The organism is Methylobacterium sp. AC832 (assembly GCF_979256025.1).
In genome coordinates, this window is sequence record NZ_CEEDMV010000004.1 from 57,672 (window position 1) to 114,923 (window position 57,252).

The 57,252-nt window shown below is 67.3% G+C and carries 50 protein-coding genes (1 of these 50 cut by a window edge); 18 read left to right on the top strand and 32 right to left on the bottom strand.

Annotation, left to right across the window (positions count from 1 at the left end):
- Positions 1–111 precede the first annotated feature (111 nt).
- Positions 112–1,305, top strand: a complete 1,194-nt coding sequence (locus tag AC0IXR_RS15015) for a L,D-transpeptidase family protein (protein ID WP_471761331.1) — start codon at positions 112–114, stop codon at positions 1,303–1,305.
- A 301-nt stretch (positions 1,306–1,606) separates the two neighbouring features.
- Here the strand turns inward: AC0IXR_RS15015 and AC0IXR_RS15020 are convergent, their stop codons facing one another.
- The 16 genes from AC0IXR_RS15020 to AC0IXR_RS15095 form a co-directional block, all read right to left on the bottom strand.
- A complete protein-coding gene (locus tag AC0IXR_RS15020) occupies positions 1,607–2,833 on the bottom strand; it encodes a divergent polysaccharide deacetylase family protein (protein WP_471761578.1) in 1,227 nt (408 codons plus the stop codon).
- A gap of 157 nt (positions 2,834–2,990) precedes the next feature.
- The gene (locus tag AC0IXR_RS15025) at positions 2,991–4,313 is read right to left on the bottom strand and encodes a S41 family peptidase (protein WP_056422300.1); all 1,323 of its coding nucleotides are present in this window, start codon (positions 4,311–4,313) and stop codon (positions 2,991–2,993) included.
- The gene (locus AC0IXR_RS15030; protein ID WP_461225250.1) at positions 4,313–5,626 is read right to left on the bottom strand and encodes a murein hydrolase activator EnvC family protein; all 1,314 of its coding nucleotides are present in this window, start codon (positions 5,624–5,626) and stop codon (positions 4,313–4,315) included. The genes AC0IXR_RS15025 and AC0IXR_RS15030 overlap by 1 nt, the downstream gene beginning before the upstream one ends.
- A 62-nt stretch (positions 5,627–5,688) precedes the next feature.
- A complete protein-coding gene (gene rlmH / locus AC0IXR_RS15035; protein ID WP_056422305.1) occupies positions 5,689–6,189 on the bottom strand; it encodes a 23S rRNA (pseudouridine(1915)-N(3))-methyltransferase RlmH in 501 nt (166 codons plus the stop codon).
- 32 nt (positions 6,190–6,221) lie between these two features.
- A complete protein-coding gene (gene rsfS, locus AC0IXR_RS15040; protein ID WP_311275799.1) occupies positions 6,222–6,653 on the bottom strand; it encodes a ribosome silencing factor in 432 nt (143 codons plus the stop codon).
- Between the two features lie 73 nt (positions 6,654–6,726).
- Positions 6,727–7,338, bottom strand: coding sequence for a nicotinate-nucleotide adenylyltransferase (locus AC0IXR_RS15045; protein WP_471761332.1), 612 nt, complete (start codon positions 7,336–7,338; stop codon positions 6,727–6,729).
- Positions 7,339–7,359: 21 nt separating this feature from the next.
- Positions 7,360–8,658, bottom strand: a complete 1,299-nt coding sequence (locus AC0IXR_RS15050; RefSeq protein WP_471761333.1) for a glutamate-5-semialdehyde dehydrogenase — start codon at positions 8,656–8,658, stop codon at positions 7,360–7,362.
- 107 nt (positions 8,659–8,765) lie between these two features.
- The gene (gene proB, locus AC0IXR_RS15055; protein ID WP_419953068.1) at positions 8,766–9,917 is read right to left on the bottom strand and encodes a glutamate 5-kinase; all 1,152 of its coding nucleotides are present in this window, start codon (positions 9,915–9,917) and stop codon (positions 8,766–8,768) included.
- On the bottom strand, positions 9,914–10,309 hold the full coding sequence (locus AC0IXR_RS15060; RefSeq protein WP_471761334.1) for a type II toxin-antitoxin system VapC family toxin: 396 nt from the start codon (positions 10,307–10,309) through the stop codon (positions 9,914–9,916). The genes proB and AC0IXR_RS15060 overlap by 4 nt, the downstream gene beginning before the upstream one ends.
- Positions 10,310–10,311: 2 nt before the next feature.
- Complete coding sequence (locus AC0IXR_RS15065) at positions 10,312–10,626, bottom strand: type II toxin-antitoxin system VapB family antitoxin (protein WP_419953069.1); 315 nt, start codon at positions 10,624–10,626, stop codon at positions 10,312–10,314.
- Positions 10,627–10,684: 58 nt separating this feature from the next.
- On the bottom strand, positions 10,685–11,719 hold the full coding sequence (gene obgE / locus AC0IXR_RS15070) for a GTPase ObgE (RefSeq protein WP_056422324.1): 1,035 nt from the start codon (positions 11,717–11,719) through the stop codon (positions 10,685–10,687).
- An 87-nt stretch (positions 11,720–11,806) separates the two neighbouring features.
- Entirely contained in the window at positions 11,807–12,292 is a 486-nt protein-coding gene (locus AC0IXR_RS15075) for a hypothetical protein (RefSeq protein ID WP_471761335.1), read from the bottom strand.
- A 152-nt stretch (positions 12,293–12,444) separates the two neighbouring features.
- Complete coding sequence (gene rpmA / locus AC0IXR_RS15080; RefSeq protein ID WP_056422330.1) at positions 12,445–12,711, bottom strand: 50S ribosomal protein L27; 267 nt, start codon at positions 12,709–12,711, stop codon at positions 12,445–12,447.
- A 35-nt stretch (positions 12,712–12,746) separates the two neighbouring features.
- Positions 12,747–13,061: a 50S ribosomal protein L21 gene (gene rplU / locus AC0IXR_RS15085; RefSeq protein WP_056422333.1), complete on the bottom strand. Its 315-nt coding sequence runs from the start codon at positions 13,059–13,061 to the stop codon at positions 12,747–12,749.
- A 194-nt stretch (positions 13,062–13,255) separates the two neighbouring features.
- Positions 13,256–13,675 carry a helix-turn-helix domain-containing protein gene (locus tag AC0IXR_RS15090; RefSeq protein ID WP_471761336.1) on the bottom strand — a complete coding sequence of 140 codons (420 nt, stop codon included), beginning with the start codon at positions 13,673–13,675 and terminating at the stop codon, positions 13,256–13,258.
- 124 nt (positions 13,676–13,799) lie between these two features.
- On the bottom strand, positions 13,800–15,320 hold the full coding sequence (locus tag AC0IXR_RS15095) for a helicase HerA-like domain-containing protein (protein WP_471761337.1): 1,521 nt from the start codon (positions 15,318–15,320) through the stop codon (positions 13,800–13,802).
- A 159-nt stretch (positions 15,321–15,479) separates the two neighbouring features.
- Between AC0IXR_RS15095 and AC0IXR_RS15100 the strand changes: the two genes are divergently transcribed.
- A complete protein-coding gene (locus AC0IXR_RS15100; protein WP_471761338.1) occupies positions 15,480–15,866 on the top strand; it encodes a DUF2267 domain-containing protein in 387 nt (128 codons plus the stop codon).
- 247 nt (positions 15,867–16,113) lie between these two features.
- Positions 16,114–17,169, top strand: a complete 1,056-nt coding sequence (gene olsB, locus AC0IXR_RS15105) for a l-ornithine N(alpha)-acyltransferase (RefSeq protein WP_471761339.1) — start codon at positions 16,114–16,116, stop codon at positions 17,167–17,169.
- Positions 17,170–17,222: 53 nt separating this feature from the next.
- Here olsB and AC0IXR_RS15110 read toward each other — a convergent pair whose 3' ends face one another.
- The 4 genes from AC0IXR_RS15110 to AC0IXR_RS15125 all read right to left on the bottom strand — a co-directional run bounded on the left by AC0IXR_RS15110 (position 17,223) and on the right by AC0IXR_RS15125 (position 22,682).
- Positions 17,223–19,028: a putative bifunctional diguanylate cyclase/phosphodiesterase gene (locus tag AC0IXR_RS15110; RefSeq protein WP_471761340.1), complete on the bottom strand. Its 1,806-nt coding sequence runs from the start codon at positions 19,026–19,028 to the stop codon at positions 17,223–17,225.
- An 887-nt stretch (positions 19,029–19,915) separates the two neighbouring features.
- Positions 19,916–20,779: an SDR family oxidoreductase gene (locus AC0IXR_RS15115; protein WP_461228632.1), complete on the bottom strand. Its 864-nt coding sequence runs from the start codon at positions 20,777–20,779 to the stop codon at positions 19,916–19,918.
- Positions 20,776–21,852 (bottom strand): tRNA epoxyqueuosine(34) reductase QueG, encoded by a 1,077-nt coding sequence (gene queG, locus AC0IXR_RS15120; RefSeq protein ID WP_471761579.1) that lies wholly within the window; start codon positions 21,850–21,852, stop codon positions 20,776–20,778. Before queG ends, AC0IXR_RS15115 begins: the two co-directional genes overlap by 4 nt.
- 137 nt (positions 21,853–21,989) lie before the next feature.
- On the bottom strand, positions 21,990–22,682 hold the full coding sequence (locus tag AC0IXR_RS15125; protein WP_018041671.1) for a glutathione S-transferase family protein: 693 nt from the start codon (positions 22,680–22,682) through the stop codon (positions 21,990–21,992).
- Positions 22,683–22,887: 205 nt separating this feature from the next.
- Between AC0IXR_RS15125 and AC0IXR_RS15130 the strand changes: the two genes are divergently transcribed.
- From AC0IXR_RS15130 to AC0IXR_RS15145, 4 genes are all read left to right on the top strand, one after another.
- Positions 22,888–23,691: an undecaprenyl-diphosphate phosphatase gene (locus AC0IXR_RS15130; protein ID WP_056423249.1), complete on the top strand. Its 804-nt coding sequence runs from the start codon at positions 22,888–22,890 to the stop codon at positions 23,689–23,691.
- 240 nt (positions 23,692–23,931) lie between these two features.
- Positions 23,932–25,803, top strand: coding sequence for a methylmalonyl-CoA mutase family protein (locus AC0IXR_RS15135; protein ID WP_471761341.1), 1,872 nt, complete (start codon positions 23,932–23,934; stop codon positions 25,801–25,803).
- Between the two features lie 65 nt (positions 25,804–25,868).
- The gene (locus tag AC0IXR_RS15140; protein ID WP_056422356.1) at positions 25,869–26,255 is read left to right on the top strand and encodes a hypothetical protein; all 387 of its coding nucleotides are present in this window, start codon (positions 25,869–25,871) and stop codon (positions 26,253–26,255) included.
- A 145-nt stretch (positions 26,256–26,400) separates the two neighbouring features.
- Positions 26,401–26,829, top strand: a complete 429-nt coding sequence (locus AC0IXR_RS15145; protein WP_471761342.1) for a hypothetical protein — start codon at positions 26,401–26,403, stop codon at positions 26,827–26,829.
- A 79-nt stretch (positions 26,830–26,908) separates the two neighbouring features.
- Here the strand turns inward: AC0IXR_RS15145 and AC0IXR_RS15150 are convergent, their stop codons facing one another.
- Positions 26,909–29,983: an N-6 DNA methylase gene (locus tag AC0IXR_RS15150; RefSeq protein WP_471761343.1), complete on the bottom strand. Its 3,075-nt coding sequence runs from the start codon at positions 29,981–29,983 to the stop codon at positions 26,909–26,911.
- 398 nt (positions 29,984–30,381) lie between these two features.
- Here AC0IXR_RS15150 and AC0IXR_RS15155 point away from each other — a divergent pair, with 398 nt between their 5' ends.
- Complete coding sequence (locus AC0IXR_RS15155) at positions 30,382–31,848, top strand: methyl-accepting chemotaxis protein (RefSeq protein WP_471761344.1); 1,467 nt, start codon at positions 30,382–30,384, stop codon at positions 31,846–31,848.
- Between the two features lie 63 nt (positions 31,849–31,911).
- Here the strand turns inward: AC0IXR_RS15155 and AC0IXR_RS15160 are convergent, their stop codons facing one another.
- The 4 genes from AC0IXR_RS15160 to AC0IXR_RS15175 form a co-directional block, all read right to left on the bottom strand.
- The gene (locus tag AC0IXR_RS15160) at positions 31,912–33,456 is read right to left on the bottom strand and encodes a GGDEF domain-containing protein (RefSeq protein WP_207412197.1); all 1,545 of its coding nucleotides are present in this window, start codon (positions 33,454–33,456) and stop codon (positions 31,912–31,914) included.
- A 188-nt stretch (positions 33,457–33,644) separates the two neighbouring features.
- On the bottom strand, positions 33,645–35,450 hold the full coding sequence (gene lepA, locus AC0IXR_RS15165) for a translation elongation factor 4 (protein ID WP_056422367.1): 1,806 nt from the start codon (positions 35,448–35,450) through the stop codon (positions 33,645–33,647).
- A 169-nt stretch (positions 35,451–35,619) separates the two neighbouring features.
- Positions 35,620–38,568, bottom strand: a complete 2,949-nt coding sequence (locus tag AC0IXR_RS15170; protein WP_471761580.1) for a response regulator — start codon at positions 38,566–38,568, stop codon at positions 35,620–35,622.
- Positions 38,569–38,707: 139 nt separating this feature from the next.
- Positions 38,708–39,544 (bottom strand): HugZ family pyridoxamine 5'-phosphate oxidase, encoded by an 837-nt coding sequence (locus tag AC0IXR_RS15175; RefSeq protein ID WP_471761345.1) that lies wholly within the window; start codon positions 39,542–39,544, stop codon positions 38,708–38,710.
- 338 nt (positions 39,545–39,882) lie between these two features.
- Here AC0IXR_RS15175 and AC0IXR_RS15180 point away from each other — a divergent pair, with 338 nt between their 5' ends.
- The 5 genes from AC0IXR_RS15180 (at position 39,883) to AC0IXR_RS15200 (ending at position 44,077) form a co-directional block, all read left to right on the top strand.
- The gene (locus AC0IXR_RS15180; protein ID WP_018046124.1) at positions 39,883–40,593 is read left to right on the top strand and encodes a response regulator transcription factor; all 711 of its coding nucleotides are present in this window, start codon (positions 39,883–39,885) and stop codon (positions 40,591–40,593) included.
- A gap of 168 nt (positions 40,594–40,761) precedes the next feature.
- Positions 40,762–42,519, top strand: coding sequence for a stimulus-sensing domain-containing protein (locus AC0IXR_RS15185; protein WP_471761346.1), 1,758 nt, complete (start codon positions 40,762–40,764; stop codon positions 42,517–42,519).
- Between the two features lie 12 nt (positions 42,520–42,531).
- Positions 42,532–43,056 (top strand): HPr kinase/phosphorylase, encoded by a 525-nt coding sequence (locus AC0IXR_RS15190; RefSeq protein ID WP_471761347.1) that lies wholly within the window; start codon positions 42,532–42,534, stop codon positions 43,054–43,056.
- 123 nt (positions 43,057–43,179) lie between these two features.
- Positions 43,180–43,581 (top strand): PTS sugar transporter subunit IIA, encoded by a 402-nt coding sequence (locus AC0IXR_RS15195; protein ID WP_026597351.1) that lies wholly within the window; start codon positions 43,180–43,182, stop codon positions 43,579–43,581.
- A gap of 172 nt (positions 43,582–43,753) precedes the next feature.
- The gene (locus AC0IXR_RS15200; RefSeq protein ID WP_207412194.1) at positions 43,754–44,077 is read left to right on the top strand and encodes an HPr family phosphocarrier protein; all 324 of its coding nucleotides are present in this window, start codon (positions 43,754–43,756) and stop codon (positions 44,075–44,077) included.
- Between the two features lie 96 nt (positions 44,078–44,173).
- Here AC0IXR_RS15200 and AC0IXR_RS15205 read toward each other — a convergent pair whose 3' ends face one another.
- The 3 genes from AC0IXR_RS15205 to AC0IXR_RS15215 all read right to left on the bottom strand — a co-directional run bounded on the left by AC0IXR_RS15205 (position 44,174) and on the right by AC0IXR_RS15215 (position 47,840).
- Positions 44,174–45,028 (bottom strand): GNAT family N-acetyltransferase, encoded by an 855-nt coding sequence (locus AC0IXR_RS15205; RefSeq protein WP_056422384.1) that lies wholly within the window; start codon positions 45,026–45,028, stop codon positions 44,174–44,176.
- Positions 45,029–45,166: 138 nt separating this feature from the next.
- Complete coding sequence (locus tag AC0IXR_RS15210; protein ID WP_471761348.1) at positions 45,167–46,285, bottom strand: CobW family GTP-binding protein; 1,119 nt, start codon at positions 46,283–46,285, stop codon at positions 45,167–45,169.
- Between the two features lie 31 nt (positions 46,286–46,316).
- A complete protein-coding gene (locus AC0IXR_RS15215; RefSeq protein ID WP_471761349.1) occupies positions 46,317–47,840 on the bottom strand; it encodes a D-alanyl-D-alanine carboxypeptidase family protein in 1,524 nt (507 codons plus the stop codon).
- Between the two features lie 382 nt (positions 47,841–48,222).
- Here AC0IXR_RS15215 and queE point away from each other — a divergent pair, with 382 nt between their 5' ends.
- From queE to queC, 3 genes are read left to right on the top strand one after another with little or no spacing between them, the layout of a single operon-like run.
- Positions 48,223–48,855 carry a 7-carboxy-7-deazaguanine synthase gene (queE, locus tag AC0IXR_RS15220; protein WP_056422393.1) on the top strand — a complete coding sequence of 211 codons (633 nt, stop codon included), beginning with the start codon at positions 48,223–48,225 and terminating at the stop codon, positions 48,853–48,855.
- A gap of 46 nt (positions 48,856–48,901) precedes the next feature.
- Complete coding sequence (gene queD / locus AC0IXR_RS15225; protein ID WP_056422399.1) at positions 48,902–49,255, top strand: 6-carboxytetrahydropterin synthase QueD; 354 nt, start codon at positions 48,902–48,904, stop codon at positions 49,253–49,255.
- Between the two features lie 2 nt (positions 49,256–49,257).
- The gene (queC, locus tag AC0IXR_RS15230; RefSeq protein ID WP_471761350.1) at positions 49,258–50,016 is read left to right on the top strand and encodes a 7-cyano-7-deazaguanine synthase QueC; all 759 of its coding nucleotides are present in this window, start codon (positions 49,258–49,260) and stop codon (positions 50,014–50,016) included.
- Positions 50,017–50,398: 382 nt separating this feature from the next.
- On the opposite strand, the gene AC0IXR_RS15235 is transcribed toward queC, so the two are convergent.
- The 3 genes from AC0IXR_RS15235 to AC0IXR_RS15245 form a co-directional block, all read right to left on the bottom strand.
- Positions 50,399–51,856 (bottom strand): exopolysaccharide biosynthesis polyprenyl glycosylphosphotransferase, encoded by a 1,458-nt coding sequence (locus tag AC0IXR_RS15235; protein WP_471761351.1) that lies wholly within the window; start codon positions 51,854–51,856, stop codon positions 50,399–50,401.
- A gap of 104 nt (positions 51,857–51,960) precedes the next feature.
- The gene (locus tag AC0IXR_RS15240) at positions 51,961–52,890 is read right to left on the bottom strand and encodes a WecB/TagA/CpsF family glycosyltransferase (protein WP_471761352.1); all 930 of its coding nucleotides are present in this window, start codon (positions 52,888–52,890) and stop codon (positions 51,961–51,963) included.
- Entirely contained in the window at positions 52,890–53,891 is a 1,002-nt protein-coding gene (locus tag AC0IXR_RS15245) for a UDP-glucuronic acid decarboxylase family protein (protein WP_056422405.1), read from the bottom strand. Before AC0IXR_RS15245 ends, AC0IXR_RS15240 begins: the two co-directional genes overlap by 1 nt.
- Before the next feature lie 396 nt (positions 53,892–54,287).
- On the opposite strand from AC0IXR_RS15245, the gene AC0IXR_RS15250 reads away from it, so the two are divergent.
- Positions 54,288–55,556: a polysaccharide biosynthesis/export family protein gene (locus AC0IXR_RS15250; protein ID WP_471761353.1), complete on the top strand. Its 1,269-nt coding sequence runs from the start codon at positions 54,288–54,290 to the stop codon at positions 55,554–55,556.
- Positions 55,557–55,911: 355 nt separating this feature from the next.
- Positions 55,912–56,640, top strand: coding sequence for a Crp/Fnr family transcriptional regulator (locus tag AC0IXR_RS15255; RefSeq protein ID WP_056422411.1), 729 nt, complete (start codon positions 55,912–55,914; stop codon positions 56,638–56,640).
- Between the two features lie 319 nt (positions 56,641–56,959).
- On the opposite strand, the gene AC0IXR_RS15260 is transcribed toward AC0IXR_RS15255, so the two are convergent.
- On the bottom strand, positions 56,960–57,252 hold the 3' portion of the coding sequence (locus AC0IXR_RS15260; protein ID WP_471761354.1) for a lipopolysaccharide biosynthesis protein. It continues 1,075 nt past the right edge of the window; the window shows 293 of its 1,368 coding nt (coding positions 1,076–1,368); its start codon lies beyond the right edge, outside the window; it ends in the stop codon at positions 56,960–56,962.

Sequence of the window (57,252 nt, forward strand, 5' to 3'; positions counted from 1 at the left end):
GCGGCGGCGCTTCCCCTATTGCCGCCCCATTGGGATGGGATAAGCAAGGCTTCGTGCACCCTGTTGCACGGTGTCGGCGGTCGGTCGGCGCATCCCTCTCCAGGGCCGGGCATGGTCGTTCTACCCTCGCCAGTCGTACAGCGCCGCGCCGTTGCCTGGCTTCTCCTGCTGGCTCTGGGGCTCGCCGCGCCGGACATCGCACGGGCGCAATCGGCCAAGGCCACGGCTCCGATCCCGGCGGCGACCCTCGCGCTGATGAGCCAGAAGGGCACCAGCGTCTCGGCGCCGGTCCTGTTCAGAGCCTACAAGAAGGAATCCGAGATCGAGGTCTGGAAGAAGGCCGCCAGTGGGCGCTTCGTCCATATCAAGACCTTTCCGATCTGCCGCTGGTCGGGCCAGCTCGGCCCCAAGCGCAAGACCGGCGACCGCCAGACGCCGGAAGGGTTCTACTCGGTGCCCCCGCGCCAGATGAACCCGAATTCGAGCTACTACCTCTCCTTCGATGTCGGCTACCCCAACGCCTATGACCGCGCGCACGGCTTCACCGGCTCGGCCGTGATGGTCCACGGCGTCTGCTCGTCGATGGGGTGTTTCGCCATGACCGACCAGGTCGTGGGCGAGATCTACGCCATCGCGCGCGATGCTTTCGCCGGCGGACAAGCGGCGTTCCAGTTCCAGTCCTACCCGTTCCGGATGAGCGCGGCGAACATGGCCCGCTACCGGACGGACCCGAACATCGCCTTCTGGCGCCAGCTCAAGGAAGGTTCGGACCGGTTCGAGGCGACGGGCGAGGAGCCGAACGTCACCGTCACCGCCGGCCGCTACGCCTTCCTTCCCTACAAGGACCCCGCCCTGGAATCGCTGGTGACGGTGCGCCGGGTGCAGGAGGAGGCCCGCATCGCAAGCCTGGTGGAGGATGGGAGCGCTGCCGTGCGCACCACCTATTCGGACGGGGCACAGCATCCCTTCTGGGCCGCCCTCTCCGCCAAGGGCGTCTCCCTCGGCGATGTCAGCCGGCCCGAGGCCCTCGCCTATGCCGGCCAGGACGTGATCGTGATCCCGGCCCAGCGCCGCCCGGTTCTCGTCGCCGAGGCGGTCTGGTCGCGCTGGATGGTGGCGGCTTCGGTTCCCGCGCTCATGCGGGTGCGCGGGTTCAAGCCGGCCTACGAGACGGAGCCGCCGCGCTTCGCCGCCCTCGTCATGCGCTACGATCAGACCCTGCCGACGATGCTCTCGGCCTCCCTCACCGGGCAGATGCCGGCCCCGACCTCGCCGGCCATCATCGAGACCCTGGCGCAGCGCTAACCCTACGGATAAGCGGGTTCCCCTCTCCCCGCGCGCGGGGAGAGGATCACAGGCACGTTGTCGTGCCTGTGATGAGCGGAGCGAGGGTGAGGGGGCGAAGTCGGAGAAGACTCCTTCGGAATCGCCCCCTCACCTTCGGCTGCCGCCTCGACGCGCTCCCCGACGAGGGGAAGACGCGTCCCTCTCCCCGCAAGCGGGGCGAGGGGATGCTCACGCCCGGACCGCACGACGAGCGACAAGCCTTTGCCCTCGTCCTTCAGCGACTGGCAGATTCAGCCGAACCGATCGACCGGCATCCCTCTCACGGTCCCGCGCTCGACAGCCGCGCGGGCGGCGCTCCCCGCAGGGCGGTGCTGACGGGGACGAGGCGAACGCCGCGGGCTTCGAGGTCACTCGCCCAGCGGGCGATCCGCTCGATCGTCATCGGCATCGCGCCCGCCGAGGCCAGCGCGAACCCGTTCGCCTTGGCCTGGGCCTCCAGCCGGGCGAGTTCGCGGTCGATCGCGTCCGCCTGCGGCAAGGCATCGAGGACGATCTCGGCGCGGGCGACGGGGATCTTGAGCTTGCCGCCGAGAGACGTCGCCAGCGAGCGCGACGACGCGCCGTCATCCACGAAGCCGAGCCCCCTCGCGCCGATCTCGCGCAATACCGGCTCGAAGGCGGCGGCATCGCCTTCGAGCTTGGCTCCCATGAAGTTCACGAGACCGACATAGCCCCCGAACCGGCTCATGACCCAGGACAGACGGTCGAGATTCTCCGGCGGTCGCGAACTCGTCAGCATGGTCTGCGGGCCGGGATCGCTGTCGGGATAATCGAACGGCTCCATCGGCGCCTGGACCAGGATCTCATGGCCGAAATCGCGGGCGCGGGCGACGCTGCGTTCGAGATCGCCGCCATAGGGTGAGAAGGCGAGGCTGATCGCCGGCGGCAGCTTGGTGATGGCGCCCGCCGTCGCGGCCTGCCCGACGCCGAGGCCCGTGACCAGAATGGCGATGCGCGCGCCCGGCACACCCGCATCGGGATCGGGGCGGGCATAGACGTCGAGGGGCCGGCGGCGGCCGTCGCCGATCTTCGGCACGCTGCCATGACGGCCCCGCTCCAGCAGGCGAGGATCGGGGGCGGCCAGGCGCACGGGCTCGCTGTCGGGCACGCGGATGATCACCGCATCGGTGGCGGCGGCACCGGCCGGCCGCACCACACGGACGCCCGAGGCCGTCTCGACCTCGCCGGCCGAACGCGGCGCCGGCGACGCGGGCGGAGGCTCGGGGGCCTTCGCCACGGGAGCAGGGGCCGCCGGTTCGCGCAGGGTGATCGCGGCGAAAGCGGCGGGCTCGCCGCCCTGGGGATCGCCGGTCACGGCGAGGATCGTGATTCCGATGGCGAGGCCGGCCGCCGCGAGGGCGACCAAGGTCGGCGGGCTCATCCGGGGCATCGAGAGACCGCGCAGCCGCTGGCCGAGCGTGCGGGACGCCGCAGCACTCTTGGTTCCCAGCGGACGGGTCAGGATGTCGTCGGTGGCCACGGTCAGCCGTTTCCCTGAGGGCTCGCGAACGACCGAGGCGGGCTTATCGTGTGAGAAACGAAGCGGCCCGCCGAGTCGGTCTGACCGACATTGCGGGCCGCGCTGGTTAACGTTTCTTTAAATCCCGCGACGCCGGCGGCGTTTCAGGATGGAGCCGTGATCTTCAGTTCGGAACGGCGGCCTTCGGCGTGTTGGCGGCGCCCTTCTGGATACCCCGGATGAAGTCCACGGCCGCGATCAGCTGCTTGTCCTTGGCCGGATCCGGCGGGACGTAAGCCGACGAACCGCCGCGCTCCTCCACATCCTTCTGCTTGAGGTGACCCTTCAGGCCGGCCTCGCCCTTGGTCTCGTCCTTGCCCTTCAGCTCGTCCGGGATCTCCTGCAGGACCTCCTGGTCCGGCTCGATGCCCTTGGCCTGGATCGAGCGGCCCGACGGCGTGTAGTAGCGCGCCGTGGTGAGGCGCAGCGCGCCGCTGCCGCCGAGCGGGATGATCGACTGGACCGAGCCCTTGCCGAAGGAGCGCGTGCCGAGCACGGTGGCGCGCTTGTGATCCTGCAACGCGCCGGCCACGATCTCGGAGGCCGAGGCGGAGCCGCCATTCACCAGGACGACGATGGGCTTGCCCTTGGTGAGGTCGCCGGACTTGGCCGAGAAGCGCTGGGTCTCGTCCGGGTTGCGGCCACGGGTGGAGACGATCTCGCCCCGGTCGAGGAACGCGTCGGAGACCGACACCGCCTGGTCGAGGAGGCCGCCCGGATTGTTGCGCAGGTCGAGGACGTAGCCCTTCAGCTTGTCCTGGCCCACTTCCCCGGAGAGCTTGTCGATGGCGTTGCGCAGGCCGTCATAGGTCTGCTCGGTGAACTGCGTCAGGCGGATGTAGCCGACATCGCCTCCCTCGGCGCGCGAGCGCACCGGCTTGATCTTGATGACGTCGCGGTTGAGCACGACGTCGATCGGATCCTTGGATTCCTTGCGGGAGATCTTGAGCTTCACCGGCGAGTTCACCGGGCCGCGCATCTTGTCGACGGCCTGGTTCAGGGTGAGACCCTGGACCTGGTCCTCGTCGATCTGCGTGATGATGTCGTTGGTGAGGATGCCGGCCTTGGAGGCGGGGGTGTCGTCGATGGGGCTGACCACCTTGATCAGGCCGTCCTCCATCGTGACCTCGATGCCGAGGCCGCCGAACTCGCCCTTGGTCTGCACCTGCATGTCACGGAAGCTCTTCGAGTCCATGTAGCTCGAATGCGGGTCCAGGGAGGTGAGCATGCCGTTGACGGCCGCCTCGATCAGCTTGGCCTCGTCGGGCTTCTCGACATAGTCGGTCCGCACCTTCTCGAACACGTCACCGAACAGGCTGAGCTGGCGGTAGGTCTCGGCGGAAGCCGCCACCGCGCTGGTCCCGGAGAGCAGATGCGTCTGGGTGGCGAGGAGTGAGGAACCGACGCCAAGGAACGCGCCGGCCAGGACTAGGGAAATCTTGCGCATTATCCGCGAACCTTCTCGCTGGGGCTCTTCGCCCACCAAGGCTCCGGATCGATGGAGCCGCCGTCTTTCCTGAACTCGACGTACAAGACCGGTCCGTCGCGGTCGCCCGGTGTGGCGCCCTGGCCGCCCTCACCCATAGCTGCCACCGGTTCCCCCGCAAGCACGAACTGCCCGACCTCGACGTTGATCTGATCCATACCGGCCAGCAGCAGATAGTAGCCATCGCCGGCATTGATGATCAAGAGTCGTCCATATGAGCGGAACTGCCCGGCGAACGACACCCACCCATCGGATGGAGAGGAAACCACCGCCTTCGGGCGGGTCGCGAGCGATATGCCGCGGGTCGTTCCGCCATTGCCGTCGGGCTGGTTGAAGCTGCGCAGCGTCGTGCCGCTCACCGGCCTCGGCACGTCGCCGCGTGTGTCCACGAAGCGGATCTTGGGGGCGAGCCGCGCGGGATCGCGCGTGCCGGCCGCCGCGAACCGCTCCTGGGTCGCCCGCGCTTCCTTCGTCTCGGCGGCGCGGGCCTCCTCCGCCGCCCGGCGGGCCGAGGCGACCTCGTTCTCCATCCGGTCGAGGAGTTCCTTCAGGCTTTTCGCCTGGACACCGAGCTCGGCCGTGCGCGCGCGCTCGGTGACGAGGCCGCTCTCGACTTCGGCGAGCCGGGTGCGGCGCGCCGTGATCAGGGCGTTGAGCCGCTGCTGCTCCCTGGCCCAGCCCGCGAGGTCGTTCTGCAGGCCCTCGCGATCGGCGGCGATGAGCCCCTTGAGCCGCACCATCTCGCTGAGGTCGGCGGCCAGGGTCTCGGCCTCGCCGCGCAGTTCGGGCACCACCGCGCCGAGCAGCATCGAGGTGCGGATGACGGCGAGCACGTCCTCCGGCTGGACCAGGACTGCCGGAGGCGGCCTCCGTCCCATGCGCTGCAAGGCGGCGAGGATCTCGGCGATGACGCCCCTTCGGGCTTCGAGGGAGCGGCGGATGCCGGCTTCGCTGGCTGTGAGCGTCTTCAGGCGCTCCTCCAGCCGGCTCATCCTGCCCTCCGTCGCCTGCGCTTGACGGGCGGCGTCGAGGAGGGCCGCATTCAGCTTGGCCCGGTCTCCGGCGACCGAGGCGACCTCCGCTTCGAGCTTCGCCCGCGCACCGGTGGAGGCGGCGAGCTGCTCCTCGATCCGCTTCAGGTTCTCGGCGCGGCGGGCCTTCTCGTCGATGGCGCGCTGGATCGCGTCGGCGCCGGCGGCATCCTGCGGTTTCGGCGCGTCCTGCTGCTTTGGAGCGTCCTGTGCGTAGGCCGGACCGAGCGTCAGCACCGCCATCGCCGCATAGGCAGCGATACGGATCGCTCCGCCGTCAGGCCCGCGCCGCGCGTGTCCGCCCCTCATGCGTCGATGTCGCCCCGATGATAGGGATGCCCTGCCAGGATCGTCAGCGTTCTGTACACCTGCTCCAGCGCCAGCACGCGCACAAGGCCGTGAGGCAGGGTGGCCGCCCCGAAGGCGAGGGAGAGGTCGGCGCGCGCGCGCACCGCCGGAGCGAGCCCGTCTGCGCCGCCGATGGCGACGACCAGCGTCGCCGTGGCCGCGTCGCGCCAGGACGCGATCCGCTCGGCGATGCGTTCGCTGGTCCAGTCCGAGCGACCGCGCTCGTCATAGACCAGCAGCACGCTCGATGAGGCCGGGGCATGGGACAGGATCGCCGCCCCCTCCTCCACGCTGCGGTCCACGGCACGCCGGGCGCGGCTCTCGGGGATCTCGACGACGTCGCAAGCTGTGAGACCCAAGCCACGACCGAGCTGGACCGCACGTTCGCGATAGCGGGATGCGAGGTCCCGTTCGGGTCCGGGTTTGAGGCGGCCGACCGCCGTGACGAGCAGACGCACGCGTCAGGCGCCCCGCGCCATCGATCCGATGCTCAGCCGGCCAGCAGGTCGGTGGTCGGACGGTCCGCGCCCCACATCTTCTCGAGATTGTAGAAGCCGCGGACTTCCGGCCGGAAGATATGGACGATGATGTCGCCAGTATCGATCAGAACCCAGTCGCAGGCGGGCATGCCTTCGACCCGGGCCGTACCGAAACCCTTGCTCTTCATTTCCTGCAGGATGCGGTCGGCGATGGCGCTGACATGGCGCTGCGAGCGGCCGGAGGTGATGATCATCGTGTCGGCCAGCGAGGTCCGACCGGCGAGATCGATCTCGATGGTCTCCTCGGCCTTCATGTCTTCGAGACAATCGAGCGCGAGCGTCTTCAGATCACCGATCCTCTGATCGGCGGCGTGGTCGGAACCTGTGGTTCCAGAATGGTGCGAATCGGTCAGTGTCTCGATTCCCGAAGTGACGGCGGTCATTGTATCTGAACAATCTATAGTCTGGAGAGAGTGGAACGATCACTCTCCGTTTTCAAGAGTCGCGACGCGCTCGTCACCGTCCCGCCCTCAGGGCGGTGGACGACAAGGTCGAGCGCGGGCCGTGGAGAAACACCCAGGCCGGGGGTTCGAGATCGGCGAGGAGGCCCGCATCCGATTCGTCGATGCGCCACCGGCCCATGGCCTGCGCCCCTCGGGCACTCGTCGCCGTCAGGGTGAAACCGGGCCTATCGATGATCGCGATCGGCATCATGGCGGCGATAGCACGAAAATCGCGCCAGCGGTGAAATGCCGCGAGAGAGTCGGCGCCCATGATCCAGACGAAGCGGATGCCTGGATGCCGGGCCCGGAGGTAATCCAGGCTCTGGCGCGTGTAACGGGCCCCGATCCGCGTCTCGAAATCGGTGATGGCGATGCGCGGATGGTTTGCCACGGCCTCGGCGATGGCGATCCGGCGATCGAGGGGGGCGAGCGCCGAGCGATCCTTCAGCGGGTTGCCCGGCGTGATCATCCACCACACCCGGTCGAGGGCAAGCCGCTTCAACGCCACCAGGCTCACATGCCGGTGGCCGAGATGGGCCGGGTTGAACGACCCGCCATAGAGCCCGATCCGCAGGCCGGGCGCGGCGGGAGGCAGCCGGGCGAGCCCGGCCGCATCAAGCCGCATGGAGAATGCCGGCCATCCGCATCAGGGACGGGTCTGCCCACGGCCGTGGACCCGGTACTTGAAGGTCGTCAGCTGCTCCACGCCCACGGGGCCTCGCGCATGCATGCGCCCGGTGGCGATGCCGATCTCGGCGCCGAACCCGAACTCGCCGCCATCGGCGAATTGCGTCGAGGCATTGTGGGTGACGATGGCCGAATCGACCTCCGCCAGGAAGCGCGCCGCCTCGGCGGCGTCGGCCGTGACGATGGCGTCGGTATGGTGCGAGCCGTTGGCCTCGATATGGGCGATCGCCGCGTCGAGCCCGTCCACCACCTTCACGGCGATGATGGCGTCGAGATACTCGGTGCGCCAGTCGATCTCGGTGGCGGCGGTGACCCGTGCATCCACCGCCTGCGTCGCCGCATCGCCGCGGACGCTGCAGCCGGCCTCGATCAGCGCCTTGACCAGGGGGGCGAGGTGGGTCTCCGCCACGGCGGCATCGACGAGCAGGGTCTCGGCGGCGCCACAGATGCCGGTGCGGCGCATCTTGCTGTTGATCACCAGCGTGCGCGCCATGTCGAGATCCGCGCCGGCGGCCACGTAGACGTGGCAGATACCGTCGAGATGGGCGAAGACCGGCACCTTGGCCTCGGCCTGGACCCGCTCCACGAGGCCGCGCCCGCCCCGGGGCACGATGACGTCGATGCAGCCGTCGAGGCCCGACAGCATGGCGCCCACCGCCGCGCGGTCGCGGGTGGGGACGATCTGCACCGCATCCGCGGGCAGGCCGGCGGCTTCCAGCCCCTCGCGCATGGCACGCGCGATGGCCATGGCGGTGCGGTGGCTGTCCGACCCGGCGCGAAGGATCGCGGCGTTGCCGGCCTTGAGGCAGAGGGCACCCGCATCGGCGGTGACGTTGGGGCGACTCTCGAAGATGACGCCGACGACGCCGAGCGGCACGGCGATCCGCTCGATCAGCAACCCGTTCGGGCGCTCGAACGCCGCGAGCTGGCGACCGACGGGATCGGGCAGCGCGCCGATCTTGGCCACCGCATCGGCCATGGCGGCGAGACGGCCTTCGTCGAGGGTGAGGCGGTCGATCAACGCCTGGGTCTGGCCGCTCGCCGTGGCGGCGGCGACATCGCGGGCGTTCTCGGCGAGGATCGCGTCCCGGCTCGCCCTCAGGCACTCGGCCACCTGGCGAAGGGCGACGTCCTTCGCCTGAGCCGAAGCCTGGGCGATCTTGCGGGCGGCCGCACGGGCCCGGTGGCCGATCTCCTGCATCTGCTCGGTAAGATCGGGAGCGGCGGCGAAATCGGATCTCAGATTCAGAACGGGCACGGTCTGTTTCCTCGCAGCTCACCGTTCAAGGCGATGGCGGCATGTTGACTGTGCCCTCATGCCACGCGTTAAGGCAGCAAAACAAGCACATTGCTCAATATTCGAGCCTATTCCCCGACCATTGCGAGGTCATCGCGATGCACCATTTCAGAACGACCGGGATGAGTAAGCAATTCCGCGATCTCCCGACTCGGGCGACCGATGATCTGCGCAGCCTGTGCACTATCGTAGGCCACGAGGCCACGCCCCAGGGTGCGTCCCTGCACGTCCCGGATGATCACCGCGTCCCCGCGCCCGAAGCTGCCCGACAATCCGGTGACGCCGACCGGCAGAAGGCTCGCGCCGCCTTGCAAGGCACGGGCCGCCCCGGCATCGACCACGAGGACGCCGCGCGGCTCCAATGATCCGGCGATCCAGGCCTTGCGGGCGGCGACGGGGTTCGAGCCGGACAGGAACCAGGTGCATCGCCCGCCCTGCAGGATGGTGCGAAGGGGGTTCTTCTCGCGTCCGTCGGCGATGACCATGTGGGTGCCGCCGCTGGCGGCGATCTTGCCCGCCTCGACCTTGGTGCGCATGCCGCCGCGGGACAATTCCGAGGCCGGCCCGCCCGCCATGGCCTCGATCTCGGGCGTGATCCGCTCGATGAGGGGCAGATGGCGCGCGTTCGGGTCGCTGGCGGGGGGCGCCGTGTAGAGCCCGTCGATATCGGAGAACAGCACCAGGACGTCTGCCCCGATCATGGTGGCGACGCGGGCGGCGAGACGGTCGTTGTCGCCGTAGCGGATCTCGCTGGTCGCGACCGTGTCGTTCTCGTTGACCACCGGCACGGCGCGGACTTCGAGGAGCTTGAGCACCGTGGCGCGGGCATTGAGGTAGCGGCGGCGCTCCTCGGTGTCCTGCGGCGTCACCAGGATCTGGCCGGCCGCAATGCCGTGATGGCCGAGCGCCTCAGCCCAGTAGCGCGCCAGGGCGATCTGCCCCACGGCGGCGGCGGCCTGGCTCTCCTCCAGCCGGAGCGTGCCTGGCGCGTAGCCGAGCACCGTCCGCCCCAGAGCGATGGCGCCCGAAGAAACCACGAGGACATCCACGCCCCGCGCATGCAGATCGGCGATGTCCTCGGCGAGAGCCGCGAGCCAGGCATGGCGCAGGCGACCGCGCGCGCGGTCGACGAGAAGCGCCGAGCCGACCTTGATGACGACGCGGCGAAAATCCTGAAGGACGGGGATCTGGGACAAGGCGGTTTGGGCAGAAGAGGTCATGGCACGGGGGTGTAGGCGAACGCGATATCCGTGTGAACGAAGTCCTGCCCCTTGAACAGCAGCGGCAGCGCATGGGTCTTGGCCACGGCGTAGGCGAGACAATCGCCGAAGTTCAGTTTTGCGGGATGTCCCCTGCTCCTACCGAAGCGAACGAAGGCCGCGGATGCGATGCCGAACATCTCCTCATCGAAGGCCACGACCCGAACCGAAGGCCGGTTCAGGAAATCCGCCACAAAGGTCGACGCATCCTGTAGCCGGGATTCGAGGACCATGCGGATTTCGACGAGCGTCGGCGCGCCGATCAGGGCGTACCGTGTAGCGATGAGATAGGAGAACGCCTCCTCTTCAGGCTCGCACAAGGCGATCGCGACGACCGCCGACGTATCGAGCACGATCAAATCGGGAGCCCGTCCTCACCGTACATATCGCCATGATCCGACGTGGAGCCCGCAAATTGGCTTGCCGCACTCCGTCGTGCGAGCGCACGCAGGGATTCGTAATCCGCCCTTTGACCGGGTGTCAGATCGTTGAGCGACCCAGTCTGCATGTCGGTGCCATGCGCCTGCCGTGTCCGCGCTGGCTTCGGCTCGTAGAGCGACGAACGGAGGGAAGCCACGACCGCCTCCTCGAGGCTCACGCCGCGACGTTCGGCAAGTTCGCGGGCCAGGGCATAGGCTTCGTCATTCTCGACGATCAACGCTTCCGTCATCCCGGCCTCTTCGTCCACGGCTGGTCATGAAATCTAGCTCAGACCATCCCATCCGTCATCAAGGCTGCCAAGCCTCAGCCGGCCGTGCCTCGGCCTCGGCGGCCTTGGCTTCCATCATCTCGCGGGTGATCGCGCGCAGAGCGTCCTGCACACCGAGGCCGGTGGCCGAGGACAGGATCAGCGGCTTCGCCTTGGAGGCCCGCTTCAGGCGCGCGACCTGCTCTTTCAGGGTGTCGGGATCGACGGCATCGGACTTCGACAGGGCGACGATCTCGTGCTTGTCGGCGAGCCCGTTGCCATAGGCTTCAAGCTCCTTGCGGACGAGCTTGTAGGTCTTGCCGGCATGCTCGCTCGTGGCCTCCACGAGGTGGAGCAGCACACGGCAGCGTTCCACATGGGCGAGGAACTTGTCGCCGAGGCCGACGCCGTCATGCGCGCCCTCGATCAGGCCGGGAATGTCGGCGAGCACGAATTCACGCTCGTCGGAGCGGACCACGCCGAGGCCCGGATGCAGGGTGGTGAAGGGATAATCGGCGATCTTGGGTCTGGCCGCCGTCACCGTCGCGAGGAAGGTCGACTTGCCGGCATTGGGCAGGCCGACGAGGCCGGCATCGGCGATGAGTTTCAGGCGCAACCAGATCCACTGCTCATGGCCTTCGAGGCCCGGATTGGCGTGTTTGGGCGCGCGGTTCGTAGAGGTGGTGAAATAGGCGTTGCCGAAGCCGCCATTGCCGCCCTTGGCCAGGCGCACGCGCTGCCCGATATGGGTCATGTCGGCGATCAGGGTCTCGCCATCCTCGGCGATGATCTCGGTTCCGGCGGGCACCTTCAGCACCACATCCGCCCCATTGGCACCGTGGCGGTTCGAGCCCATGCCGTGCTCGCCCTTCTTGGCCTTGAAATGCTGCTGGTAGCGATAGTCGATCAGCGTGTTGAGGCCGTCGACGCACTCGACCCAGACATCGCCGCCACGGCCGCCATCGCCGCCGTTGGGGCCGCCGAACTCGATGAACTTCTCGCGCCGGAACGCGACGCAGCCGGCGCCGCCGTCACCGGAGCGGACATAGACCTTGGCTTCGTCGAGGAATTTCACGGGTGTTCTCGTCTCTGTCTTGGGTTCGCTTGTGCCCTGCCCCCCATCTGGGGCCGGACCTTACGCGAATCACATGCGGGTTCGGGTTCAGGCTGCGCCCTGACGGCACTTCCCGTCGAGGTTCAGGTACTGCACGCTGCGCAGGCCCGCCTCGAACCACGCCCCACCCGACTTCGTCCGGTCGTAGGCGTAGAGATTGATGACGATGGCGCCATCCGGAGACGTGAGCGTCGCCGGCACCTGCGCATCGTCGAAAGCCCAGATCGGGCGCGGCACGCCCTCACCGAAATCGGCCCGGCTACCGTCCATCTCGAACTGGCTCACCTGGGCGAAAACCGGCCGCTCGTTCTGATCGGAAATCGCGAAGGCGAAGCCGACCTTGGGGCTTCGCCCGACGAAATTGTAGAATTCGCAATAGAGCGTCGGACTCTTGCGCGACGGCCCTGGCACCGGTCGGGGCACCTCCGCGACAGAGGGTGCGGGCGGTTCGCGCCCCTCACCCAGAACGAAGAGGGCGAGGACGACCGAACCGACCACGGCGAGCCCCGCGAGACCGAGACTACCCTTCGTCATCGCGGGTCCGCTCCCGAACGCCACACCTCCGGGCGGGACCGATCGTCGAGACGACGAAAGGGAGGATGGCGCGCCATCCTCCCTTCGCTGTCGGACGATCGTCGCGCGGCCTGCCTAGGAAGGCACGCCGCTCCGCCGTGGGAGACCGTGGATTACTCCGCGGCTTCCTGATGCGGCACGACGGTGACGAAGGCGCGGCCGCGCTTCGTCAGGAACAGCACGCGGCCATCCGCCTTGGCGAAGAGGGTGTGGTCCGTGCCGATGCCGACATTGACGCCGGGGTGGAACTTGGTGCCGCGCTGACGGACGATGATGTTGCCGGCGATGACGGCTTCGGCACCGAACTTCTTCACGCCGAGGCGCTGGCCGGCCGAATCGCGGCCGTTGCGGGACGAACCGCCTGCTTTTTTATGGGCCATGGTGGCTTAAACTCCGAAATGTCTCGATCAGAACGTCAGGCGCTGATGCCGGTGATGCGCACCACGGTGTGGTGCTGGCGATGACCGCGCTTGCGGCGCGAGTTCTGACGGCGGCGCTTCTTGAAGGCGATGACCTTGGCGTCGCGGCCGTGGCTGACGATCTCGCCGGCGACGCTGATGCCCGACAGGAGCGGAGCGCCGACCTGGGTGGCGCCCGCGCCGTCCGTGAACAGCAGGACCTCGCCGAAGGTCACGGCGGAACCGGGCTCGCCCTCGACGGTGGCGATCGTGATGGTGTCGTTGGCGGCAACGCGATACTGCTTGCCGCCCGTCTTGATGACTGCGAACATCGTTCTCTCTTCGTGTTCTCTGCCGGCCTCCAGCCTAGCGAGCCTGGACCGTCTTCTTGTTCAGGTCATCCGCGACACCGATCGAGCGATGCTGCGAACGCGAAACGCGCGGACTTCGTCGAGGAAGCCGCGCGAGCGTCGGTGGATAAGCGTGGAGGGGGTGATTTGTCAATGCGACGATGCCGGAGCGCCGCTCACCCCAGCTTGAATCCGATGTCGTCCCGTTCCGCGAGCACGGCTTCCACGATGGAGGGATGGCGCGCGATGGTGGCGAGCAGGATGCGCGCGGAGGCGTCCGGCCGGTTGCGGCCCTGGTCCCAGTTCTGCACCGTATCGAGCTCGAATCCGAATGCCGTCGCGAAATCCGCCTGGGACAGGTTCATCCGCGTCCGGATCTCTTTGGGACTGACCTCCGGAATTCGCAACTCGACGGCCTGGATTCCGAGTTCGGAGAATCGCGCCACAAGAGCGCCGGCATCCTCGCTCCGCATCTGAGCGGCGACCGTATCGCCCGCGGCGATCCGCTGAAGGAACGCATGTGCCCGCTTGAGGGACACGCCCTGCGAGACCAGGAGGCGCGCTACATCGACCGGCCGGTCGATCTCAGCGTTCATGCGCAGCCGCAGACGAATGGGGGTACCGGAACGGGCGCTGGATGCGACCTTTGGTACGCCCCGTCGTGCGAGTGCTTCCTTCAACGACAAGGCCATCGGATAACGAGCCGCTCTTTCCGAATGGTCACCGCTTCATCAACCCGCCCAGCACGTTCCGCAGGATCGCGTTGCCCACCTGCGTTCCCACCGTCCGCGCCATCGAGCGGGCCGCGTTGCCGATGACCTGTTCGGCGAGGCCCTGCGGCGGGCGGCGGCCTCCCTTCGCGGCGGGTTTGGAGCCGAGGACTCCGCCCAGCAGATCGCCGAGCATGCCGCTCAGGCCGCCTTCCGATTGCTGCGCCGCCTCGGCAGGAGCGGAATCCAGCCCCTTGCGAGCGGCGAGGATCTCGTAGGCGCTCTCATTGTCCACCGCCTCGTCGTATTTGCCGCGAAGCGGGCTTTTCGCGATCAACTCGGCGCGCTCGGCCGGTGTCAGCGGCCCGACCCGGCCCTGCGGCGGAGCGATGAGGGCGCGCTCCACCATCGAGGGCGTGCCCTTGGCCTCGAGGAAACTCACCAGGGCCTCGCCGACGGCGAGTTCGGTGATGGCGGAGGCGACGTCGAAACCGGGATTCTGCCGGAACGTGTCGGCGGCGGCTTTCACCGCCCGCTGGTCGCGTGGCGTGAAGGCGCGCAAAGCGTGCTGGACCCGGTTGCCGAGCTGGCCGAGCACCGATTCCGGCAGGTCGAGGGGGTTCTGGGTCACGAAATAGACGCCGACGCCCTTGGAGCGGATCAGCCGGACCACCTGCTCGACGGCATCGAGAAGGGCCTTCGGCGCATCGTCGAAGAGGAGATGCGCCTCATCGAAAAAGAAGACCAGCTTGGGCTTGTCGAGGTCTCCCACCTCCGGCAGCTGCTCGAACAGTTCCGACAGCATCCAGAGCAGGAACGAGGCGTAGAGGCGCGGCCGCTGCATCAGCTTGTCGGCGGCCAGGATGTTTATGATGCCGCGCCCGTCGCGGTCGCGCTTCATAAAGTCGTTGAGGTCGAGCGCCGGCTCGCCGAAGAACTGGTCGGCGCCCTGGTTCTCCAGCATCAGCAATTGCCGCTGGATCGCCCCGACGGAGGCGGCCGAGACGTTGCCGTATTTGCCCGAGATCTCCTTGAGGTTCTCGGTGCAGTAGAGCAGCAGCGCGCGCAGGTCCTTCAGGTCGAGGACCGGCCATTGGTTGTCGTCCGCGACCCGGAAAGCGATGTTGAGCACGCCTTCCTGCGTGTCGTTGAGTTCGAGCAGCCGGGCCAGCAGCAGCGGCCCCATCTCGATCACCGTGCAGCGGATCGGGTGCCCTTGCGCCCCGAACAGGTCCCAGAAGACGGTGGGGAAACGGTCGGGCTCGTACGTGATCCCGAGTTCCTCCGCGCGCTTGACGAAGACCGGTTTCGATTCGCCCGCCGCCGCCAGCCCCGAGAGGTCGCCCTTGATGTCGGCGGCGAAGACCGGGACGCCGGCATTGGAGAACCCTTCGGCCAGCACCTGGAGCGTCACCGTCTTGCCGGTACCGGTGGCCCCGGCCACGAGGCCGTGGCGGTTGGCGAGCCTGAGCGTGAGGGCTTCCGGCTTGGTGCCGCTTTTTCCAACGAGGAGGGTGCCGTCGCTCTGCATGGTCGCCTGATCCCACCGCCTCGCGTCGCGCCCAGCGCTGCGACCCTGGGGTTATGACGCCCGGGGGACGCATTTTCCAGCAGCACCGCACCCGGCGCTTGATTTCATCGCGGACAGACCAGATGGACTACGCACACTCATGCGTTGGAGCATCGTTACATGGAAGAGTTGATTGCCCGCGTCACCACCAAGACCGGGCTCGACGCCGCGACGGCCCAGACGGCCATCGGCCACATACTCGCCTTCCTGCAGAAGGAAGGCCCGGCCGCCGAGGTCGCCCAGCTCTTCGCGGCGATGCCCGGCGCGGACGCGGCGGCGGCACAATCCAACGAGGGCGAGGGCGGCGGCGGCCTGATGGGCATGCTCGGCGGCATGATGGGCGGGGGCGTAATGGCCCTCGGCCAGAAGCTGATGGCGGCCGGCGTGCCCATGGGGCAGATGCAGCCCCTCGGCCGCGAACTCTTCGCCTTCGGCCGCGAGAAGGCCGGCGAGGACGTGATGGGGCCGATCGTCGGTTCGATCCCCGGCCTGAACCAGTTCGTCTGAGACCGGTTCGGCTGGCCTCTCTTCCCCGGTGCCTGAGCCGGAGAAGAGGAGAATGGGAAAGGTTCGGCGGCTACCCATGGAAGGGTCGTCGGCGAACCATTTTGGCGCGACACTAACCGTCTCTGGATTCACGCAAAAGCCTGTCATAAAAGCGTTCGGGCTTCGTGGTGATGTGACCTCGCGGATATGAGGCTCCGGCGCTCCATCGGGAGCCGGCCTCGCGGGTCCGACAGAGCGGAATGGACTGATGGTCCCGAACTTCGCACGCGATGCCTCCACGGCGTGGCTCAATGGCTGGGAGGCGCATGTCCATGCCCCCATCGCCCGGTTCAAGCAGAAACGCCTTGAGGCGGGGCATGCGGGTTTCGCGGGCCTTCCGGGATTTGCCGGCCTTCCCGGCTTCGGCGCCAGGGCGCTGGTTCCCCCCGGTGCGACGCCGATCCGGTTCAAGCCGCGCCTGAAGAAGCCCCTCGCCGCACCGGGGCTCGACCCGGTCCTCGGCCGCATCGGCGATCTCGAAGTCCGCCTCGCCACTACCGTTTCCGAGATCCGCCGCGCCCAGCGCCTGCGCTACCAGGTATTCTACCAGGAGATGTCGGCGGTGGCCTCCGGCATGTCGCTGCTGTCCCGGCGGGACATCGACGATTACGACACGGTCTGCGACCACCTGTTGGTGATCGACCATGCGGCGACGGAGGCGAAACCCTTCCGGCGCCCGAGGCCGAAGGTAGTCGGCACCTACCGCCTGCTGCGCCAGGACGCGGCCGACCGCAATTTTGGCTTCTACACCGCCGGCGAATACGACATCGCACCACTGCTGGCGGCCCATCCGGGCAAACGCTTCCTCGAGCTCGGCCGCTCCTGCGTGCTCAAACCCTACCGGACCAAGCGCACGGTGGAGCTGCTCTGGGCCGGGATCTGGGCCTATGTCCAGCACCACCGCATCGACGCGATGCTGGGCTGCGCCAGCCTGGAGGGGACCGACCCGGACAGGCTCGCCCTCGCGCTCAGCTTCCTCCACCACCATGCCCGCGCCCCCGAGCCCTGGTGCGCCAGGGCGCTACCCGGTCGCCATGTCGCCATGGACAGACTGCCGCGCGAGGTGGTGGACCCGAAGGCCGCGCTCCAATCCCTGCCGCCACTGATCAAGGGCTACCTGCGGGTGGGGGCCACCTTCGGCGACGGCGCGGTGATCGACCACCAGTTCGGCACCACGGACGTGTTCGTCGTCCTGCCGGTCTCGGCCATCGCCGCCCGCTATATCGGCCATTTCGGCCCGGCCGCGAACAAGCGCGCGGCCTGAGCCCCCCGGTAGGTTTACATCGCAGAACCGGGGGACACTTCTGCGAAACCTGCTTAGGCCGCCGCGCTCACGCGGCGGGATTTCAGATAGGCCGCGACCTCGTTGGCGGGGAGCGGCCGGCTGAACAGGAAACCCTGCACCTCGTCGCAGCCCTCGCTCCTGACGAGTTCGAGCTGCTCGGTCGTCTCGACGCCCTCGGCCACGATCCCCATGCCGAGCCGCTCGCCGAGGCCGACCACCGCGCGCACGATGGCCGCCGCGTCGGGCTCGGCGATATCCTTGATGAAGGCGCGGTCGATCTTGATCTTGTCGAAGGGAAACCGACGGAGATAGCTCAGCGACGAGTATCCGGTGCCGAAATCGTCCAGGGCGATCTTGACGCCCAGTGCCCGCAGGCGGTGCAACGTCGCCACGACGCCCTCCGGGTCCCGCATCAGCGCGCTCTCGGTCACTTCGAGTTTGAGCCGATCCGTCGACAGGCTCGCCCCGTCGAGGGCGCTCGACACCGAGCGCTCGAGGTCGTGCTGGAACTGCACCGTCGAGACGTTGACGGCGACGCGGATCTCGTCCGGCCACGTCATCGCCTCGCGGCACGCCTCCGCCAGGGCCCAGGCGCCGAGCGACACGATCAATCCCGTCTCTTCGGCCACCGGAATGAATTCGCCGGGCGAGATGAGCCCCCGCTCGGGGTGATGCCAGCGCATCAAAGCCTCGAAGCTCGTGACCCTGTCGGTCACGAGGTCGATGACCGGCTGATAGACGAGGAAGAAGTTGCCCCGCCGGATCGCCTCCTTCATGTCGAAGGCGAGAAGGTGCCGCGAGGAATGGCGCGCGGCCAAGGCGGGCTCGAACAGCCGATAGGTATCGCGCCCGATCGTTTTGGCCTCGTAGAGCGCGATATCCGCCCGCCGGAGCAGGTCGTCGACGGTAATGGCCTCACTCGGCATCATCGCGGCGCCGATGCCGACACCGATCTCGACCACCATGCCGTCGATCTCAATGGGTGCGCCGAGAACCGCGATCACGTGCTGGGCAATCGCATCGGCCTCGTGCGGACCGCCGAGCCCTTCGAGCACGAGCGCGAATTCGTCGCCCCCGAGCCGGGCCACGGTACCACCGGAGCCAACGGCTTCGAGCAGGCGATCGGCGACGATGCGGAGGAGACGGTCGCCGCCGCTATGGCCCAGCGTGTCGTTGACCGCCTTGAAGCCATCGAGATCGCAGGTGAGGACCGCGACGGTGGAGCGGCCCTCGCGGGGGCGCATCACGGCCCGGTCGAGACGGTGGCGAAGCAGGCGGCGGTTCGGCAGGCCCGTCAGGTCGTCATGCAGGGCCAGATACTCGGCCCGCGCCTCGGCTTCGTGGCGATGGGTGATGTCGATCTGGGTTCCGACCGCACGCAGGGCCCGGCCGGTGCGGTCACGCTCCACGACGCGACCGCGGGTCAGGACCCAGAACGACGTGCCGTCGCGGCAGACCACGCGATGCTCGCACTCGCAGGTGGAGGTGAGGCCTCTGACATGCTCGGCCATGGCGAGGGTCAGGCGCTCACGATCCCCCGCATGGACGATGTGATCCATCGGTTGGCGGGCCTCGATGGCATCGACGGCGTAACCCAGCCGCGCCAACCAGCGTTCGGACATCCAGATCGTCCCGTTGGCGAGGTTCGAATCCCAGATCCCCTCCACGCCGCTATCGAGCGCGAGCGCGAGACGCTCCTCGCCCAGCCGCCTTCTCTCCTCGCTCGCGCGCAAGGCCCGCACGGATCTCAACCAGCCCTTCAGGACGATGCGAGGGCCGGACCGTCCCGCATCCGCGTCGCGGAAGGCACGGCCGGGGAAATGAGTCCGGCGAGACATGTCCGTGGGCAGATTCCCGATGGCGGGGCGGGCATCGGTTGATGACGGTCGCATCCGCCAAGCGACTGTTCGAAGCCACGCGGCGATCTTCAGCGGCGACGCCATCGCTTCACTCATCGACCGGCGAGTCCGAGGCGGATGCAAGTCTGAGGCGGATGCAAGTCTGAGGCGGATGGGAGAATCGCCCGCGCCCGCGCGGGCTGAACGCATTTTGCTCCGACCATGAACCGTGTGCCGCCACGACCCGCTTTCCATTCGATGGCGATACTTGCGCAAAACCGCCAGAATCAGCCGGTGCCCCTCATGCTTCAAGCACCGTTATGCGAAGAGCGCCTTAATGAGAAGTCAATGTGACCGTAAAATAGCGCACTTGACTTGCATTCAAATTGCCGCACCATATTTTAAGGCAAGTTTCTACAACAATCTAAAAATCTACCGGTATAGATGCACTAGACGTGACTTTGCCTATACGACACATTTATTATAAACCGATGTTAGTATGCAGAGGATGGGGCCAAAATTGATCGATGACCGGATCGCACACGGCTCCGATGAATCAAGACATGAATACCGCAATTCCATAGATCAGCGCGAATTCGAGCCGAGATGAATTCTTCCTCAGCAGATAGAGAAAGTCTTCGCAAGAAACCTAGCAGCCCGCCTCGAATTTTTTTACAGCCCGATCCAAAAACCGGTCGCGCAAGGGAGATTCCTACGGTCGAGGCCCGATTAAAAATAAACTGAAATCATTCATTCCGCCGTAGATCATCCATGCCTGAGCAAAGACGCAGTCGCGACAACAGACGCTTCGCTGCCATTCGGCTCCCTCCTGTGAGGGAAATGACCGAAATCTGCGTCGTCCTCGCGATGGGATATGTTCTCGAGCGTCACGCCCTGGCATCGGCGACCAGCGCGGCCAGGCCCTCGCGGTAGGTCGGATAGGCGAGATCGACGCCGAGCTCCTCGCGGATCAGGCGGTTCCGCACGCGCTTGTTCTCGCCGTAGAAGCTGCGCGCCATCGGGCTCAGATCCGCCGTCTCGAAATCGATCTCGGGCGGCAGCGGCAGGTTGGCGAGGCCGGCGGCGTATTCGGTCACCACTTGCGGCGGCGTCGGCTCGTCGTCGGTGACGTTGTAGACCGCCTGTGCCCTCGGCCTGTCGATGGAGGCGAGCAGGGTCGTGGCGATGTCGTCCACATGGATGCGGTTGAACACCTGACCCGGCTTGATGATGCGCTGCGACTTGCCCTCGCGCAGCTTCACGATGGGGTTGCGGCCCGGCCCGTAGATGCCGGACAGCCGAAACACCTGCACGGCCTTACCGGTCTCCTGCCCGAAGGCGAGCCAGGCCTTCTCCACGGCGATGCGGCCATGCGAGCGCCCGCTCGTGGGGTTGGGCGGCGTCGTCTCGTCGATCCAGGCACCCTGCTGGTCGCCGTAGATCCCGATCGTGGAGAGGTAACCGATCCAGCCGATCCGGCTGCCGGCGATGGCGTCCCGGTAGCGGGCCAGCACCGTGTCGCCGTCGCGGGACGGCGGTGCCGAAACCAGCAGCACGTCCGTATCGGCGAGGTCGCCCGCGATCCGCGCGTCGTCCGTCTCGGGGCCGAAGCCGCGCAGGGCGACGCCGTCGAGGCCAGCGCCCGGCCGGGCCGGGTCGGTGACGGTGGCGCGGATCTCGCCGAACCGCCCTGCCGCGCGCTCGACGAAGCGGCGCGCCGTGAAGCCCAGACCGAAGACGAAGAGGTTCATGCCGTCGTGTTTCCCGCGTGATCGAGTGCCGCGTGCCATTCGGCGCCGACCTCGGCATCGGTTTCGCCGATGGCGTGTCTGTTGAAAAGGCCGCGCATCGCCGCCGCGTCGGTGAGGCGGCTCGACGCCCATACGGCCATGCCGCGCACCAGGGGCGACGGGTCGGAGAGACAGCGTTCGGCCTCCCGAGCGAGCGCCGGATCGCCGGAATTGCCGATGGCGATGAGGACGTTGCGCAGGAAGCGGTCGCGCCCCGTGCGCTTCACCGGGGTTCCGGCGAACCGCGCCCGGAAGGCCGCATCGTCGAGACGCGCCAGTTCGGCGAGGGGAGGCGCGGCGAGGTCGGCCCGCGCGCCGAGGCGCGCCTCCGAGGCGGCGGCGGCGAACTTGTTCCAGGGGCAGACGGCGAGGCAATCGTCGCAACCGAAGACCCGGTTACCGATGGCCTCGCGGAATTCGGGCGCGATCGGCCCCTCGTGCTCGATGGTGAGGTAGGAGATGCAGCGCCGCGCATCGAGCTGGTACGGGGCGGGGAACGCGGCGGTCGGGCAGATGTCGAGGCAGCGCCGACAGGAGCCGCAATGGTCGGACTCGGCTGAATCCGGCACGAGATCGGCGGAGGTATAGATCGCCCCGAGCAGGAGCCAGTTGCCGTGCTCGCGCGAGATCAGGACCGTGTGCTTGCCCTGCCAGCCGAGGCCCGACGCGGCGGCGAGCGGCTTCTCCATCACCGGCGCGGTATCGACGAAGACCTTCACCCGCACGTCGCCCTTAGCGGAGAGGTAGCCGCCGAGCTCCTTCAGCTTGCCCTTCACCACATCGTGATAATCGCGGCGCTGGGCATAGGCTGCGATGGCGCCGCGATCCTTGAGGGCCAGCAGCGCAAGCGGATCGGCCTCGGGGCCGTAGTTCATGCCCAGCATCACGATGCTGCGAACGCCCGGCCACAGGATCGACGGATCGGCGCGCTGGTCGGCGCGCTCCCCCATCCACTCCATCTCGCCGTGATGCCCGGCGGCGAGCCAGGCCGGCAGCCGCTCACGCAGGGCCGGCACCGCATCGGGGGTCGTCACCCGCACAGCGTCGAAGCCGAGATGCCGGGCGCGGGCCTCGAGCGCCTGCCTCAGGGCATCGCCGGAGAGAATCTTGCGCTGCTCACGGCGGTTGGCCGCCTGCTTGCCCTCTGCCCGGAACTGGCCCGAAGGGGCGTTCAGAAATCCAGGTCCGCGTAATGATCCGCCGGGGCCATGCCCGGAACCCGGTCCGCCAGCAGCGTCCGGAAGGAGGGGCGCGATTTCAGCCGCGCGTACCAGTCCCTCGCCGTCTCGTCCTCGTCCCATGGCACGTCGCCGAGATAATCCACGCAGGAGAGGTGGGCCGCGGCCGCGAGATCCGCATAGGTCAGATGGTCGCCGGCGATCCATTTCCGGCGGGACATTAGGTAGCCGATATACTTCATATGGTAGCGCACATTGGTGCGCGCCGCACGAATGGCATGCATGTCCGGCGGACCGCCGCCATTGGCGCTGGTCATGAAGCGCTTCGAGATCTTCTCGGTGACGAGATAGCCGGTCACCTCGGCATCGAACTTAACCAGGAACCAGTCAAGCAGGCGGCGGACCTCCACGCGATCGGCGGTGGCCTCCGGCAGCAGCCGGCGCCCGGACAGGCCGAGGCCGCGGGTCTCGTCCAGATACTCGGCGATGATGCCGGCCCCCGGCACGGCGAGCCCGGTCTCCTCCACCAGGACCGGCGTCGTCCCAGCCGGATTGATGAGGAGGAACGCCTCGCGCCGGTCCCAGACCCGCTCTTCCACGAGTGCGGGCTCCATGCCCATCTCGCTGAGCACGAGACGGATGAAGCGCGAATGCGGACAGAAGGGGGAGTGGTGAAGCGTCGCCATAGAGGCCGTTTCGAAGGGGATGGAACCGCGGGACGCGCCGTATCGAGACCGCCGGTGGGTGAGGGTCGCCAGTCGAGACTTATTGCCCGATCATTGCCGCCTCATTAACACGCTGGACATGTTCCGGTAACCGCTCGTCAACTCTGATCGCCGACACCGTCCAGCGACCCGCGCTCCCACCCCACAACAACCGAGGCGAGACATGATGGATGCCATGAGCATCGTGAAGGCGGTCGTGCTCGCCGTCGTCGAAGGCGCCACCGAGTTCATTCCGGTCTCCTCCACCGGCCACCAGCTCCTGGTCGGCCACTTCATCGGCTTCCAATCGCCCAACAACACGTTCGAGGTGCTGATCCAGCTCGGCGCGATCCTGGCGATCCTGGCCGTCTATTTCCGCCGCCTCCTCGGAATCGCCGTGGCGTTTCCGAGCGATCCGAACGCGAGGCGCTTCGTCCTCGGCATCCTGCTGGCCTTTCTGCCGGCGGCGATCATCGGCGGCCTGTTCTCGAAAGCCATCAAGTTCTACCTGTTCAACCCGTGGATCGTCTGCGCCACCCTGGTGGCCGGCGGCCTCGTTCTCCTCGTCCTCGACGAGACCGACCTCGAGGTGAAGAAGCGCGACGTCTTCGACTTCACCCTGCCGATGGATTTCAAGATCGGCCTGTTCCAGTGCATCGCGATGATCCCCGGCGTGTCGCGCTCAGGCGCCACCATCGTCGGCGCGATGCTGATGGGGGCGGACAAGCGCTCGGCCACCGAGTTCTCGTTCTACCTCGCGATCCCGACCATGGCCGGCGCCTTCGCCAAGGACCTCCTCGACAATTACAAGAACCTCTCGCAGGACGATGCCGGGCTCATCGTCATCGGCTTCGTCGTGGCCTTCCTCTCGGCCTTCGTCGTGGTCCGTACCGTGCTCGACTACGTCTCCTCCCACGGATTCCGGCTGTTCGCGTGGTGGCGCATCATCGTCGGCTCGCTCGGCTTCGCGGGGTTGATCCTATTCGGCTGACGAACCCGCCTCGCGGCTCCGGACCCGCGCTCGTGCCGGGACCCCGGGGCCCAGGCTCGGGATGCAGGCTCGGGACGCAGCAGGTTAGGAACTTGGCTCCGACCTTCGTTTTTCTTTGAGTCCGCGCTGATTTCTTTGATGAGTCCGGCGTGTTGCCCGGCAAGCCTCGCCGTGCGAGGGCTGTCGCCGACAGCGTCCGGCCATGCGCGGCCGGCGGAAGCGTGCGCCAAGGCCCTGACGATGGACAATCGCCCCCTCGCCGACCTGTTCCCCACGCCCACGCGCGAGCGGTGGCTCGGCCTGGTCGAGGGCGTGCTCAAGGGCGGCGATTTCGAGAAGCGTCTGGTCTCGAAGACGGCGGACGGCATCCGGATCGAACCGCTCTACGAGCCCGCCGCGCCGGTGGCGCAGCCCATGCGCGCGCCCGGCCCCTGGCGCATCGCCCAGCGGGTGGACCACCCGGACGCGCAGGCCGCCCACGATCTCGCCATGGCCGATCTCGAAGGCGGCGCCGATGCGCTGAACCTCGTCTTCGCGGGCGCCGTCTCGGCGCGCGGCTTCGGCCTCGATGCCGGAGACGTGGCAACCCTCGACACCGCCCTGTCGGGCGTGATGCTCTCCCTCATCGCGACGCGGCTCGATGCCGGCGGGCGCGGGCTGGAGGCCGCCCGTCTGGTCAAGACTTTGGCCGCGCACCGCAACGAGGATCTCGGCAGCCTCGACCTCGATCTCGGCCTCGACCCGATCGGGACGCTCGCCGCCACCGGCCGCCTCGACGCGACGCTCCCTGAGATCGGCGCGGCGGTCTCGGCGCTCCTGTCGGAGTTCGACGGAGCCGGCTTCACCGGCCGCGCGATGCTCGCCGACGGGCGCCCCTATCACGAAGCCGGAGCCAGCGAGGCGGCGGAACTCGCCGCCACCCTCGCCACGGCCGTCGCCTATCTGCGCATGCTGGAGGCCGGCGGGCACGACCTCGCCCGCGCCCGGGATGCCGTCGCCATCCTCCTCGTGGCCGATGCCGACGAGTTCCTGACCATCGCCAAGTTCCGCGCCATGCGCCGCCTCTGGGCGCGGGTGGAGGCCGCCTGCGGGCTCGACCCGAAGCCGCTGCGCCTGCATGCAGAGACCGCGTGGCGGATGATGAACCGGAACGACCCGTTCGTAAACATTCTGCGCACCGGCATGGCCGCCTGCTCGGCCGGGCTCGGCGGCGCCGATTCCGTCACCGTCATCCCCTACACCGCCTCGCTGGGCCTAGCCGACGCCTTCGCCCGGCGTGTCGCCCGCAACAGCCAGATCGTCCTGATCGAGGAATCCAACCTCGCCCGCGTCGCCGACCCGGCGGCTGGGGCCGGCGGGTTCGAGGCGCTCACCGAGGAGCTCACCACCACGGCCTGGGCCGCCTTCCAGGCAATCGAGCGGGAGGGCGGCATCGTCGCCAGCCTGCAGGCCGGCGCGATCCAGGCCCGGATCGGCGAGACCCGCGCCACCCGCGCGAAGAACGTCGCCACGCGCCGCGAGCCCCTCACAGGGGCGAGCGAGTTCCCCTTCCTCGCCGAGAAGCCGGTGACGGTCCTCGACCTGCCACCCTCCGATGCCGTGGCGCCCGCTTTCGCCCTCGACGGGGCCGGGACGACCACCTGCGAGGCCCTGCCCTCCTTCCGCCTCGCCGAGCCCTACGAGGCCCTGCGCGACGCCTCCGACACCCATCTCGCCGAGACGGGGCGGCGCCCCCTGGTGTTCCTGGCCAATCTCGGGACGGTCGCCGTCTTCAACGCCCGCTCGACCTTCGCCGCCAACGCCTTCGCGGCCGGCGGCATCGAGGCGGTGAACGAAGAGGGTTTTTCGGAGAGCGACGCACTGGCCAGGGCTTTCGCCGTATCCGGCGCGCGCATCGCCTGCATCTGCTCGTCGGACGCCCTTTACGCCACTCACGCCGTCGCGGCGGCCGAGGCTCTGAAGAAAGCGGGCGCGACGACCGTGTACCTCGCCGGCAAGCCCGGCGATCTCGCCGAGGGGCTCAAAGCGGCGGGGGTCGATGCCTATCTGCACGCGGGAGGTGATCTCCTCACGCTGCTTCAGGCCGCCTTGGGCGAAGCCACGACAGCGTGAACCGCAACCGATACGCGATCAGGGACGTTCCCAGCCCCGATCACGTCCTTGCAGAACAGGCTACGATGCGACGCTTCCTTCTTGCCGCCGGCTCCCTCGCCCTCCTCACGACGTCCCTCGGGACCACCGAGGCGGCCACGCGGAAGGTCTCGGTGCCCAACCGCTACGACGGCGCCTGGAGCATCGAGGTCATCACCCAGGACGGCCCCTGCGATCGCGCCTATCGCTACGGCGTCCGGATCGCGAAGGGCGAGGCGAGCTATCCCGGCGGCGATTTCGACATCCGGGGGCGCGTCTCCGGCAACGGCTCCGTGCGGGCGACGATCATGCGCGGTTCGGACGGTGCCACCGTGGTCGGCCAGCTGGATCGCGGCGGCTACGGCAGCGGCACATGGACGAGCAACGGCGCGATCCGCTGCTCCGGCCGCTGGAACGCCGAGAAGCGGGGCTGATCCGGCCCCTGTGATCGGCCGGGCACAGTCGGCTCACGAAATCTCGCATCGCAGGTTTCGGGGCGCATCATGCCCTGTTCCTGTCCAAGTCTTCGATGAATACTTGGGGCGAATCGATTTCGATCGACCTCGAGGTATGTGCGCGATGAAAGCTCGGCTGCTTGGCGCTCTCTTGACCCTTGTCGCGACGGCGGGTGCCGCGAGCGCGGCGCCCCGCACACCCGGACACGCCCATGCGGCCATGGCGCCGCTGGAGCGCGCCGCCACGGATTGCTTCGCCGAGACGGTGATGGCCAACCCGGCCGCCATGCGCCACGCCCGGGCGGGGCGCTGGTACGAGGCGGCGGGAATCATCGGCTTCCTCTGCCGCCCCGAGGTGGATGCGATGATCCGTACCCATGACCGGCTCTTCGGCAACGGCACCGGCCAGCGCTATTTCAAGGCCGCCTATACCCGTCATCTCGGCGGCGAACTCGCGATCCGCCTTCAGCCGATGCTGGAACGCACGGCGGTGGCGACCGCCGAACCGCCCGCCGACAGGACCGCCCCGGAAACCGGCGACAAGACCCAGTAGCGGTCTCGAACCGAGCCTCGCCGGGTCCGGTTCACTCAGGCCTGTCCGCGCGGCGGCGGTCGTCCGCCGGGCCTCGGTATCAGGCGTCGACGGTCTCTTCCTCGTCGCGGGCAGGAACGGCCTCGTCGTCCGGCAGGGCGAGGCGCGGATCAGGCCCGAGGAGCGTCTCCACCAAAGCGTCGATGCGGGCCGACACGCCCTCCTCCCGCAAGGCGTCCCGCACCAGGGCCCGCGCCTTCTGGAACGAGGCCCCCATGGGCAGCGCGACGGCGGCCGCCACCTCCTCCGCCACCGCGCCTTCCGACGCCAGCCCGGCATGGACCGCCTCGCGCGGGTCGAAGCGGGGGATCGGAAGCGTGAACATCAGCTTGTCGAAGTCCCGCGCGCCCTGCTCACCCCGGCTCTGCAGATGGGCGATGCGGATGCGAGCCGCCTCGCTGTTGAGGATGGCGATGAGGAAGCGGGCTTCGTCCTCGGAAGGAATGTCCGCCCAGTAGAGTTTGTGGTCGATGATTCCCCGGCGATCCCTGACGATACAGGCCGCGGGCCATAATCCGGCCTTGGCGAAGACCACGCGAATGGGCGACAGCGGAAATTGCGTGGACAATCCGCGTTGGAAATTCCATCGCTGCTTGAGGGTGATGCGTCCGGCGCTGTGTTGCGCCCAGCTTGCCTCGGCCTGTCGCATCCAGGCTCCGAGACGGTTCACACCACGATCGCTCGCCTGTTTTGCGTCGAGAACATTCCCATCGGACGCCACGGGCACGATGCCCTCGAATGCGTTCAGAACGCGGAACGACGCGATGGATTCGCCGAGATAGACCGGCCGGACGTAACCGCTTTCGACAGCCCCCTGTTGAGCGGGCAGGTCTCGCCAAGGAGCTTTCTCCTGTGGGGACCTCCTGCTTCGCAAGAGCGGCGCGGCGGCGTTGCCGCCGAGACGGCCTGACTGAACGCGATCCACCAGACACAGCATGCGCGGAACGAGGGTCGCCCCTTGATGAAAGAGCGAGCGATAGGGCGACCCGGCCTCGAAACTCGCCGCCACCGGCGCATCGGCCTGATCCTGCCGCAGGCAGCGATCCGCCACCTCCTCGGGTACGTCCTTGAAGGGAAGGCGCCCGGCGAAAGCCGTGACCCGCATGGGCGTCGGCCGGGCCTCCCCCGCCGTGACATCGGCGAACAGGACGCAGGTGGGAACCCTGAACAGGGGCGAGACAGCCTGATTGTCGAGAACCCAGGCGTCCGAGAACGCGACACGGACCTCGGTCCAGTCCCCGGTGCGGAAGGCGCGGAACTGGCCCCGGCTCATGGCGGCCAGCGGCAGCACCATGGCGACCCGCCCGCCCGGGCGGTCGCCCTCCGGCGGCCGGACATAGAGTTCCGCGGCGCGTGCGAAGAACAGGCCCGACAGATCGGTCTGCGTCACCAGCCGCGCCTCGTCGGGGCCGACCCAGATGCCGAGCCGTCGCGCGGTATCCCGGAACAGGGCCTGCAGGGCGGGCGCCATGTAGCGGTAGGACAGCCAGGGCGGGTTGCCGATGACGACATCGACCCTGGCGCCGTCCGAGAGCGCGACCGGGCGGCTGAGGTTGCGGGCGAAGAAGCCCCAGACATGGTCGCGCCCGGCCCGGCGCAGGCGGTCGTAGATCGTGAAGGTGGTGACGAGCGTCGCGTGCTGCTCCGCCGCGACGCCGAGCCCCGCGAGCCCGCGCGCGAAGGCGTCCGCCGTGCGGCCGGCCTCGCTGGCATCGTGCATGGCGGTGACGACGCGGTCGAACAGGGGCGGATCGGCACAGAGGCCGAGGGGAAAACGCAGGGTCGGCGCGCCTTTGCGGCCCTCGCGGGGGTCGCGCGGCACCTCGACCACGAGGTCGCTCTCGAACGCGTCGCGCTTCACGTTCCATTGCAGCGCATCGCCGAGATAGACCGGCAGGGAGATGTCGCCGCCTCGCCCCGGCAGGGCGTCGCCGAGCGCCAACAAGTATGTGACGCGGGCGAAGATGACGGCCACCGGATGGACGTCCAGCCCCGTGACCGAGGCGCAGCAGCGCGACGCGATCTCGGTGAGCGGCACGCCCGCCGCGATCAGGGCCTCGCGCTTGAGGCGCACGGCGTGGAACAGGAAGCTGCCCGAGCCGCAGGCGGGATCGAGGCAGGTCTGCTCGGCCGGCCGGTCGAGGGCACGCCGCACCACCTTCCGGGCGAGCCAGTCGGGCGTGTAATATTCACCGAGATCGTGGCGCTGCGCCGGATCGATGAGGGATTCGTAGAGCACCTTCAGAAGGTCGACATCGACGCTGCCGAGGTCGAACCGAGCGGCATGCGCGGCCAGGCTGGCGACGATGGCCTCCCCGCCCGGCGCCTGGATCACCCAGCCGAAGAAATCCGTCTCCACCGCGCCGTGGACCCCCGCCTCGTGGAAGGCGCGCCCCGACAGCAGATCCTCGGGCGAGCGCCCGGTGGCGCCCATGGTTCCGGCGGCGATCGCCTTGGCGAGGATGACCAGATAGGTGTGCTGGAGCCAGAGCGTGTCGTCGTCGATGGCCTTGCCGTAGACGAAGCCGAGATGGCGCGACCAGAGCTGCCGCTTCAGGACCGCCTCCGGGTCCGCCGCCAGCGCCTCCCAGGCCTTGGCGAGGAAGCCAAGGGTCCGCGCGAAGGCGGCGCTCTGGCGGCCGAGCTCGTTGGTGATCCCGGCCGCGTCCGCCGGCAGCCAGTCGAGGACCGCGATGACGCCTTCGAGCCAGGCGGTGAGGCCACGGGCGTCCGCCAGCCTCACCTCGTGCTCGGTGAGCCGCACCAGGACGCCGTCCCGCATCTCGTAGGCGACGAAGCTGGCGCCGTCGGTGGCGAGCCCCACGTAACGCTGGCCGGTGGCCCCCTCGCGTTCGGGCAGGTAGCGGGTGAGCTGAGCCTCGGCCTCCTTGCCCTCCCGGCGCAGGTCGGACTTGATCTCGATGATCGTCCGGCCGAGCAGGGCATCGAGACGGCCCCTAACCTCAGGTATCTTTCTCTCGAAGAAGATCTGCTCGCTCTTGGCGCCCAGCGCCTCGGTCAGCAGGCGGTAGAGCAGAGCCCTGACCTTCTCATGTCCCGGACGGATCGAGAGTTCCGCGACGATCGCGCTCAGGGAATCACCGTCGATCGACATCCACGCCTCCTCAGGAGAGAAGAGCGGGTTAGTATACCTCAGGTTGTCCATCAAGGGTCGAGCGCATGATGCCTGTGGGGAGGCCGCCCTTGCCGAGGGGCGAAGCGCGGAGAGGCGATCGAGGATGGCGAGGTGAGCCTGGAGGAAACCCGTCGTGGGTACGTTCCGAATTCCGCACGGACCGGAACCGCCATGAACTCGCGGCACCGGCGACGATCGCTCCTGATCTTTGATGAGAATTTGCGCAGGATTGATACCAAATTACCCAGTCGCGCGGGATGAACCGAAGGCTTGATCGAGGAAAGGGACGCTAAGTTCCGGCGGCAAAGAGGCTGCCGACCGGGCCCGGCTTCCGGTCGCCCGGACCGACAGGCTCGCAAGGCTCGCATGAGGGTTTCATGGTCAGGTCGATCGTCGACGGATGGCTCGGCAGGACCGGTCGGCGGCGGGAAGAGAACCCGCCTGCGGACGGGATGCTGTCGCACGACCTCGGCGCGGTGCTCGCCTTCCTGAACGCGATTTCGCGCGCCTGCACCAACGCGCCGACGCCGGAGGCCGCTATCGTCGATTGCCTCGCCATCGTCGGCCGCTTCACCGAATGGCCGATCGCCCATGCCTATCGACGCATGGATCAGGACGGCGTGGACGCCGGTGGAATGGGCGCCGCGGGCGGAATGGTGTCGATGAGGGCGTGGTACCTCGCCCCGTCCGACGAGCCGGGGCGGACGGACGCCTTCGTCGCAAGTTCGGAGCGGGCGGTCTTCGCCCCCGGCCAAGGGCTGGTGGGGCGCGTCTGCGCGGAGGGACGCGCGATCTCCTGCGAGGACGTGACGGTTGTGCCCGGCTTCGTGCGCGCGACGGCGGCGCGGGAAAACGGCGTACGCGGCTGCTTCATGTTTCCGATCCGCATCGGCGACAGGGTCGAGATCGTGCTGGAATTCTTCTCCCGCGAGAAGGCGGAGTTGAGCGAAGCCCTGCTCGAACTGATGGCCTACGTGGCCGACCGCCTCGCCATCACGGTTACCGACCATGCCCAGCGCGAGCGCGTCCGCTCGCTCATGGCGGCCCTCGACGGGATCGCCTCCGGGCTCGCGGACACGACGATGCAGGTGGAGGCGGGCGCCCGCACGGTCCTCGCCGTGGCCGAGACCGTGGACGAAAGCCGGGCCCAGGCGGACCGGGCGAACCTCGCCGCCTCCCGCGACATCGACGGCGTGTCGGATGCCGCTCAGGGCCTCGTCGCGCTCTCGCGCGAGGCGAGCGCCCATGCCGGACAGGTGGAGATCATCGCCGACCGGACGGGCGGCATCCTGGATCAGGCGGTGGACGTCTTCTCCGAACTCCAGGAGCGGATCGCCGGCATCGGGCAGATCAGCGACCTCATCGGCACCATCGCCGCCCAGACCAACTTCCTGGCCCTCAACGCCACGATCGAGGCGGCCCGCGCGGGCAACGCCGGACGTGGCTTCTCGGTGGTGGCCGCGGAGGTGAAGGACCTCTCGAACCGGGTCAGCACCGCCACAGCCGAGATCTCGCAGCAGATCGGTCGCCTCAGGGAGGTCGCCGCCCAATCGACCGCCTCCCTCGCCTCGGTGCGGAACGAGGTGACATCCGTCCGCGTCAGCGCTGCCGACATTTCCCGCGTCAGCGCCTCCCACCAGGAGGCTGCGGGCGGCATCGCCGAAGGCGTGTCGCGGGTGCGCGGCACGATCCTCGAAGCGACCCGCCACCTCGACGCCCTGCGCGCCACGACCGAGGAGGCGCTGGCCTCGTCACAGGCCCTCGGGGCGACCTCCGGCCACCTGCGCGACCAGGGTCGCGACCTCGGCGAAGCGACGCGGCAACTGGCCGTCTCGGCCCGTTGAAGGCCCGTCCCGGGATCGCGGTCCCAACCGCTCCGCATCGACCGGGGGTGGTGATGCGCTCTGTCAGGCGCCCGCCAGACGAAAGCTCGCCTGCCGCCGGTCCGCCTCCCCGCGACGGCGCTCGACGCAGCGGGTCTGATTGCGGCCGTTGGCCTTGGCCTCGTAGAGGGCCGCATCGGCGAGACTGTACAGGTCCGATGGCGCCAGGGGATCGGTCGCGGGCGCGCCCATGGTCGCGACGCCGATGCTCACGGTCACCGATCCGGCTTCGATCCCGGCCGCCTCCACCGACAGAAGCGCCACCCTGGCATGGACCCGTTCGGCGATGCGCAGGGCTTCGTCCTTGTCGCCGTCCTGCAGCAGGATCACGAATTCCTCGCCGCCCACCCGGCAGACGATGTCGGCGGGCCGGTGGATGCTCTCCAGCAGGCACCGGGCGAGGCCGCGCAGCACATCGTCACCCACCGCATGCCCGTAGCGGTCGTTGAAACGCTTGAAATGGTCGGCATCGATGGCCAGAAGCGCGAAGGGACGGGTCGCGAGGGCGGCGTCGCTGCGCAGGGCGGCCAGGGCCTCCTCGAACCGGCGGCGATTGGGCAGGCCGGTCAGCGCATCGGTGCGCGACTGGCGGGCGAGTTCGATCTGCATCGCGGTGCGCCGCTCCAACTCCCGGCCGAACAGGAGCGAGAGGCCGATGGTCAGGCCGCACAGCACCACCACGATGGCGCTGATGACGATCGCCTTCGCGCGCCATTCGGCCTCGATCTCGTTCACCGCCAGGGCGACGTTGAGGATCAGCGGCAAGGTCGCGACCTGCGTGAAGGCATAGTTCCGCTCGACCCCGTCGCGGGCGGATGGGGCGACGAAGCTGCCGCTGCCCTCCCGCACGAATCGTTGCAGATTGGACGAGCCGGCGATGCTCAGCCCGATGTGGGAATCGATATACGGGTAGCGCATGATGCGCGTGCCATCGCGCAGGTACAGGTTGATCGCGCCCTCGCTGCCGAGGCCGAGGCGATCGAACAGCCGCGTGAAATACGACAGCTTGAGCGTGCCCAGCACCACCCCGCCGAAGGACCCGTCCGGCTTGTCGACACGGCGGCTCAGCACCATCACACGAGCGCCGGTCAGGCGCGACAGCAGCGGCCGGCTGATGAGGAGGCCGAGGCCGGCCCGGGCTTTGTGGGCCTGGAAATAGTCGCGGTCGAAATTGTTGACGGGGCGCGCCGGGATGGCCTGGCCGTCGAGGATACTGTCGCCCTTCTCGTCGAGGACGAGGATCACGCCCATATCCTGCGCGGTGATGGCCCGGTCGAACAGGATCAGCTGGCGCAGGTCCGGCGAGAGATTGGCCAGAGCGGGCAGTTTCAGGTTCTCGATGACGCCCTGCAGCGAGAGATCGATGATCTCGATGTTGCGGGCGATGTCGCGTTCGATGACCTGCAGCAGGTTCTGGGAGGTCTGCTCGGCCTTCTCCCAGGCATCCTGCCGGAGGTCGAGCAACATGATGGCCGACACGACGAGCATGCCCACAGGCGCCAGGATTCCGAAGGCGATCCACGTATGCGCCGACTGGAACCTGCGAGCGAGTCGTCGCACCAGGATCATCTCCCCCCCTCCCAAGCCCCCCTCGGGGTCTTGGTTCTGACAACGCCGCCCTCGCTCCCGCCAGGACGCCGTCCCTGCCACGATACCTAGGACGAGGCACCGTAAGCCGGATGTCTTAAGGCCGGGTTGCCGAACCCGGCAGCGCTACCTGGGGTTGAAAATAGACGGTGCCCCGCCTCCGGCCTTCCTCAATCGTCCATCTTCAGCGCGGCGATGAACGCCTCCTGCGGGATCTCCACGCGGCCGAACTGGCGCATCTTCTTCTTGCCCTCCTTCTGCTTGTCGAGGAGCTTGCGCTTGCGCGAGATGTCGCCGCCGTAGCACTTGGCGGTCACGTCCTTGGAGAGGGCCTTGATGGTCTCACGGGCGATGATCTTGCCGCCGAGCGCCGCCTGGACCGGGATCTGGAACAGGTGGCGGGGGATCAGGTCCTTCAGCTTCTCGCACATGGCCCGGCCGCGATGCTCGGCGCGGCTGCGGTGAACCAGCATCGAGAGGGCGTCCACCGGCTCGGCATTGACGAGGATCGACATCTTCACGAGGTCGCCCTCCCGGTAATCCGAGATGTGGTAGTCGAACGAGGCGTAGCCCTTCGAGATCGATTTCAGGCGGTCGTAGAAGTCGAACACCACCTCGTTCAAGGGCAGGTCGTACACCACCATGGCGCGCTTGCCGACGTAGTTGAGGTCGACCTGAGTGCCGCGCCGGTCCTGGCAGAGCTTGAGCACGCCGCCGAGATACTCGTCGGGGGTGAGGATGGTGGCGCGGATCCACGGCTCCTCGATGGCGGTGATCTTCATCACGTCCGGCATGTCGGCCGGGTTGTGCAATTCCTTGATCGTCCCGTCGGTCATCTGCAGGCGATAGACCACGGAAGGGGCCGTGGAGATCAGGTCGAGGTTGAACTCGCGCTCCAGGCGCTCCTGGATGATCTCGAGATGCAGCAGCCCGAGGAAACCGCAGCGGAAGCCGAAGCCGAGCGCCGCCGAGGTCTCCATCTCGTAGGAGAAGCTCGCATCGTTGAGGCGCAGCTTGCTCATGGCGCTGCGCAGGGTCTCGAACTCGGCGGCATCCACGGGAAAGAGCCCGCAGAACACGACCGACTGCACGTCCTTGAAGCCCGGCAGCATCTCCTTGCAGGGGCGCTTGTCTTCCGTGAGCGTGTCACCCACGCGGGTGTCGGCGACCTCCTTGATCGAGCCGGTGAAGAAGCCGACCTCGCCGGGGCCGAGCTCGCCGATATCGGCCATCTTCGGGCGGAACACGCCGATCTTGTCGACGCCGTGCACGGCGTCGGCCCGCATCATGCGGATGTTCATGCCCTTCTTGAGCACGCCGTCGACGATGCGCACCAGCACGACGACGCCGAGATAGACGTCGTACCAGCTGTCCACCAGCAGAGCCTTGAGGGGCGCGTCGCGGTCGCCCTTGGGCGGCGGCAGGCGCTTGACGATGGCCTCCAGCACCGCCTCGATGTTGAGGCCGCTCTTCGCCGAGATCGCCACCGCCTCGGAGGCGTCGATGCCGATCACTTCCTCGATCTGGGCACGGATGCGCTCGGGCTCGGCGGCCGGCAGGTCGATCTTGTTGAGGACGGGCACGATCTCGTGGTTGGCGTCGAGCGCCTGGTAGACGTTGGCCAGCGTCTGCGCCTCGACGCCCTGGGACGCGTCCACCACCAGTAGCGAGCCCTCGCAGGCCGCGAGCGAGCGCGAGACCTCGTAGGCGAAGTCGACGTGGCCGGGGGTGTCCATCAGGTTGAGGACGTAGTTCTTGCCGTCCTCCGCCTTGTATTCGAGGCGCACGGTCTGCGCCTTGATGGTGATGCCGCGCTCCTTCTCGATGTCCATGGAGTCGAGCATCTGCTCGCTCATGTCACGGAGCGCCACCGTGCCGGTGGTCTGAATCAGCCGATCCGCCAGCGTCGACTTGCCGTGGTCGATATGCGCGACGATGGAAAAATTACGGATGTTGTCGATGGGGACGGTGGTCATCGAGGGGTCTGTCTCCGGCGCGGTCGCGGTCCGTCGGCGTAAGGACGGGCCCGGCGCACGGCTTTTCGGTGTGTGGACGCGTGTCGGGAGATAGCAGTGTGGCCCCGGCACGCCAAGCGGAGCCGCGTCAGCACGTGGTCGCGCCCTGTAGCGGAGGGCGTGACAGCTCTCAGAGCAGGGCCACCGTTTGGCGGATCTCGGGCATGGTCGGCCCCGTGATCTCGTGGACCATGCGGTTCATCAGGTCGCGGGCGACGCGGCATCGCCCCTCGGCCTCGTCGCGCGCGGCACCGGGGGAAAGCGCGGCGAGGGTCCGGCAGGCCTTGGCGAGGTCGCGGAATCCGGTCCTGTCGGCCTCGGCGGCGAGTGATTCCGCATCGGCCGCGCCCGGGTCCACCGCGGAATGGTCGAGGCGCCGGACGAAGGCGCGCACCGCCTCGCGGGCCGCCTCCGCGCCGATCTCGGCGATCAGGGCGTCGAAGGCCGCCCGGTCGAAGATCGGCGGCCGTTCCGGCATCGGCATGCTCTCGTCCCGCTCCCGCAGCACGATGGAAGAGATCTGCTCGGCCACCGCCCGCGACAGGGTCGGGAGATCGAACGGCTTGCCGAGATAGCCGTTGGCGCCGGCTCCCGTGAGGTCGCGGACCCGGTCCGGCATCAGATTGGCGCTCATGGCCACGATCGGCACCCGACGCGCCGGGTGCTGCAGGGAGCGGATGCGCCGGATGGCCGTGGTCCCGTCCATTCCGGGCAGCGACACATCCATGAGGACGAGGTCGTAGGCGCTGGCCTGGACTGCGCGGATGCCCGCCTCTCCGTCGGCGACCATGTCGACGCCGTAGCCCAGACGATGCAGCATCGCCTGGACGACCTCCCGGTTGATCGGGTTGTCCTCCACCACGAGGATGCGGCCCGCCCCGGTCGCGGCCGGGCTGGGGACCGGGGCGGCGTCTGTCAGGACGGGCGCCGGCGTCAGGGAGAGGGAGAACCGGTAGGCCGCCGTCTCGCCCTGCGGCGTGCTCCTGTCGATGCGCCCGCCACCCATCAGGCCGACGAGGCGCTGGGCGATGATGAAACCAAGGCCGCTGCCATCGAGAGCCACGGTGCGGGACGCGGCCTGTTCCGGGTCTTCGTCGGCCTGCGCGGTGACGGAGACGCGCCAGCGCTCGACGGGCTCGCCGCCGCGCGGACCCTGCAGCGCGAGGGCGACGTTGCCCCGGCGCAGCGTGCCGATGGCGTCCTGGAGCAGGTTGAGGAGGATCTGCCTCAGGCGGCGCTCGTCGCCGAGGACGTGGCGGGAGCCTTCGCAGGTGACGGTCACGTCGATCGCGACACCCCTCGCCTCGGCCATGGGCCGCACCAGATCGGCCGCCCCCCTCATCAGGGCGGGAAAGTCGAGGGGGACACGGTCGAGGCGCAGGTCGCCCTGCCCGGCCCGGGCATAGTCGAGAACATCGTCCACCGTGCCGATGAGGGAATCGGTGGCCGCCCCGACGAGGGCGAGATAGCGGACCTGATCGGTCGAGAGGCCGGTCGTGTGTGCGAGGAGGTCGGTGAAGCCCTTGATCGTCGTCAGGGGGGTCCGGATCTCGTGGCTCACGAGGCCCATGAACTCGGATTTCGCCCGGCTCGCATTCTCGGCCTTGGCCTGGGCCAGTTCGGCGGCGTCGCGGGCCATGCGCAGCTCGTCGGCCTGATCCTGCCGCTTCGTCACGTCCCGCAGGGTGGAGATCACGTTGGGGTCCCCCGGCTCCGCCGAGGTGAGAAGGTCGTTGACCGCCTCGATCCAGATGCAGCGGCCATCCGCATGGCGCATCCGGAACAGGGAGACGATGCTCGGCCGGTCGGGGCCGAGGCGGGCATCCGCGGCCGAGAAGGCGGCCAGGTCGTCGGGGTGGATGCGCGCGCGCGGATCGAAATCCGGCCCCTCCGTACCGAACAGCGCCGCTCCGGAGGGCGACACATAGGCGATGCGCCAATCGGCATGGCGCAGGATGACGACGTCGGTCATGGTCTCGGCGAGGAGCTGGTAATGCGCCTGGCTCGCCGCGAGCTCACGACCGCGCTCGGCCACCCGGACTTCCAGGAGGGCATTGGCCTCCGCGATGGTGGCGCGCTGCTCGGCCGAGACGCGGGCTGCCGTCACGAGGGCCAGGCCGATCTGGTTCACCTCGCGGATCTGGCTGGAGGGCGGCTCGACGGTCTCGCCCCGCCCGATCGCCTTGACGGCCCGCCGCAGCGCTCGCACCGCCTTCGCCACCTGACGGGCATAAAGCCAGGCGACGATCCCGCCGCTGCCCAGCAGCGCGAAGGCGAGGAGGGACAGGATCACGAGGGACCGCCGCAGGGGAACCTCGAACGCGTCCCGGTCCAGCCCGGTCACCACCGTCCAGTCGGAGACGCCGGAGCGATGGCGGAACTCCATGACGCTCGCTTCCGCCTTCTCCCAATCCTCCAGCAGCTGGAGCTTCGACATGGGTGGAAACGGGCTGCCGGCCGGCGATGCGGACGGTTTCGGCACATCGCTCGTTCGCGCGATCACGTGTTGCGCGCCATCGACGAAGACGGCGGCGAACGAATCGTCGATCGCCGCCTGGGCGATCAGCGGGGCGAAGTGATCCACCCGCACGGCGACGGAGACGTACATGTCCGGTGGGCCGCCGCGTAGGACCGGGGCGCAGATCAGGATGATGTCGGCCCCGGTCACCGCGCTCTTGACGGCCGACGAGATGACCGGAAGCCGGGTGGCGAGCAGCGCCGCGACGATGTCGGGCCGGGGAGAGGTCGGCATGGGCTGACCGGCGGGCACACGCGTATTCACGATGTGGCGGCCGTCGAAGCGGGTGAGGGACACGGTGAACTCGGTGGTGTCCACCAGCGCCCGGCCCTGGGCGTCGAACCGCGCCCAATCCTGGGCGTCGATGGAGGGCGAGGTCGCCAGGGTCCTGGCCATCGCGCTCATCTCGGAGAGATCGCGGTCGAGGCGCTCGCGGAGGTGGTCTCCGGTGAGCTGCCCCATCGTCTGCAGGCGAGCGCGTTCCGCCGCGACATACCAATCCGTGGTGATGACGGTGAGCACCATGAGAGGAAGCGCGATGGCCAGGGCAAAGACCATCATGGTCGCCACGGCCGAGTGTTGCCTCCGCTCTCTGCCTCCGATCACCGCTCGCCACCCTGCCGATGGGCGTCCCGAAGGGAGGCCTGCCTCGCCTCACCTAAACGCGGAGTCGTTTCGATTGCGTAGCGGCAGGCCCGGTTCAACCGCCGGTCGGAACCGGGCCACGATCCTCTTCCGCGCCGCGGGCCTTCGCGGCCATCTCCACCAGGACTTTGCGTAGGTTGCCCATGTCGGTGACCGGCGCGGGGTAGCGGATGCGCACGGTCCGGTCGCCACCCAGGAGGTCCATCCCCTCGGGATCGAGGCCAGTCAGGCGCCAGGGTCCGTCACCGCCCCCCTCGCCCTTCGCGTAGAGGGCGAGCGCGTCGGCATGGTCGGCATTCATGTGCTCCACCGCCCCGCGCTCGCCGGCGATCAGGGCCTCGGCTCCCGACAGGTCGAGGCGGAGTTCGGCGGGCGTCAGCGTCGCCGCCTTGGCAAAGCCCCCGTTGAGATGCCCGGCGCTGGGTTCGAGGGCGAAGAAGCCGAAATCGGGGAAGTCCGCATAGAGCTTCGCCTTCGGGTGGCGGGCGACGAAGCGCTCGCGGATGCGCGGCTCCGTCGTCTGGCTGACGCGGCCGGTGACGGTGAGGCGGGGATGGGCCAGGGGATCGCCCTTGCCGCCGGCGCTGAACAGCAGCGACGCGCGGGGATCGGCCAGGAGGTTGCGCGTATGGGCCGAGAGGCGCGAGAGCAGCATCAGGGGCGTGCCGTCCACATCCGTGGCGATCGTCACCAACGAGGCGAAGGGCGTCCCGTCCTGGGCGTCGAGGCTCGCCAGCGCCCCGGAGCGGATGCTGCGCAAGAGATGCCGGCCGAGGCCGATCGCATCGAACGGGGCCTCGGAGGCCGGGAGCGGTGCGGCAGGCCCCCGCCGCTGCGGCGGTGCCTCTCCCGCCTCGCCCCGGCCATCCTCGATCCGGTTTCCGTCAGCCATGGTGCACCCTGCCCTCAAATGGTTTTGGACCGGACTTTTCGACCGCCGGCCTTCATTCAGAATCGCGATGATAGGGGTACTCGGGCCGCTTACGCGAGGCCGCCGGACTGCGGCACGACGGCCTCAGTCAAGCGTCAAACCGATCTATCCACCGAGCAAGCTCGCTTTTTTCAACCGAAGTCTTTACACAGCCTGACTCTCCGCGCGAATGCGACCCTGCTTCTCGAATGGTTCGCCAGCGCGTCTTGCCGGCCCTCGTCTTCGGAGGGCGGGATGCGGAGACGACATGAGCGAACTGACGTCCGCGAAGGCCGCATCCGAGCAACAGGGAACGCGAAATGCCCACCATCGCCCTCGTGGACGACGATAGAAACATCCTCACCTCCGTCTCGATCGCCCTCGAGACCGAAGGCTACCGGATTCAGACCTATACCGACGGCGCCTCGGCCCTCGACGGGCTGAAACACTCCCCGCCCGACCTCGCGATCTTCGACATCAAGATGCCGCGCATGGACGGGATGGAGCTGCTGCGCCGCCTGCGCCAGAAATCCGACCTGCCGGTGATCTTCCTGACCTCGAAGGACGAGGAGATCGACGAGCTGTTCGGCCTCAAGATGGGCGCCGACGACTTCATCCATAAGCCGTTCTCGCAGCGTCTCCTGGTGGAGCGGGTGAAGGCCGTGCTGCGCCGCTTCGCCCCCAAGGACGGGCCGGGCGCCGCCGCGCGCGAGGCCGATGCCGCTGCCCGCTCCCTGGAGCGCGGCCTGCTAATGATGGACCCGGAGCGGCACACCTGCACCTGGAAGGGCGAGGCCGTCACCCTCACGGTGACCGAGTTCCTCATCCTGCAGGCCCTGGCCCACCGGCCCGGCGTCGTGAAGAGCCGTAACGCGCTGATGGATGCGGCCTATGACGACCAAGTCTATGTCGACGACCGCACCATCGACAGCCACATCAAGCGCCTGCGCAAGAAGTTCAAAGTGGTCGACACCAATTTCGACATGATCGAAACCCTGTACGGGGTCGGCTACCGCTTCAAGGAAGGCTGAGCGCGGCGTACGGACGCCGAACTCCCGCCCGCCCGGCACCGCCACGCGCCGCCCGCTCGAACGGAAGAGTTTCGCCGTCGCGTGGCGGTGGTTTCAGGCGTTCCGTGGCGGTGCTTTCGCTGCAACGATGGCGCCCATTCCGGGCCGACTCTCCAACCTCGGACGATCGTGGATTCCCAAGACCAAGCCGACGCCCCGCAACGCGGCCTCCTGGCCCTGCCGCGCACGATCTGGCGTGGCATCGGCCAGCGTGCCTCGTCGAGCCTCACCCGCCGGATCGTCGTCCTCAACCTCGTCGGCCTGATCGCCCTGCTGTTCGGCTTCCTCTACCTGAACCAGTTCCGGCAGGGTCTGATCCAGGCGCGGGTGCAGAGCCTGTTGATCCAGGGAGAGATCATCGCCGGTGCGATCTCCTCCTCGGCCTCGGTGGATACCGACGCGATCCGCATCGACCCCGACAAGCTGCTCCAGTTGCAGGCCGGGGAAGGCGGTGCGGGCGACGAGAACCCCTCCCCGCTCACCTTCTCCCTCAACCCCGAGCGGGTCGCGCCACTCCTGCGCCGCCTCATCACACCGACGGGCAACCGGGCGCGGGTCTACGACCAGGATGGCGGCCTGCTGTTCGACACCCGCACACTCTCGGCCCGCGGCGAGATGGGCCGCAGCGACGGCATCGTCGTCAGGAGCAAGCGCAACCTGCTCGAACAGGCCTGGGAATTCATCCAGGCCAAGCTGTTCGGCGCTGCCCGGACGCCCGTTCTGGAGGAAGTCGGACCGGCGAGCGGCCACAGCCTGAAGGAAGTCCAGGTCGCCCTCGGCGGCGCCCGCGGCACCCTCGTCCGCCGCAACGAGGCTGGCGAGACGAACGTCTCCGTAGCGGTTCCGATTCTGCGGTCAGGCACGGTCCGGGGCGCCCTGATGCTCTCGACGCAAGGCGGCGACATCGATCGGGTCATCGCCTCCGAGCGGTTCGGCCTGCTCCAGGTCTTCCTCATCGCCGCCTCCGTCATGCTGGTCCTGTCGATCCTTCTCGCCGGAGCCATCGCCGGGCCCGTCCGCCGCCTCGCCGACGCCGCCGAGAAGGTCCGCCTCGGCATCAAGTCGCGGGAAGAAATCCCCGACTTTACCGGTAGGACCGACGAGATCGGCCACCTGTCAGGCGCCCTGCGGGACATGACCCAGGCCCTCTACCGGCGCATCGACGCCATCGAGAGTTTTGCCGCCGATGTCAGCCACGAGCTGAAGAACCCCCTCACATCCTTACGCAGCGCCGTCGAGACGCTGCCCCTCGCCAAGACCGACGATTCCCGCTCGCGCCTGCTCGCCATCATCCAGCACGACGTGAAGCGCCTCGACCGCCTCATCAGCGACATCTCGGACGCCTCACGTCTCGATGCGGAACTCGCCCGCGCCGAAGCGCGCAAGGTGGATCTGCACAAGCTGATGACCACGGTGGTCTCCGTCGCCAATGAGCGCCGACGCCCGAAGGACGCCCTCATCCAGTTCGACGTGGACACGCCCCCCGGCGATGTGGAGGCGCCCTTCATGATCTTCGGGCATGACAGCCGGCTCGGTCAGGTCGTCAACAACCTCCTGGACAACGCTCGCTCGTTCTCGCCTCCGGACGCCAAGGTGCGGGTGGCCCTGCGCCGAATCCGCGGCGATGTGGAGCTGATCGTCGAGGACGAGGGGCCCGGTATCCCCGAACATGCCCTGGAGCGGATCTTCGAGCGCTTCTACACCGACCGGCCGGAGCAGGGGTTCGGCCAGAATTCCGGTCTCGGCCTGTCGATCTCGCGCCAGATCGTCCAGGCCCATCGGGGCACCATCAGGGCGGAAAACCGCCCCGGCCCGGCTGACGAGGAGGGCGAGGCAACGGTGCGCGGCGCGCGGTTCGTCGTGCGCCTTCCCGCCGCTTCCCGCTAGACGAGTCCGCCCGTGGAACGGCCATCTTCCTCGCGGGCTATCACGATCCACGCCACTTGCCTCGTCGTGGGAGAGGCGGGGCTTCTCATCAGGGGCGAATCGGGGGCCGGCAAGTCGAGCCTGGCCCTCGCCCTTCTCGACCGGGCTCGGCAGAACGGGACCTATGCGGCACTGGTAGGCGACGACCGTATCGGGCTCGATCGGCATCACGGCCGCATCGTCGCGCACGGTCATCCGGCCCTGCACGGCCTCATCGAAGTCCGGGGCCTGGGCCTCGCACGCGCATTTCCTCTGGCGGATGCGGCGGTGATCCGGCTCGTAGTCGATCTCGTCGAGACGCTGCCTCGGTTGCCTGAAGCGCCCTCCAATTCCGTCGATCTCATCGGGGTGGCGATTCGCCGAATCATGCTGGACCGCAGCATTCGCGACCGGGGGCTGGCGCCAGGAATCGTCCTCGATACCCTCCTCGAGCGGGCGAGCGTTGCCCCATGGACGCACCTCAGCACCGTCTCATGCGAATTCGGCTCTCCCATGTAGCGTGGCGACGACCCACATGACATGATCAGGGAGCTAGGAGGCGTGAGAACGCAACTCTCGTCTTGCGCCCGACCTTGCGCTGCACAAAATGGCGGCTCCCACTGGGTGTCGGAACACGTGTCTATGATTGGAATGGTGCTCGTCACCCACGGGCTGCTCGCCACGGAGTTCAAGGCTGCCCTTGAACATGTGGTCGGTCCGCAAAAGCAGATCGAGACGATCACGATCGGTCCCGAGGACGATATGGAGCTGCGCAGGCTCGACATCGTCTCCGCCGTGGATCGCGTCGATTCCGGCAAAGGCGTCGTCGTGCTCACCGACATGTTCGGCGGGACGCCGTCGAATCTAGCCCTTTCCTGCATGAATGGCGGGACTGTCGAGGTCGTGGCCGGTATCAACCTCCCGATGCTGATCAAGCTTGCCAGCGTGCGCGACGCAGAGCCCCTGGGCGATGCGGTGCTGCATGCCCAGGAAGCGGGTCGTAAGTACATTAACGTCGCGTCTCGCGTCCTCGCCGGCAAATAACACTTCCGCGAGACGATCGGACTTTCCCAAACATCCCTTGTCGGCCTATCAGGCAAGCGTGGCGATTTCGCGCGGCCTTTCCTCGGCGCGGCCGTGCCATCACTGAACGAGGATCGGACCGGTCGCCTCGGGCTTACCGTTGGCGCACCGGCGACAGGGACGGCACAGGCCCATGAGCGACGCTTACGACGATGATGCCGAGGCCGAAGTCCCGGTTCCCGATGGCGGCCACCTGAAGGTTCTCCCGGTCATCAACCGGCGAGGCCTGCATGCGCGGGCCTCGGCCAAGTTCGTGCAGACCGTGGAGAAGTTCGAGGCTGCAGTGACGGTGACGCGCTCCGGCGAAACCGTCGGCGGGCGTTCGATCATGGGGCTGCTCACCCTCGGCGCGGCACAGGGTACCTCGATCACCGTGGTAGCATCGGGCAGCGATGCCGAGGCGTGCCTGGCGGCCATCACAGACCTCCTCGCCAACAAGTTCGGCGAGGACGAATAGGGCCCGCTCCGAGAGACCGACGTCGATTTTTGAGACGATCGACGTCGCGGGTCCCGCCCTCGGCATCAACTGGGCTGGACTATCCGGCGGATCGCGTCAGGCCGCTCGCGCTTCGGCCTGGCGCCACACGATCGAGCCCGGACCGGCGCCGAGGCGCAAGGCAGCCGCGACGATGACGCCGTCCTTGCGCGCGAAATCGACACTGGTCTGGCGACGCTGGGCAAAGCGCCGCGTGACCACCCTGACCATGGACGAGGCGGACGGATCCGCGACGATGGGGTTTCCAGACACCTGCGCATCGAAAGAGAGATAGGCTTCGACGGCATCGCGAATGCTGCGGGGTTCGGTGATGCGCTCGATCTCAACGCCATCACGGGCCCAAGGTCCGACAAGGCGGATGCTGACTCGATCCCTCGCCGGAACGACCTCCGCAGGCACCGGCTGTGCGAGAAGGGCCGCCTGTTTCGGTGCAGGCGCGGCCGGAGACGGCACCATGATCAGGGTCGAGCGGGGATGGACCGCCTTGATCGCGGCCCGCAACGCGGCCTCGACCTCATCGAGGAAGCCGGGTTCGATGGTGGGCGCGAGAACCGGACCGGGCGGATACCAGGCCTGTACCCGACCATTGCCCCACAGGCCGTGCGGCATGGCGAGTGGAATGACGCCGCGCAGGCGAGCGCGCTCGCCCGACCCGCTCCAGGCAAAGGCAAAGACCAAGTCACGGCCGCCGGACTGGTGCACGGCAGCCGTGAGCAGGTAGTCGGGATCCGCGTAGATCGGTTCCGGCCAGCGGATGCGAGTGAGCAATGCACGCCACGCCTCGGCTTCGATCGGCTCCACCAGGTTGGGCCGCCGCAGGTCGATGTGCCACTCCGCCGGTTCGTGATCCGCCCCGATGCTACCTGCCTCTATGAGCAGCCCGCCCTCAATGATGCTCAGCCCCTGTTTCATTCGGCGATCCCGCTACCGATCCGTCCCGAAACGGGACAGAATTCTTCGCCTCGCGGCGAAGTATGGTATATAGAATCAAATCGAATGCCGCCCGATTATTCCTGAAACGGGACGGTCTTGGCGGAGATTTCTGGTGGATCAGGCCCCTGGGATCGCTAATGGGTTGGCGGTCAGGGCTGCGGCATCGGGTGCATCAATTCTCGGCCGTCCGAGGAAGGCATCCCACAAGCCGGTGACGAAGGCGGGCTCCAGATCGCGCACGATCAGGACGAGACGCGAGCGATGGTCGTCGTCGGGCCAAGCGGCGAGTTGGACCGGCATGTGGATCACGTGCTGGACACCGTGAACCACCACGGGACGATCCGGCTCGTCGGCAAGCGCGACGAGCCCCTTCAAGCGCAGGAGCTTGGGGCCATGCCCGGAGCGCAGCAGGTCGAGGAACATCTCGAAAGCCGCCCGCTTTACCGGCACGTCGCTGGTGAGTGTGAAAGCGCGGATCGCGGCATCGTGCCGGTTCACGTCGTGATGGTGGTGGCCATGATGGGAATCGTGATCCGGGAAGGCTTCAGCGCCGAGCCAGGCCCGGACCTCCTCGCTCTTGCCATCGAGGCCGAAGAACCCGCCAAGCAGATCGGTCGGAGCGATGTCGGGGCCGTGGATCGGCGCCATCGGGTTCACGGCATGAAGCCGGGCGCGTAAGGCTTCGCTGCCACCCGAGAGGAGATCCTCCTTCGCGAGAATGAGCTGGTCGGCTACGGCGACCTGGCGCAGGGCTTCGGGATGAACGTCGAGTGTGGCTGCGCCGTTGATCGCGTCCACAACCACTACCACCGCCTGCAGCCTGTACCGCATGGCGAGATAGGGGTGATAGATCAGGGCATGGAGGATCGGAGCCGGGTCGGCGAGGCCCGTCGTCTCGATGACGACCCGGCGGAACGGCGCGATCCGTCCGTTGTCGCGTTTGCGCAGCAGATCCTCGAGGGTAGCGATGAGGTCGCCGCGCACGGTGCAGCACAAGCACCCGGCGCCGAGAAGGATCATGTCCTCGTCCACCGTCTCGATCAGCAGGTGATCGAGACCGATCTCGCCGAACTCGTTGACGATGACCACGGTGTCCGACAGGGCCGGATCGCGCAGCATGCGATTGAGGAGCGTGGTCTTCCCGGCCCCGAGGAAGCCGGTGAGGACCGTGAGCGGGATCGGCTCGGGACGACGGGAAGCGGTGTCTACCGGAGCGGTCGAGAAAGGATTCGGCATGAACCCGCCCTACCCCGGCAACGCCGCCGGCTCAATCCTCGGCCGAACTGGCAGCGGACGTCTTATTGTTACCGGACGTCCTGGTGGCGCTCTTTGCAGGCTTGACGCCAGGCTTTGCACTGGGCTTGGCCTCAGCCTTCGCCGCGGGCTTATCCGACGTCTTTTGGCCCGGCTTTGCAACGGCTTTTCCAGCAGGCTTTTTCCCGGCCTCAGCCTTGGTCGACGGCTTTCCGCCCCCTGCGATGACAGGCGTCGTTTCCACCGGAGCGTAGGCGCTGGCGCTGGCAGGCACGGCGGCCTTTCCACTCGGAGCCTTTGACTTCGCGTCCGGCCTAGTGAGCCTGGATGCTTCGCGCTTGGCGTTCGCAGCCTCGACCTTGGCCTTGCGGAGTTCGGCGAGCTTGGCGGCCTTTTCGGCTTTCTCCGCCTCGGCCTGCTCGTTCAGGGCAATGGCACCTTCGGCCGGATCGCGGCCGATCCAGACCAGGATGGGCTGCAGCGGGGCGCGCGGCGGCAGGGCGCGGCCCTTCATCGAGCCATTGTTCAGCGTCGCGAAGGCCAGGGCCGAGCCCACCGGTGCCGCGGCGGCCAGGATCGAAGCGTTCTCGTTGCCGGCCTGCGAGGCGATGGCCCCCGGCCCTTCGTCGACCGGCATCGGCCTACGCTTGTCGCAGATATAGGGACGCATATCCGGCGGCTCGGAGATGGACGAGGATGGCAGCGCATCGAGCGTCTGGGCGGTCCAGCCGGCGGACTGGCTGAACCCGTGGTCGAACAGGTCGGCGGCCTTCAGGTCGCGCTCGCGCGCACTCGGCTGGCCCATCACAACAGTGATGAGACGGCGGCCGTTGCGAGTGGCGCTCGCCACCACGTTGAATCCACCCGCACAGATGAATCCGGTCTTCATGCCGTCGGCCCCGGCATAGCGCCCGAGCAGACCGTTATGGTTCGCCATGATCGACTTGCCGAACTGGATGGCGCTTATGGAGAATAGCGCGCGGCTCTCGGGAAAATCGCGGATCAGCGCTCGTCCGAGCACTGCCATGTCGCGGGCCGAGGTCCATTGCCGCGCATCGGGCAGGCCGTTCGGATTGGTCCAGCGGCTTTCATGCATGCCGATTCGGGCGGAAGTCTCGTTCATGATGGCGGCGAAGCCTTCGACCGAGCCGCCGAGATTTTCGCCGATCGCCCAGGCCACGTCGTTCGCCGACTTGACCATGATGATCTTCAGGGCGTTGTCGAGGGTCAGCTTCGTACCCGGCCGGAACCCCATCTTCGAAGGCGGCTCCGCGGCCGCGGCGGGCGAGATCGTGATGAGGGAATCGAGGGAGACCTTACCCTGTCGCACCATGTCCAGGGCGACGTAGGCGGTCATCAGCTTGGTTATGGAGGCGGGGAACCACGGGTCGGTGGCGCCCTGGGCGTAGACGACCTTGCCCGAATCGACCTCGACCACCAGGATAGGCGACGTCACCGCGCCGGCCGCACCTGATCCGAGAAGTCCCGCCGCGACCGCTACACCAAGGACAACGCGGCTCAACACTCGGTTCGACATCGGGCCTGTCTCGGCTGGGAACGCTCCGACGCCATAACGGCCGGTGCGTCCGGAAAAAGTTAGCGCAACGGCCGAGCTTTGGCGAGGGCTGCCAATCGTCGATCGTCCTCTCGACCGTTCCCCATAGGAGAGATCCGGCAAGGGTATCAACGCCGTTTCCGTGGCAACAGCATGGCGGCGCAGCCAGGATCATGGTGCGCCGCACGGTTGGCATGAAACGACGTTGCCGTAAGTGCATGGATGTGTTGGGCCTTGCGCCATGGCCTCGGAGCGGCGGTGAGTCTATGGGCTGTCTCACCGCGTTCAGGCGCTGAGGATGGCCGTTCGCCATCGCGGGACGGAATTCCATACGGGTTCCACAAGGAGATCGGCCGAGGAATCGATGGCTTACGCGGTCAAGGAACTCTTCCATACCCTTCAGGGTGAAGGGGCCCAAGCGGGCCGCGCCGCGGTGTTCTGCCGGTTCTCCGGCTGCAATCTCTGGTCCGGCCGCGAAGAGGACCGCGCCACGGCCGCCTGCACCTTCTGCGACACGGATTTCATCGGCATGGACGGCGAGGGCGGCGGACGCTTCTCGACGCCGGAGGCTTTGGCCGACGCCATCGCCGCCACCTGGGAGGGCGGCGCCTCCCATCATTACGTGGTGTTCACTGGCGGCGAACCGTTGCTGCAGCTCGACCCCGCACTTATCGCGGCGGTGCATGCGCGCGGCTTCGAGATCGCGGTGGAGACCAACGGCACCTTGGCGGCCCCCGAGGGGATCGACTGGATCTGCGTGAGCCCGAAGGCGGGCAACGCCCTCGTCCAGACTACGGGCCACGAACTGAAACTCGTCTATCCGCAGGCTGCAGCGATGCCCGATCTGTTTGCCGCCCTCGGCTTCCGCCACCATTGGCTCCAGCCCATGGACGGGCCGGACCGGGTTGCCCATACGCAGGCTGCGGTGGAGTATTGCCGTCGAGACGCGCGCTGGCGGCTGTCGCTCCAGACCCACAAGATCATCGGTATTCCGTAATCCCGAACCGGTCACGTCAGCGCGTGAGGAACCCCAGAGTCAGTCGATGAAGATCACCCAAGCCTTTACCTTCGAGGCGGCGCACCGCCTGCCCAACGTGCCGGAGACCCATCGCTGCCATCGCATGCATGGGCATTCCTACCGGGTCGAGCTGACGATCTCGGGGGAGGTCGATGCCGAAACCGGCTGGGTCATCGACTTCTTCGATGTGGAGCATGCCTTCGCGCCGATCCTGCTCCAGCTCGACCATTACTGCCTCAACGAGATCGAGGGGCTCGAGAACCCCACTGCAGAGAACATCGCGGCCTGGATCTGGCATCGGACGAAGCCGGCTCTGCCCGGCCTATCTTCGGTCAAGGTGTTGGAGACCCCGATGTCCTGGGCAGAATACGAAGGCTGACGATGAACGACGAAGGCGCCCTGGTCCTGTTTTCCGGCGGGCAGGATTCCACGACCTGCCTAGCCTGGGCACTGGAGCGGTTCCCGCGGGTGGAAACCCTCGGCTTCGACTACAACCAGCGCCACAAGGTCGAGCTCGACCGGCGGGCGACCTTGCGCCAGAGCATGGCCGGCATGAAGTCAGGCTGGTTCCGACGTCTCGGCCGCGACCACACGCTTTCGCTCGATGCGCTGGGAAAGGTGTCGGAAACCGCCCTCACCCGCACCACCGAGATCGCCTTCGAAGCGGGGGGGCTGCCCAACACCTTCGTGCCCGGCCGAAACATCATCTTCCTCACCTTCGCCGCCGCTCTCGCCTACCGGCGATCCCTCGGCCACATCATCGGCGGCATGTGCGAGACGGATTATTCCGGCTATCCCGATTGCCGCGACGATACGATCAAGGCGCTTCAGGTGGCCCTCAATCTCGGCATGGACAGACGCTTCGTACTCCACACCCCGCTGATGTGGATCGATAAGGCCGAGACTTGGAAACTCGCGGAGGATCTCGGTGGTCCGCCGCTGGTCGACCTCATCGTCGAGGACACTCATACCTGCTACCTCGGCGAGCGTGGCCAGCGCCATGCCTGGGGTTATGGCTGCGGCACCTGCCCCGCCTGCGACTTGCGCGCGAAGGGCCATGCGAAATTCGTGGCCGAGGCGGTGGCGAACGCTGCCCGTCCGTCCGGTGACTTCACCGCGCCCCAATCGTCTGAAGCTTGAACTGGCGAAATCAGTCCTAACCAGGACTATGGTCACCAGACTTCCTTGACTTCAACCGTGGCACCATAGAATTCGCGGGGCAATTGACAGTTAATCCATCATCCGCAAAAGATATCCGGTGCCACTGCAGCACCGGAGGGTGCCTTGCTGGAAATCATATTTTGGATCTCCGCCCTTGTGTCCGTGTTCGGCAGCATTGGGTTGATATGTATATTTCTATGGCCCGAAAAACGCCAACGCATCGAATGGGATGATCATTCGACCAATTAGATCACAGATATGCAAGGGCCTGCTTCAAGGAAATCAACTTCACGGCAAGTGCACCATCAAGACAAAGTCGTGACGAGAGCGAAGGACATGACCGTGTCACGGCGGTGGGAAGCTACCGGGCACCCTTGGCGCCAAGGACGGCCGAGACCGTTGCGAGCAGGATGTATAAGTCGAGCCAGGGTGACCAGTTGCGGATGTAATAGGTGTCCTGGCTACGCTGGACCCCAAGATCTCCGTCGCTTCTCGACGAAATCTGCCATAGGCCAGTCAGCCCGGGCGGGACGCTGGTGCGAAGAGTTCGAAAATCGGAATCGAACCCGTCCATGTGATAGGCGGGAAATGGCCTCGGGCCGACGAGGCTCATATCGCCGCGCACGACATTCCAGAGCTGAGGCAGCTCATCCAGGCTCGTTCGCCGGATGAAGTTCCCGATCTTCGGCAAGATTCGCGGATCATCGGAGAGTTTGAAGAAGCGCCTCCATTCCTCGCGGGCGGCCGGGCAGGCTTCGAGATGGGCATACAGCCGGCGCTCGGCGTCGGAATACATGGTCCGCAATTTCAAAACCCTGATTGGGCGCCCGTCCCGTCCCACGCGGATCTGGACATAGAACGGGCTGCCGGGATCGAGTACACGGATCGTCGCGGCGAGGATCGCGATCACCGGCAGGGCGAGGATCAGGCCGATCCCTCCGAGCGTGCAGTCGATCACCCTCTTGAGGGCCAGGTTTCGCGACCGGTAAAGTTCGCGCCGGATCTCCAGGCCGATGGCGCTGCCAAGGGGCTGAACCTGGACCCACATGTTCTGCAACTCGTGGATCTGCTGAACCAGTACGGTGCGCGGAGCGGGAAGCTGGCCCGTGCCTTTCCCATCATACAGGGCAAGGGTCGCGCAGGACGAGAACAGCAAGACCTCCGCGGGCACCGCCGGGCTCTCGTCGATGCCGCCAAGGACGGGCAGTCCCTCCGTCCGGATCGACTCCTGTCCATGCTCGACGAGGAAGCCCACCGGACGGAACCCCAATTCCGGCTGGGCGAGGAGCGTACTGGCCAGATCGCGTCCGGCAGTGTCGGCCCCCACGATCACGGTGAGAGCCCCCCAAAGCTTCCAGCGGATCAGTGCGCTCCTCAGCGCGGATTCACCATAGAACCCGATCACGATGAGGAGCGCCGACACCACCGCGATATCGGCGACGCCACGCGCGGATGTTCCGAGAGCGCTTGCGACCAGCAGGCAGCTGATCGCGTAGATTCCGATACCGAGAACGCGTAGCCGGAACCGCTCCGGCGGGCTCGGCCCGTAGCTGGAATAGAGCCCGAACGCCGCCAGGACGAACACAAGAGCAACCGGGGGAATCGGCACCGGGGTAGACGATCCAAGCCAATGCTCGGCAGGTAGCCAGCCGGTGATCAGTTGGGGAAACAGACCGGCCAATCCGGAAAAGAACAGGTCGCCTCCGACCAGAACGGCGGTGACGATTGCCCGCCGCCGTCCCGGCCGGAGTTCTGCTCGCACCGGCACGGTACGCTCGACCGTAGGGCCCACGAGAACGATGCTGTCGGTGGTGCTCATGGGAAGCCATTCCGGAAGCGCGAGGCCATGCCGGCCTTGGAACGAGAGGAGGCGGGACACCGTCGCGACTAGGCTAAAAACCCGGCACGGCGCAGGAGCAGGCATCACCCGGGACGATGAGGCGCCGGTGAGGCTCCCCCCCGGAAGCGAGCAGCGAACCAGCGCCTCAAAAGTTGGCCGGCGGCAAGCAGAAGAAACAGGGGTACGATCTTCATGTAGCGGGCGAAGAGCCGCCTCGGTTCGGTAACGAGACGAAACAGCCATTCGAGGCCCCGCTTCTGCATCCAGACCGGGGCCTGGCGCTTGGTGCCTGCCAGGAAATCGAAGGCGGCGCCGACGCCGATCATCACCGGCGCATCGATGCGCCCAAGATGCGAGACCATCCAGTTTTCCTGCTTGGGCGTGCTCAGGCCGACCCAGACGATGTCGGGCTGCGCGGCATTGATCTGCGCCACCACTGCCTCGTCCTCCTCCCGCGAAAGGCTGCGAAAGGGAGGGCAGCACGTTCCGACCACGGACAACCCCGGATGCGCGTCCTGAAGGCGTGCGCTCAGCGCCTCGGCCACGCCGGGCGCTCCGCCATAGTAGAAATGTCGATAGCCGCGGGCCGGAGAAAGGCCCGTGATGGCACGCATCAGGTCGGGGCCGTAGACCCGCTCGGTCGCCTTGTGGCCCAGCAAGCGCGACATCCAGACGAGCGGCATGCCATCCGGCGTAACGAGATCCGCCGCGTTGTGGATGGCAAGCAATCGCGGATCGCTCCGGCTCTCGATCACCCCATGGGCGCCGGTGATGCAGACGTAATGCGGCGTCCGCGAGCGGACGAAGGCATCGATGGCAGCGAGGGCATCCGCGAAGGTGATCGCGCTGACCTTAAGGCCGAGAACCTCGGCGCGTGGCAACTCCCGGTGCTCCACCGAGGCCGGCGATGCTCCCCCCATCGCCTCGACCGCGTGGTGCAGGTGAGTCGCTGGGAGCACGGATCGCGCCCAGCGATTCAGGTCGGCGCCGGTCGGCGAGAGATCCTCGGTCATCACACGGCCTGCGTCAGGGGTTCAGAACGGGCCAGTTCGCGCAGAGCGTGAATCGGCGAACCTTTCTGGATGAGCCTCGCTTCGAAATACGCGATGGTCCGCACCAGACCGGTGTCGAGATCGACACGCGGCGACCATCTCAGCTTCTCGCGGGCGCGGGAGATGTCGGGGCAACGCCGTTTCGGGTCGTCCTGCGGCAAGGGTCGGCATTCGATGGTCGAGCGCGAATTGCACAGCTGTACAATGCGTTCGGCCAGAGCGAGGACGTTGATCTCGGAAGGGTTGCCGAGATTGACCGCGTCGCCGGGCTCCTCATCCACCGCCATCAGCCGGAGCAAGCCTTCGACGAGATCGTCCACGTAGCAGAACGAGCGCGTCTGGGATCCGTCGCCGTAGATCGTGATCGGCTGATGCGTCAGTGCTTGGACAATGAAATTCGAGATGACCCGACCATCCTGCGGATGCATGTTCGGTCCGTAAGTGTTGAAGATTCTCGCGACGCGCACCGACATCCGGTGCTGCCGCCGGTAATCGTGGAACAGCGTCTCGGCGCAGCGTTTGCCCTCGTCGTAACAAGCCCGCGGCCCGACGATGCTGACATGGCCGCAATAGCCCTCGGGCTGCGGATGAACGTCCGGATCGCCATACACCTCGCTGGTCGAGGCCTGGAGGATGCGAGCATGAAGGCGCTTGGACAGGCCAAGCATGTTGATCGCACCCATCACGCTGGTCTTCGTCGTCTGAACGGGGTCACGCTGATAGTGAACCGGAGAAGCCGGACAGGCGAGATTGTAGATCTCGTCGACCTCCACATAGAGCGGGAACGTCACGTCATGGCGAAGGAGCTCGAAGGATTGATGCGTGAGCAGCTTATCCAGGTTCGAGCGTGCACCTGTCAGGAAATTATCGACGCAGAGAACCTCATTTCCCTGTTTGATCAGCCTTCCACAGAGATGGGACCCTATGAACCCGGCCCCACCCGTTACGAGGATGCGCTTCATTGTCGGTGCCCCTCCGGCTCATTCCCTGGACTGACAACGGTCTCGTCCGGGCGTTGAATGAGCGTTCCGTCGGTGATCTCGCCCTACTGCTCCCTTGCCGGGGAACTCGGAGCGTTGTTGAACCATGGCGGGCAATGACCGTCGACTACAAGTGGCGCATCCGGTGCATTTGACAATCACATGCCCCGAATAAGGAATAGTACTATCGAATAATCGCGCGAAACTGATTCGGAATAACTGTTTTTCCTTCGCATAAATACGTATTTTCGAAAGGATTACCTCGTCGTAGAACCCAGCTTGTCCGAAAGGCGATGCCGAAGCTCGAATTCCCGACGTTTAGAATATCGGCGAACGTGCGGGATGGGCCTCACGAGACGAGCGGTCGGTTGATCCAGGATGAAACAGCATCAGCGGACGCGCTCCGGGCGCGTATCCCATCGCATCGCAGCGCTTGCCCTATGGGTCGCCCTCGGCGGGGCGGCGCTGGCCCAGGATTCGACCTATCGCCTGGCGCCCGGCGACCGGGTCGGGTTATCGGTCTATGGGCAGGCCGAACTGTCGGGCGAGTTCGTGGTCAATGGCAGCGGCGCTCTGTTCCTACCCCTGGTGGGTGAAGTCTCCGTGTCCGCCATGACCTTGCCGGAGGCGCAGAAGCAGATCGTCAGCCATCTGGCCGACGGCTTTCTGCAGCAGCCGGTGGTGAGCCTGCGCATCACCGAGATGCGGCCGATCTACCTCCTCGGCGACGTGCGCGTGGCGGGGAGCTATCCCTTCCGCTACGGCGCCTCGGTCCTCAGCGGCATCGCCCTGGCCGGCGGCTTCGCCTTGCCCGAACAGGCGCAGATCGCCCAACGCACGGAGTTCCTCAGCTCCGACGAGCGCGTCCGTGTGCTGGAGGCGACCCAGCGCCTGCTGATGCTCCGGCGCGAGAGGCTGGAGGCGCAACGACACGACCGGGAGGACTTCACGCCACCGCGCAGCAGCGGGCACGACGAGGGCTTCTCCCGCCTGCTTGCGGAGGAACGCGGGATCCTGAAGGCGCAGCGGAGTGCGTTCGTGCAATCCGCGGAGATGCTGCGAGCGCAGAAACCGCGGATCGAGGCCGAGATCGGCGGCGTCGAGGCGCAACGTAAGGCGGAAGAAACCCAACTCCGGCTGATTCAGTCCCATCTCGAAGATTACGAGAAACTCATCAGCAATGGCTTGGCACGACGATACCAAGGCATCGAGCTGCAGCGGGAGGAGGCCCGGAACAAGGGTACGATCGCTCGGCTGAACTCCGAACTCGCCCGGCTCGACCTGGCGATCGGTGATCTCGGACTGAGGGTGCAGGAACTCACCGACACCTATCATCGCCGAATCCTCACCGAGTTGCAGGACGTCACCACGCGTCTGACCGAAGTAGAGATGCAGCTGCCCAGCGCCCGCGAGATCCGGGAGGCGCGCCTCCAATCCGGCGGCACGCTCGGTGCCGCCAGCCCCGGCGCCCCGGCGCGAAAGGTCTTCATCACGCGAACCGTAGGAGAGCGGACGGAAACCTTCGAGGCCGATGAGCGGGCGCTCCTCCAGCCAGGCGACATCATCGATGTGCGTCGCGAGCCGCCGACGGCATCGATCAGGACGAGCCTTGTCCTACCCGAACCGGGCGCCCTCCCCCCGCGCTGATCCAAGACGCAGACTCTTCCCAGCGAAGACCGGCTCGCCCCGGATGCCGCTGGCTCGTCGATGCCGAGACGGCGATCCGCCAACTGCTTACTGAACCCACATCGGCACAGGCTGGCACCGGACACTTTCTCGGACGTATCGGTATCGCAGCTTCACCTCGACACCCGAACTGCTCAGACACGCGGCGCACCTGCAAACACATTGAAAGAAATTGCTCTACTACAGAAATTATAGTACTTAATATTGCATTATTGTACTGGATTTTTATTCATTACCCTGCAGAATACTAGCTCCCGCCTACGCGGATTTCGATTTACTTGAAAGTACAGGCGAGATGCTTGGCGGAGCGTCATTGATGAACTCACGACTCCAGCCACTCCAGGCACCATTGGTCGAGAACCGTCTCCTGCGGGCGCTTCCCATCGAGGTCTTCAACCAGATGCTGCCGCAGTTGGAGGAGGTGGCTCTGGTCGTCGGCGAGCGGATCGTCATCGCCAACGAACCCATCCCGCACGCCTATTTCATCGAAAGCGGATTAGCGTCCGTGACCATGGCCATCGCCGAACGCGGCACCGTGGAGATCGCCGTCGTCGGGCGCGACGGCATGGTCAGCACCGCCCTGGTGCTTGGCATCGAGCATACGCCGCTCACCGTGGAGGTCCGCGTGGCGGGCCGGGCCCTGCGGATCGGCGCGGGCGCTCTGCGCCAGGCGATGGCCCAGAGCAGTGCTCTGCGTGATATCCTTTTGCGCTACGTCCAGGTCGTCATCCTCTGGACCAGCCAGATGGCGCTGGCCAACCGTCACCATTCGGTGGAGGAACGCCTGGCGCTCTGCCTCCTCCTGGCTAGCGACAGGCTCGATGAGGGCCGCGTGGTCATGACTCACGAGATGCTGGCGCTGATGCTCGGCATGCACCGCCCGCGTGTCACCGTCGCACTGCACGAGCTGGAGCGCACGCGCATGATCGTGATGCGGCGCGGGCAGATCACGATCCGTGACCGGCTCAAGCTCGTCGAACTGGCCGGAGACAGTTATGGTCTCGCCGAGGCCGAGTACGAACGACTGATCGGCCCCTTCATCTGAGACCAGACGGAGGTGAGGGAACTCATCACCCGCCGCCCGTGCGACGGCGGGCGTCCGCCGAACGCGCCGAGGCCAAGCATCGAACGGAACCAGCGTCGTTTTCCCTGACGGCGCGTTGGGTCTGCATGTCAAAAGCGCCGAGGCGCCGCGCAGTGGTCTCGAAGGGCGCCGGACGATCAGGCTCTCGGATGGAAGTGACCCACCTCGCGCGTCGGCCTGATGGAAGTCCTCGCAAAAGCTGGTTGGACAGGTACGGCGAGGCCCTGCGGCACCGGCGGATGCACTCGTCCGCCGGTGCCGGATTCGGCGAGAGCGTCGATCAGGTCTGCCTCAGTTTCGAGGCCGGCAGCGCAGCCACGCGTGACGCCACGGCGTTGCCTATGGCCTCACCCTGATCGTCCGCGGAGCGGGCCGGGACGGCTTGGTCCCGCACCCGTCCGGAGGAAGCGTCGGCGGTGTCAGTGGCGATCATCCTGGTGAAGAGGAGGTGAAGCACGACGAGGCGGACGGCGTTGGCGAGGCAGAGGGCGATGCAGGCTCCGTTCAGGCCGAACCCGATGATGAGCGGGATGGCGATCGGGATCGTCGCCACGGCCCCGGCCGCGTTCACGA

Bases quoted from the DNA above. Each gene is read 5' to 3' on its own strand.
- AC0IXR_RS15015 (WP_471761331.1), top strand. From the start codon at position 112: ATGGTCGTTCTACCCTCGCCAGTCGTACAGCGCCGCGCCGTTGCCTGG.
- AC0IXR_RS15025 (WP_056422300.1), bottom strand. From the start codon at position 4,313: ATGCGCAAGATTTCCCTAGTCCTGGCCGGCGCGTTCCTTGGCGTCGGT.
- AC0IXR_RS15030 (WP_461225250.1), bottom strand. From the start codon at position 5,626: ATGGCGGTGCTGACGCTCGGTCCGGCCTACGCACAGGACGCTCCAAAG.
- rsfS (WP_311275799.1), bottom strand. From the start codon at position 6,653: ATGACCGCCGTCACTTCGGGAATCGAGACACTGACCGATTCGCACCAT.
- AC0IXR_RS15045 (WP_471761332.1), bottom strand. From the start codon at position 7,338: ATGCGGCTTGATGCGGCCGGGCTCGCCCGGCTGCCTCCCGCCGCGCCC.
- proB (WP_419953068.1), bottom strand. From the start codon at position 9,917: ATGACCTCTTCTGCCCAAACCGCCTTGTCCCAGATCCCCGTCCTTCAG.
- AC0IXR_RS15065 (WP_419953069.1), bottom strand. From the start codon at position 10,626: ATGACGGAAGCGTTGATCGTCGAGAATGACGAAGCCTATGCCCTGGCC.
- AC0IXR_RS15075 (WP_471761335.1), bottom strand. From the start codon at position 12,292: ATGACGAAGGGTAGTCTCGGTCTCGCGGGGCTCGCCGTGGTCGGTTCG.
- rpmA (WP_056422330.1), bottom strand. From the start codon at position 12,711: ATGGCCCATAAAAAAGCAGGCGGTTCGTCCCGCAACGGCCGCGATTCG.
- rplU (WP_056422333.1), bottom strand. From the start codon at position 13,061: ATGTTCGCAGTCATCAAGACGGGCGGCAAGCAGTATCGCGTTGCCGCC.
- AC0IXR_RS15090 (WP_471761336.1), bottom strand. From the start codon at position 13,675: ATGAACGCTGAGATCGACCGGCCGGTCGATGTAGCGCGCCTCCTGGTC.
- AC0IXR_RS15095 (WP_471761337.1), bottom strand. From the start codon at position 15,320: ATGCAGAGCGACGGCACCCTCCTCGTTGGAAAAAGCGGCACCAAGCCG.
- AC0IXR_RS15100 (WP_471761338.1), top strand. From the start codon at position 15,480: ATGGAAGAGTTGATTGCCCGCGTCACCACCAAGACCGGGCTCGACGCC.
- olsB (WP_471761339.1), top strand. From the start codon at position 16,114: ATGGTCCCGAACTTCGCACGCGATGCCTCCACGGCGTGGCTCAATGGC.
- AC0IXR_RS15110 (WP_471761340.1), bottom strand. From the start codon at position 19,028: ATGTCTCGCCGGACTCATTTCCCCGGCCGTGCCTTCCGCGACGCGGAT.
- AC0IXR_RS15115 (WP_461228632.1), bottom strand. From the start codon at position 20,779: ATGAACCTCTTCGTCTTCGGTCTGGGCTTCACGGCGCGCCGCTTCGTC.
- AC0IXR_RS15125 (WP_018041671.1), bottom strand. From the start codon at position 22,682: ATGGCGACGCTTCACCACTCCCCCTTCTGTCCGCATTCGCGCTTCATC.
- AC0IXR_RS15130 (WP_056423249.1), top strand. From the start codon at position 22,888: ATGGATGCCATGAGCATCGTGAAGGCGGTCGTGCTCGCCGTCGTCGAA.
- AC0IXR_RS15135 (WP_471761341.1), top strand. From the start codon at position 23,932: ATGGACAATCGCCCCCTCGCCGACCTGTTCCCCACGCCCACGCGCGAG.
- AC0IXR_RS15140 (WP_056422356.1), top strand. From the start codon at position 25,869: ATGCGACGCTTCCTTCTTGCCGCCGGCTCCCTCGCCCTCCTCACGACG.
- AC0IXR_RS15145 (WP_471761342.1), top strand. From the start codon at position 26,401: ATGAAAGCTCGGCTGCTTGGCGCTCTCTTGACCCTTGTCGCGACGGCG.
- AC0IXR_RS15150 (WP_471761343.1), bottom strand. From the start codon at position 29,983: ATGTCGATCGACGGTGATTCCCTGAGCGCGATCGTCGCGGAACTCTCG.
- AC0IXR_RS15155 (WP_471761344.1), top strand. From the start codon at position 30,382: ATGGTCAGGTCGATCGTCGACGGATGGCTCGGCAGGACCGGTCGGCGG.
- AC0IXR_RS15160 (WP_207412197.1), bottom strand. From the start codon at position 33,456: ATGATCCTGGTGCGACGACTCGCTCGCAGGTTCCAGTCGGCGCATACG.
- lepA (WP_056422367.1), bottom strand. From the start codon at position 35,450: ATGACCACCGTCCCCATCGACAACATCCGTAATTTTTCCATCGTCGCG.
- AC0IXR_RS15170 (WP_471761580.1), bottom strand. From the start codon at position 38,568: ATGATGGTCTTTGCCCTGGCCATCGCGCTTCCTCTCATGGTGCTCACC.
- AC0IXR_RS15175 (WP_471761345.1), bottom strand. From the start codon at position 39,544: ATGGCTGACGGAAACCGGATCGAGGATGGCCGGGGCGAGGCGGGAGAG.
- AC0IXR_RS15180 (WP_018046124.1), top strand. From the start codon at position 39,883: ATGCCCACCATCGCCCTCGTGGACGACGATAGAAACATCCTCACCTCC.
- AC0IXR_RS15195 (WP_026597351.1), top strand. From the start codon at position 43,180: ATGATTGGAATGGTGCTCGTCACCCACGGGCTGCTCGCCACGGAGTTC.
- AC0IXR_RS15200 (WP_207412194.1), top strand. From the start codon at position 43,754: ATGAGCGACGCTTACGACGATGATGCCGAGGCCGAAGTCCCGGTTCCC.
- AC0IXR_RS15205 (WP_056422384.1), bottom strand. From the start codon at position 45,028: ATGAAACAGGGGCTGAGCATCATTGAGGGCGGGCTGCTCATAGAGGCA.
- AC0IXR_RS15210 (WP_471761348.1), bottom strand. From the start codon at position 46,285: ATGCCGAATCCTTTCTCGACCGCTCCGGTAGACACCGCTTCCCGTCGT.
- AC0IXR_RS15215 (WP_471761349.1), bottom strand. From the start codon at position 47,840: ATGTCGAACCGAGTGTTGAGCCGCGTTGTCCTTGGTGTAGCGGTCGCG.
- queE (WP_056422393.1), top strand. From the start codon at position 48,223: ATGGCTTACGCGGTCAAGGAACTCTTCCATACCCTTCAGGGTGAAGGG.
- queD (WP_056422399.1), top strand. From the start codon at position 48,902: ATGAAGATCACCCAAGCCTTTACCTTCGAGGCGGCGCACCGCCTGCCC.
- queC (WP_471761350.1), top strand. From the start codon at position 49,258: ATGAACGACGAAGGCGCCCTGGTCCTGTTTTCCGGCGGGCAGGATTCC.
- AC0IXR_RS15235 (WP_471761351.1), bottom strand. From the start codon at position 51,856: ATGAGCACCACCGACAGCATCGTTCTCGTGGGCCCTACGGTCGAGCGT.
- AC0IXR_RS15240 (WP_471761352.1), bottom strand. From the start codon at position 52,890: ATGACCGAGGATCTCTCGCCGACCGGCGCCGACCTGAATCGCTGGGCG.
- AC0IXR_RS15245 (WP_056422405.1), bottom strand. From the start codon at position 53,891: ATGAAGCGCATCCTCGTAACGGGTGGGGCCGGGTTCATAGGGTCCCAT.
- AC0IXR_RS15250 (WP_471761353.1), top strand. From the start codon at position 54,288: ATGAAACAGCATCAGCGGACGCGCTCCGGGCGCGTATCCCATCGCATC.
- AC0IXR_RS15255 (WP_056422411.1), top strand. From the start codon at position 55,912: ATGAACTCACGACTCCAGCCACTCCAGGCACCATTGGTCGAGAACCGT.